The sequence below is a fragment of the Pseudoalteromonas sp. S554 genome (assembly GCF_005930865.1).
In the GTDB taxonomy this organism is placed as follows: domain Bacteria; phylum Pseudomonadota; class Gammaproteobacteria; order Enterobacterales; family Alteromonadaceae; genus Pseudoalteromonas; species Pseudoalteromonas marina.
Genome location: NZ_PNDV01000078.1, coordinates 115,343 through 165,101, shown reverse-complemented (window position 1 = coordinate 165,101; position 49,759 = coordinate 115,343). Strand labels below are relative to the sequence as shown.

Here is a 49,759-nt window from a genome sequence, read left to right as displayed (position 1 = left end):
TTTTTGGCTTTACCGCCATGGAAATAAAGGGGTCAAATCTTGACTTCAGACATCAAACTGCAAATAGCTAAAGCGTCCTAATATAACCCATTATATTTCTCTAAAAGCGAAGCGCCTCAAATCCTCTTTGTGAATTAATCAGCTTTAAACAACATCAGCTCAGCATTTTTTCCATCGGTTAATATGGCTACATTACCTTGAGTAGTTACAAATACATCTCTTAATCGTCCTGTTGCTTCTGGAAATACATGCGACTGGGCGAATTTACCATTCGCTAAATTAACGCTGTAGAGTTTTTTATCTACAAGCGTGGTAATGAGCACATTTTTTTGAAGCGAAGGGAATGCGGCGTGTTTAGAGCCATAATACGCCATACCCGATGGAGCGATTGATGGCGTCCAATCTACGCTTGGTTTTTGCATGCCCAGGTAGTCTCTAAATGGAGATATGCGCGCTTGCGAGTAATCGTCACCGTTTGTAATGACTGGCCAACCGTAATTATTTCCAGCCGTTAAATAATTTAGCTCGTCGCCACCTGCGGGGCCATGTTCGTGGCTTACAATTTGTTGCGTGTCATAGTCGTACACTAAACCTTGAAGGTTACGGTGCCCATATGAATACACTGCATGAGCTGTTGGGTTTTTGTGGTCAATAAAAGGGTTATTTTTGGGTGTTTTGCCATTTGCTGTAATGCGCAGTGTTTTGCCAAGTTGGCTGGTTACTACTTGTGCTTGCTCTCTGTAGTCAAAACCATCGCCACTTGAAAACAGTAAAGTGTTATCGGGGAGAATAAGGGCGCGACCAGAGTAATGTTGTGGTGTGTCTTTATCTGTGGCTACGTTGTAAATGATTGTTGGCGTTGTAAAACGTGTACCATTGAAAGTAGCTTTAGCTATTAAGAGCCTGTTTGCATCAAGATTGCCTTGGGCGTAGGTAAAAATAACTTCTTTGGACTTAGCAAAATTCGGCGTGAGTACTATATCAAGTAAACCACCTTGACCTGCAACGTATAAACCTTCAAGTGGTAATTTTATTCTACTTTGCTCGTTATTTTTAATAACCACTACGTGGCCGTCGCGTTCGGTTATTAACCATGTACCATCGGGCAGTTGCACCATACTCCAAGGCGAGTTTAGCTGTGTAGCGAGTGTTTGCGTTGTATATTGTTTTTTAGGTAATGCATTGTTTGCATTGACGTTAAATGAGAAGAGTGCGAATAGTATAAAAAGCGAGATGCATTGTTTACCGCGCAAGCCTTTGCTACTGTATAAAAAATTATTTAGTTTAAATTGAGATAACCATGTTGTTTTTAACACGCATACTCCCTTCATTTTTAGTTGCTTGGTTACTAACGTTTACGCTTGCTAGCTTGTTTCATAGCCAATACGTTGTCAATCAATTAGTTAATGTAGGTGTAGTGGTAGAGTTTGCTGACCGTGTTAATTTAACACTCGACGATTGGTTTGGTTTACTTCCTACTTATGGTGCTATTATTGCCTTTGCACTCACTATTGCTTTTTTAGTGACTTGGTTTATTAATAAAAAATTAAAAGCACATAGTACTGGGCTGTTTGTTATAGCGGGTATAGCCGCTTTTGCGACGGCGCTCATAGCGATTGAGTCTATTATGAATATAACCATTATTGCTGGCGCAAGAGGGTGGGGTTTTTATTTACAGTTGGTTGCAGGCGCTATTGGCGGTTACGCGTTTGCACAACTAATTAAAGTAGTTGAAAACACAAAGTTAAACTAAGTGTTTTTTAAGGCTAGTTCCTTAGCTAAAGCCGCTGTTTAATGAAAACCACGGCTTTTTAAAACCCTTTTTATACTTTATTAAAAAATTAAACCAATGAGTTTGTAACTACTTAAGCCAAAAATAAGCATTAACACAGGTAGAGTAACAAGGTTTAAAATAAACGAGTTGGTAAATTTCCCCATGACCGACTTTTGATTTACTAACCACACTAAGTAAATAGTGATAACAGGAAGTAATAAACCATTAGCCGCTTGGGCAAATATTATAACCGCGACAGGGTCTAACCCAAGAGATGCTACCGCAGCACCAAATAATAAGATGATAATAGCAACGCTTTTAAAGCGAGTGCTTGCCATATCATTTGACCAACCTAACATACCACATACGGCATAAGCCCCAGCAAGCGGCGCGGTTATTGCGCTAGTTAACCCTGCGGCAAACAACCCTATAGCAAAAAAGTAATGGGCTGCATCACCGAGCAAGGGCTCTAGTTGTACTGCCATGTTTGCTGCGCTAATTTGCCCTGCGTTTGTTCCATAAAAAGCGACCGACGCGGTAGATAAAATAGCTAATGTGATTACACCGCCCAAAGTAATTGAAAGGCCAGTATCAACATTGGTTTGCTTAATTACTTTTTGTAAGTCACTTTTGCTGTCGTGCTTAGCTGCTAAAACACCAGAGTGCAAAAATAGGTTGTACGGCACTATGGTTGTACCAACCAACGCTAAAACAGTTGTTATTGAGCCTTCAGGCAAGCTTGGCGTAAAGCCTGACAATATATCCCCCAGTGATGGTGAAGCCATGATCAATGTAGATATAAACACCAAGCTCATTAAAATCACTAATACTATAAGTGCGTTTTCTACCACTTTATGTTTGCCGCTATAAAGTAAACCAGCACTTAAAAAAGCAATTAGAGGGGTCCATATTTGCGGATTAACGTTTGGAAATATGCCAATTAGTCCCATACTCGCACCACTTAAATTACCCGCTTCGTATGCTGCACTGCCAACACCTATGGCACTGATCACCAAAAATATAGCTAACGATTTAAATAGCGGGGTTTGAATATTTGCCCTAAGTGCTTGCGCTAAGTCTTTGCCTGTTGCAACGCCAAGGCGTGCCGCCATTGATTGCAGTAATATAGTGGCAATAACTGAAAATAGTAATGTCCAAATAAGCGCAAAACCAAAGTTTGCGCCTGCTACACTGGCTGTGGTGATTGTACCTGGCCCAATAAAGGCAGCAGTGACGAGTAATCCTGGACCTAATCGCATAATTTACCTTAATAGTGTTATTGCATGTTGCTATTTAAAGTTACACCTAACGTTTAAAACCAATAATTATACGCGAAGCCTGTTGTGTATTGCCGCCACTTAAATAAGTACGGTGCAGCTATTGCCGCTTATTTACGGGGGCTTTTATGTAAGCATATGCTAAAAAAGGTCGAGTAGGATACCAATTTATATATAAATTTAAAGGGGATAGAACGCGTTTGCATAAACTTTAAACGAGTATGAGGCCATCAATTAAACTTATAATGACACTGTATGAATATTTACATTATGAGTGCTTTAATTGCTTCTAGGCCTTTTTTGAGCGTTGCTTCATCGGTGGCGTAATTAATACGCACGCATTGATGTTTGTGCTCCCAGCTATCTTCAATACCTATAAAAAAGTTGTGGCCAGGAATTATATACACATCTTGTTTTTTAAGTTTTTGGTAAAGCTGTTCGCTGGTTATTTTTGAATCTTTAAACCATAGCCACATAAAAAATGCGCCTTCTACCTTATGTAAATAAACAGGTAAGTCATCAAATATTTCATCAAATAGGCTAACAGCGACCTGTGCTTTATTTTTATAAAAAGGCAAAATGGTATTTTTACACAGAGGCAGTAGTTCATTATCTTTGATTAAGCGAGTGACTAAGCTTGGCCCAAAACTATTAGGTGATAACACCATAGCGCCATTAACGCGGCTAATTGCTTTAATAATCTCGTTATTGGCAACCACTATACCGGTGCGCAGGCCTGGCAAGCCCAGTTTTGAAAGTGACATACATAATATAATGTTTGAGTTCCAGGTTAGGTTTGCATCGGTATAAATACAGCCAGGGAATGGGTCGCCATAGGCGTTATCAATGATAAGGGGGATAGTGTATTGCTTTGCGAGTAAATCTAGTTGATGAACTTCATCGTCGGTAATCACGTTACCCGTTGGGTTGGTAGGGCGCGACACACATAATGCGCTTATGCTGTTGTCGTTGGCAAGTACAGCCTTAACCGCATCAAAATCAATTACATATTTAAACTGTTTAGAGCCGTTTGGTGTATTTAGTATTTCTATTTCGGGTTTAATGGCCACAAACATATCGTCAGTTAAACCTTGGTCGGCATAGCCTACGTATTCTGGCGCGAGTGGAAAAAGTACTTTTTTATGGCTGCCATTAGCCATTTTGCCTGCAAATAGGTTAAATAAAATAAAAAAGTTAGCTTGGCTACCATTTCCTAATGCAATATTGCTCGCTGTTAAATTCCACGCATATTCTTGTGTTAACTGATTGGCAAGGGCTGCTCTAAACTCATCGTTACCCGTTGGGCCATCGTAAAGGCCCATTATTTGCGCTATTTTATTATTTTTTACTAAATGATTTAGCTCGTTAATGAACGCTGTGTTTACTTGTGGCACAGAGGCGGGGTTGCCTCCGCCAAGCATCACTAAATTAGGGTTATTACTGCTTTTAGCATTACCAAGATCTTCCATTAGCTGTGTAATACCATTGGGTTGAGTAAATTTGCTGCCAAAGTGTGAATAGTCCATAAAACCTAATACATTTAATAAATTAGGCAAAGAGTATAACGTAAAAAAACGGAGTAAATTTATAGATGAGAATAATTCACGACTTATACATATGGCCTTCCTGCGTTATAATCATTGCAGTATTAAATGTAGGTGTTTAGTTATCAATAACCCAAATAAAATAAACGACGACTCAGTCAACTTGCCCACAGAGCCTGTAATTAATAATACCGAGCTTAAAATAGCCACCTTTAATTTGTTTAACTACCTTGAACCACCTAACGCTTATTATGAGTTTGAACGCATATACACCGCTGAACAATGGGCAAGAAAACAGCGCTGGATCACCGAATACATAAACGAGCAGCAGCCCGATGTAATTGGTTTTCAGGAAATATTTAGTATTGAGTCACTTAAAGAATTAATGCTAAACCAAGGTTATAACCATTTTGCTGTAGTTGATAAACCCCATGTTATAGATGATTTTATTTTTAAGCACCCTGTTGTTGGTATTGCCTCTAAATACCCGATTGTTGATGTAATAGCAGTGGAGCATGATGAGGAACTAGCATGCTCACTTGGTTTAACACAGGCGTTTTCATTTAGTCGTAAAGTACTCAGGGCCACAGTTACGTTACCTCACTTAGGAGATACAGATTGCTATGTTGTACACTTTAAATCTAAGCGGGGCATGCTTGAGGTAGACGAACACAATAAAGCGGTAACAGCCGAGCAAAACATTGTCGATATTTTAAAAGCGAATGTAGCAGGGAGTTGGGGCTCAACAATTCAACGCGGCAGCGAAGCGACTTTAATTATGATACAAATGATCACCCGACGAGAAGTGACTCAAAACCCCATGGTATTAATGGGCGATTTTAACAACGACCTTTCTGATGGTGTACTTAACCACCTGTTAACCAATACATTAAGGTTTGCACCCGCAATGGATGCCAAAGCCTACCTAGCTAAGTACTGTTTGTATGACTCGTGGGCATTATTTGAAAAACTAGTAATTACCGCTGATGATGCTCAGCAAGCAAGTAACAGTGATGGTGAAAACACTGCTCAAACAGCACCACTAACGCGTAAAGCAACTCACTACTTTGGTACAAGCAGCTCAGTGCTTGATTATATTTTACTGTCGTGCGAGTTTGACCCAAGCTACGATGATAGTTTTTTTGAAGTAAGTAACCATAATACGTACGACAGGCATTTAATTAACCCCGAATATGAGCGAGACGACTTAACCACTGACCATGGCGTTGTGTGTATTACTTTAAACCTCAGAACTTAAAAAGCCCGTTGTAAAATGGCACTTGGTAATATGTAGTTATTACAAAAGTAATTTCCAACATATTGCAAGCTACTGAATAAATAGAGTTTTTATTTGGTATTTAATTTGCACAAGTAATGCAGCTTTAATTACTTAGTTTTAAAATAAAGGATTTAACAATGAATGACGTGTCTTTATCTGCTTATTTAGGGTTCTACTTTTACTTAATTATGCTGGTGGTGCAGTGGGGTGTTGCGACCTTTAGCAAGGCCAAGGAGCCCGGTGCTGTGCCGGGTAAAATTAGCGACGATTTATCGCACGATAGCTTTATATTTAGAGCGTACCGTACGTTTCAAAATACATTAGAAAATAGCGCATTATTTATAGGCACGGTGTTATTTGCATTTGTAATTAATTACCAAAGCGCAATTTTTGCAATGTGTGTGTGGGTGTATGTCGTTGCGCGTTTAATTCACATGATTTTATACTATGTGATTGCAACAGAGAAAAACCCAAGCCCGCGTACGTATTTCTTTTTAATTAGCTTTATTGCCAACATTGTGATGTTGGTACTAATAGGTTTTCGTTTAGTAGCTTAATAAATAAAAACCGACGTTTTAGTGTTAGTACTACTACGTCGGTTTTTTGTATTAAGTGTTATTCTACCCCAATAAATCCACCAGTTTGATGAGCCCAAAGGCCTGCATATATGCCCCCTTGTGCAATGAGTTTATCGTGTGAGCCTTGCTCAACGACGCCACCATTATCTAACACGATGAGTCTATCCATTTGTGCAATGGTAGACAGCCTATGCGCTATAGCGATAACCGTTTTTCCTGTCATTAAATCATCAAGGCTTGCTTGAATAGCCGCTTCAACTTCTGAATCAAGTGCGCTGGTCGCTTCGTCTAAAATAAGAATAGGGGCATTTTTAAGTAACACTCGTGCAATGGCAATACGTTGGCGCTGACCACCCGATAGCGTTACACCACGTTCGCCAACCTGTGCCTCAAACCCTTTATTGCCTTTTGAGTCTTCTAAATCGCTAATAAAATCGAGCGCTTTAGCTTGTTTTGCGGCGTTTAACATTTCAGCTTCGGTCGCGTCGGGGCGACCGTATAAAATATTATCTTTAACAGAGCGGTGAAGCAGAGAAGTGTCTTGCGTTACCATAGCAATATAGCGGCGAAGACTTTCTTGGCTTACGTCAGTAATATTTTGCTCGTCAATTTTAATTGTGCCAGAGTCGGTATCATAAAAGCGCAGCAGTAGGTTAACAAGCGTTGATTTACCCGCGCCAGAGCGGCCAACTAAACCAATTTTTTCACCGGGTTTAATATTAAGATTTAACCCATTCATTACCGGGCCACGGTTAGTTTCGTTGGCGGCTTTGCCATAATTAAAATGTATATCTTTAAACTCAATACTGCCTTGGGTTACTTCAAGGGTGTTTGCGTTTGGTTTATCGTCTACTTTTATTGGGTTTGATAATGTTTTCATACCATCGGTTGCGGTGCCAATATTTTCAAACAGGCTGCTTATTTCCCACATGATCCACTGCGCCATACCGTTTAATCTAAGCGATAAACTAACTGCAACGGCTATAGCGCCAGCACTAATTGCACTCATTGACCATAAGTAAAGCGATAATGCGGCAACACTAAATACCAATAAATAGTTAAGCGTATTAATAGCAAAGTTAAGGCTGGTTACTAAGCGCATTTGTTTATATACGGGTTGTAAAAATACATCCATGCTTTGCTTGGCGTATTGCTCTTCGCGTTGGGTGTACGAAAAAAGTTTAATAGTTGAAATGTTAGTGTAGCTATCAACAATACGGCCCGTCATTTCTGATCGCGCATCGGCTTGTGAGCTGGCAATTTTTTTAAGTTTAGGCACAAAGTAAACCTGTATTGAAGCATATAAGGCAAGCCATACAAGCAAAGGGATCATCAAGCGCCAGTCTGCTTCAGCCACTAAAAACACCATAGCGCCAAAATAAACCACTATGTACATAAGTACATCAAGCAGTTTCATTACCGCCTCGCGAACGGCTAAAGACGTTTGCATTACTTTGGTAGCAATGCGCCCTGCAAATTCATTTTGATAAAAGCTTACACTTTGGCGTAGTAAATACCGATGCGCTGACCAGCGAATCGACATAGGGTAATTACCTAATAAGGCTTGATGCAAAATAGCGGCATGAAAAAACACCACAATAGGCAAAACGACTAACAGCATAACAGCCATTTTTATTAGTTCAGTTTTTTGCTCTACAAATAGGGTTTGTGGTGTATGGGTACTTAGCCAATCAACCAATTGGCCCATATAACTAAATAACGATACTTCTAAAATAGCTAACAGCGCTGCACTTATCGACATAAGCACTAACGAGAGTTCCATGCCCTTAGTGTAATGGCGGCAAAACGCAAATAAAGTAGAAGGCGGCTGAGTGGGTTTTTCCTCAGGAAATGCGTTGGTCATTCTTTCAAAGAGTCGATACATTTTAAAAACTTAAATAGCAAATAATGTGACGTATCATACCATTTAAGTATTTTTAAATGCAGTTTTGTATTAACTAACATGAGCTTTAGTTGAGAGATTTTATATCTAAAATTCAGGTTAGTTATTACTTATACAGGCTTTTTATCTAACAGGGTTTGAAAGGTTAATGCCTCGGCTCATATATAAGTCGTCGTATTTTAAACCGCCGTTACCATAGGGCTTTTTAGCCGGACCAGTATTTGTGTTTGCCAAAAAGTAAATAAGTGGTTGTTCACGTCTCATTCTAAATTTTGCATTTTTATACACGAGTGTTTGCGTTGTAAACTCACCGCCTTGAACATACACATTGTATTGTTGGCCTTGCATTTTTGTAGGCGCGTTATTCACTACATACCAGATGCTGTACCATTGATTTGTGTTAAGGGGCTTTGCTGATTGGGCGGCGTTGTAGTTTTGAATGTTGCTATAACCTTTATCTGTTTTGACCATTAAAGCGCCATCGTTTTTAAATCCATTCGACTCGGCTTTGTCTGTTACACGTAAGGTAGGTTCAAACGCATTGTAACCATGCTTTTTAATTTCATTGGGTTGTAAGTTACTTAAGCCAAAAGCGTGATTGTTAGGAAACGTTTCTACATTTATGCGCGTAAAAAATGTATAAGTTTCTCCCACTTCAACTACTTTTGGTAGCTTAGTAAAACTGAGTGCTTTTCGATTACCAATAATGCCTTCGGCGGCTGGTTTTTTTAATAAGTAATGATTTGAGGATTCAGCCTCTCGTGAAATTTTTGTCACTTGTGGGTTGGCTATGTATGGATTGGTTTGATTGTCAGTATCAGCTTTTTGCCATGTTAGCGTTTGCGTTTCAAAATTATCGATTAACAGCCATTGATTTGTGGAAGGGTGTTGGTGATTTTGGCTGCATGCTACTAATGTGATTAACCACATTGGCAGAAGAACGTTTTTATGGCGCATTGTTTGCTCTTTATTTAATTGTTATTGATAGCATAAACAGGAAAAAATGGTTATTGGTAATAATTTTTTGTTGAATGACTTAAGTTTTACATTACCAAATTACGGTTTATTTATAACCAATAACTGATTTATTGTAAACCAAAAAAATTTAACGCGCTTAAGTTTAAGCAAAAGCTATATAAATTTTGTAGTCGCGCTCAGTAAATAACTAAAACTTATTCATATCAAATAACTTTATAGTTAACATACGCCTGTGCTTATTTTTGAAATTAATAAGGAAGTGTTATGTATTTAGGCTCTTGTTTGTGTGGAAAAGTAAATGTGAAAATTACAGGCAATATTACCAGTATTATTCACTGTCACTGTTCTTTGTGTAGAAAAAATAGCGGAACAGCGTTTGCTACAAATGGTTTTGTAAACGCTGATGAGTTTTTAATCACTCAAGGGCAAGACTCATTAAGTGGATACGCGTTTAAACCCGGTAGAACACGGTATTTTTGTGCCTGCTGTGGTTCGCCTATTTATAGCGAAAATAACAGTGATAAAAGCCGTTTTCGTATTCGATTAGGTTTACTGGATTCAGATATTGCAGAAAAACCTATATCTCATAATTTTGTTACATCAAAAGCGAATTGGGAACAGTTAGAAACCAGTTTGCCTTGCTATGAAAAGCATGAACCCGGTCGCTAATTAAAAAGATTCAATGTGGTAAATATGATTAATATCTTGATATAAATTGGGAGCAAGATGTTTAAAAACGTCAGAATCTTGAATATTGTCGACGCTAATGTGTTTTAGTGAGCTAGGGCTTAAAACAATAACAATGTTTTTATACTCATTAAATTCAACAAGTGCGATTGCTTTAAAGTACTTTCTTAACAAGGCCAACAACAGCTGTAACTCTTGACCTGTTTTAGGGTTTAAGTTGAGTGTTATTTGACTGCTTGAATTGCAACAGCGCGTCATATTTTGCCAAAAAAGAGCGCTGTTTAAAAATGGCTGGTGGTACTCTCCACTGAATATGTCGATGGTGATCACATCGTATTTAATTTTACATTGCTGAATAAATTGCTCTGCTGACTGTAAAAATACAGAGTGCGGTTTTGGCAAATAAAAATGTGTTTGTGCAATTTCAACCACATCAGGGTTAATTTCAACGGTGTTAAAGGTGTGTAGAGTATTTAAAAATTTTGTTTTATTGAATAGATAATAGATAACTCGCTCAACGCCCGCGGTTCCCAACCCTAAATTTAACATTTTAAGGTTGGTTACTGGTTTTAATAAAAACAGGAGCATGCTCTGATTTACAGGTACCAAAACTTGCTCTGATTTGCTTTTACTCATTACGCCCTGAATAACAGCATCTTGTTCACGTTTTTCGTCTAGTGTTAACCAACGGTATTGCGCGTTTTCATAAACATAGATAGGACCAAGCGTGGTTTGCTTAAATTGTACAAGGTTACATTTTAACGTTTCATTTTTTAACTGGCGCATACTCTTACTTTTTAAATTGACTACTTAATCGGAACTCTGATTAAGTGATTTACTAACGTGTTAAATCATGATGATAATTAAATTTTACTAGTCTGGGATTTTTAATAAAAACAAGGCGAATTTACCGGCAATAGGTGCTTGGGATCGCTCTATTATCCAGAATCTAAGTTTCTTAGTTTGGCACGAAAATAAAAAGTTTACTTAAGTTATTTGGTTATAAGTTTATTGATTTGCTTTACCGTGTAGTATTTGGGTTTAAATTAAATCATTTAAAACATTCAAGGAGAGAAAAATGGGATTAATTTTAGGCCCTGTGCTGTTAATTTGGCTCGCTATTTTTATTTACTCAATTCGACTCGGTTATTTGCTTATTTATAAAAATATGGCTTTAGACATCACGCTAATTACTTTCACCGTTGCTTTAGTTGGTGCTATTGCCTTTGTATTTTATGGTTACAGGCAATTTATAAATGAAACGTCATTGTGGGCATTTGAAATACCCAGCTATTTTGTATTCAACAAGTTTGCAATATTCACTGTTGTTTTGGCTTTATGTTTACATTTTTTTTCTACTAGTATGCAAACAAGCACAGCCGTTAATTGTGTGGTGTTTATACTTATATTTATGTTTTCTGCTGGGGTGTTACTAAGTGTGGGGTTACATGACCATTTTATAGGTTATAACAATATCCAACTTACTCATTAATTCTAGGGTAGAAGATGAGATCGTTTATTTGCGCTTTACATTTTGTGTGTGCTCAATGGTTGAAAAAAGTTGACCCAAATAATACGTACACGGGGCACAAGGCGAGTGTCCTAATCGGTATGGTGCTATCTATTTATATTGGTTTATTAGCTCTTTTCTTTTGTTTTGATTATGTAAAATTACTTACTGATTCCGTTAGAAATAATTTAATCGTGTTCAGTACACTTTATTTAGCGTTAATTTTAGGGGGTATGCATTTAGCGTTGGGTAACGCTGTGGATTATAAAAGTAGAGTTCGTGCAAGGTTGAATACAACAGTGCTTAGGCATTACACGCTTGGGTTAAAACTTTGGATATTTGGTCTGCTACCTTACTTTATAGCTTTGGTAACTATTTTTATATTGAACTCGAATTAGTACTATTCTTTTCTGCGCTTTAGCGTGCTTATTTTCGTATCTACCTCAAATTAATTGCGATATTCAAATACATAGGTAATTGTAAACCAATAAAAATAAGGAGCTACATAAATGCTTAAACCATCAATTAAATTATTAAAGCTAAGCATGCTTGCGTTTGCTTGCTCAGCATCAAGTGGCGTTATTGCGGCTGATATGCAATATAAAGATCAACAAAATCTGCATGATATTGCGGGAAGTGTGTCAGCAGAGCGAATTGGCAGCGATATTCAAACGCTGGTGGACTTTGGTACACGTCATACACTTTCAGAGACTAAATCTGACACTCGAGGTATTGGTGCTGCTCGACGTTGGATTAAAGCTGAGTTTGAAAAAATATCCGCACAATGTGGTGGTTGCCTAGAGATTATTGAGGTATCAGACACTATTTCAGGCGAAAAACGCATACCTGATCCTGTTGAGGTGGTAAATATTGTTGCTATTCAGCGCGGCAGTACTGAACCAAATAGAATGGTGATGATGTCGGGTGATATAGACTCACGTGTAAGCGATGTAATGGATTTTACTAGTGACTCTCCTGGCGCTAATGATAATGCATCGGGTGTTGCTGGTGTTATTGAAGCGGCACGCGTACTGAGTAAATATAAATTTAATGGCTCTGTCGTTTACGCTGCGTTATCAGGGGAAGAGCAGGGGTTATTTGGTGGTAAAATTTTAACCGCGCACGCTCAAAAGAATAACTGGCAAGTACATGGTGTTTTAAATAATGACATGATTGGCAATATTACCGGTATAAATGGAGTGACTGACAATACAACCGCACGTATTTTTTCAGAAGGTACACGTGTTGTTGAAACAAAAGCACAGGCTCGTACTCGTCGATTTACGGGTGGTGAGGTTGATTCTGCAAGTAGAAATTTAGCCCGTTATATTGACACTGTTGCAGATAGGTACATCCCCAACCTTGATACAATGCTTGTTTACAGGCTAGATAGGTTTGCACGGGGCGGGCACCATCGCCCATTTAACGATGCTGGGTTCGCAGCAGTGCGCATAATGGAAACAAACGAGCATTATGATCGTCAACACCAAGACCTACGCACAGAAAATGGCATTACATATGGCGATACGATTGACGGGGTTGATTTTGATTATGCAGCTAAACTAACATCACTCAATGCGGTAACTATGGCATCTATGGCTTGGGCTCCAGCCCCTCCTAAAGACGTTAAAATTACTGGCGCAGTAAAGGCTAGTACTTCGTTTTCGTGGCAAAAAAGTAATGATGACACAATTGCCGGTTATAAAATATATTGGCGTTACACAAGCGAGCCGCAATGGCAGTTTAGTAAATACGTTGGTAATGTTTCTGATTTCACACTTGAGAATGTAGTAATAGACAATTATTACTTTGGTATTTCATCTGTTAGTCATGATGGTTTTGAGTCGCCCGTTGTGTTCCCTGGGGATGTTGGTTCGTTTGACCATAATATAAAATAGCAATTTGTATAAAAACAAAGCAGTCAGAGTTTTTAAAGTGCAAGCAGCCTGTTTTATGCTTGCACCTTATTTACTAAGACCTTACAGTGTTTAAAAAGAAGTAATAAGGTCATTACAATGGAACAACAACAAAAACAATTAACACCTGAAGAGCAAGCACTAGCTGAGCAACAACGTGTTGCATGGCAACGTGGATGTTTTCAAACAGCACAAAAGTATTTAGCAGAAAAAGGCATTATGCCTAAATCAGTAGTTGAGCAAGACAGCAGGTTTTTAGCCCCTATTTGCGCAATGTGGAAATTTAAAGCGCAAAACGGAAAAACGTATTGGGTTGTTACAGGGCAATTACCAACAGACCATGCTGAAGTGGGTGCAGCGTCAGATGCGCGTGATGCTATGCGTTATTTTTCATTGCAATGGCAGTTAAAAGCAGATCAGATAATGAGTGCGGGCGCGCGCGATAAAACACAGGCAGACTTTGCTAACCTATTAGTGAAAAGAGCACATGGCCTTTACGAGTTATACGATAACGACAAACTGTGGGCTCACGAACCAAAATAATCCAAAAAGGGTAATCAATCTTTGATTACCCTTACAACTTAATTAATGAACTAGTGTGAAAGGTGTTGTATCAGCACACCTAACAGGGCATTTCATTCTTTGCCTAGGTATACCTGCCTCCATAAACACATTACCTTGTTTTATAAAGCCGTTACGTTTAAATCGTTCAACTTCGTGTAGAACACAATTAACGCTAATAGATTCAATACCTTGTTCTACTGCTATGTCAAAAATATAATTAAGTAACGAGCAGTAAACATTTCGGTTTCTGTGATCAGGCAGTACAGCTAAGCGTCCAATTAAGCCATCATTACATAGGCGGGCTGTTGCGACGGGACAAAAGCTGTCGTCTGTAACAAGCACATGCAAAGCTAATTCATCGAGGTTATCGAATTCAACGCGTTTAGGGATATGTAATTCGTAAACAAATACGCGCTCCCTTATTTGTTGCAACTCATTTTTTTGTCGATCCCATTCAACTTTGTTTATACGATAACCCACAATTGCCTCCTACTTGTTACTCTTGGTTTGCGTTAAACCAAATGCCTTCATTAACAAGTATAGTAAACATCTGAACAAAAACTAGACTATTTTGAGTGTTAGCTAATTCATTAGTATTAAACTCGGTTTCGTCCGTTAGTAATTTTACTGCTGCTATGTCCCCGATAGGAAGAGTGAAATTGTCACCATTAATACTTACTAAAAGCTCATTTTCACACTGCTGATAAATTGCTCGTGTTCCACCTACACGTTCAAAAATAGTATCTGGCTCTGCCAATTCGTTTGCTATTTGATCTTGGGTAAAAGCAGGTTCTACTGGTGCCAAGTCCATTTCATGTTTGGGTTGGCTTAAGGTTTTGCCAAGCCATTGCTTGAATAGACCATCATCTTCTAGCATTGAGGCGATAAGATGCTTAACCTTTTCAGCTTCATTATTTGTAAGCTCACCTTTTGAGGCTCTTGTAACTAAGTTGTGGTCTGTGTAGCGTTTTTGACCGCTTTCAGTGTCAATAACATGATCGGCAAAGCTTGATAGTAAATCTTGCTGATTTGGTGCTCTAAATCCAACAGAGTAATTAAGTGCATTTTCAACCGCGTAGCCTTCATGCGGGCAGCCTGGTGGAATATATAAAATATCACCGGGCTCTAAAATGCAGTCTATGACTGCTTCAAAGGCTTCAACTTGCAATAATTTTTTATTTTGAGCAAATTGCTTAAGAGTTGGGTCGGGTAGGCCAACTCGCCAATGACGCTTTCCTTCACCTTGAATAATGAAAACATCGTATTGATCTAAATGCGGGCCAACACCACCATTAGGGGTAGAAAAGCTGATCATTAAATCGTCAATGCGCCAGTTAGGGATAAATCTGAACGGTTCTAGCAGCTGGGCTGCCTCTGGATGCCAGTGGTCGACTGCTTGCACTAATAACGTTGAATTTTCCTCTGTGAGTAAATCAAAGTCCTCGAATGGCCCTTGATGGGTTTGCCAGTCGTTATTGTGATTTGTAACAATACGCGATTCAATAGAGTCTTCCATTGCTAAGCCAGCAAGTTCGTTTGCATCAAGTGGATCTTCAAAGTGACTAAACCCTTGTTTGATCAAAAGAGGTTTTTTTTGCCAAAAGTGGGTTAAAAATTCTTGTTCAGATAAATCGTTTATTTTTAATTGATACATACGTTTGCCTGCCGGTAATTGCTTTGCTTTATATACAAAAAAAGCGAAAGGATAACCCTTTCGCTTTTTGATAGTGGTGATTAATAATTAAACTAAATCATCAATAAATTCAACCGCACGGCCAATGTAATTAGCCGGTGTTAGTTTTTTCATTTCTACTTTAGCAACTTCAGGAAGATCTAAACCATCGATGAAGTCAGCCATTATTTCTTGATTTACGCGCTTTCCACGGGTTAAATCTTTAAGTTTTTCGTATGGCTTTTCAATGCCGTATTTACGCATAACTGTTTGAATAGGCTCTGCGAGCAATTCCCAGTTCTGGTCTAGCTCTTCAAGTAAACGTGGTTCGTTAACTTCAAGCTTGCTAACACCTTTAAGCGTTGATTGATATGCAATAAGCGCATAACCCATACCCACACCAAGGTTACGTAGCACTGTCGAATCGGTAAGATCACGCTGCCAGCGAGATACAGGCAGTTTTTGTGCAAGGTGTGCAAAAATTGCATTTGCTAAACCTAAGTTACCTTCTGAGTTTTCAAAATCAATAGGGTTAACTTTGTGTGGCATAGTTGATGAGCCAATTTCGCCAGCAATGGTTTTTTGCTTAAAGTGGTTAAGGGCAATGTAACCCCAAACATCACGGTCAAAATCAAGCAAAATAGTATTAAAACGTGCAATTGCATCAAATAATTCTGCAATGTAATCATGTGGTTCAATTTGTGTGGTAAACGGGTTCAATGTTAAGCCTAGGCTCGATACAAACTTATCTGCATGAGTATGCCAGTCGTAATCTGGATAAGCACTAAGGTGAGCATTATAGTTACCAACAGCGCCATTTACTTTACCAAGCATTTCTACTTGCGCAATTTGATCGCGTTGACGCTTTAAACGCATGTATACGTTTGCAAACTCTTTACCCATAGTTGATGGTGTAGCAGGTTGTCCGTGCGTACGAGTCATCATTGGCACTGCTTTATACTCAATAGCTTTTTCTTTGATGGCGTTGAGTAATTGGTCACAGTATGGCAGTAATACGCTGTCACGTGCTTCAGTTAACATTAAACCATGTGATAGGTTGTTAATGTCTTCTGAGGTACATGCAAAGTGAATAAATTCGTTAATAGCATGTAGCTCTGCGTTATCAGCTACTTTTTCCTTTAAAAGGTATTCAACGGCTTTGACGTCGTGGTTAGTTGTTCGTTCAATATCCTTAACGCGCTGCGCGTCGGCTTCACTGAAGTTATCAACAATAGCGTTTAAAAGTGCATTTGCTTGGTCGCTAAATGCGGGCACTTCTTTAATGTCGCTTGCTGCAGCTAACGCTTGCAACCAACGCACTTCAACAATTACACGGTATTTAATTAATCCAAATTCGCTGAAAATACTGCGTAGTTCAGTGGTTTTGCTGCCGTAGCGACCATCAACTGGCGAGATAGCCGTTAACGCTGAAAGCTCCATAATAACTCCTAAATTTTTGTTTGAACGATAATTAAATTTTTGCTTTAGCAATGGCGATTATTTTTCTTTTTGCAAAGAAAAAATGACGGCGTTTACCGCCCATTTGTCGCCACAATACTGCACTTCTGATGCCGGCAAGTAGTAATGCGCGGATTTTATTTTGAGTGAGTTGCTGTTTTAATAACTCGGGTTTACCATAAACCTGTATTCGGTGCCCAAGGGGGCTTAGCACCGACGAGTATATATCTGCCAAACCGGCAACAACGGTGTCATCGGTTATAGCAAAATGGTCTAAACGACGATGAATATCATCAATACGTTTACCTAATTCGTTTAAGCTTTTGTCGTTTGCGCTAAGTGCTCGCTCAAGCTGCATTAAGCCACCCACGTATTTTACAATCTCAACGTCTTTCTGAGCGCCCGCTGATAGCTGTTCCATCAACGTTTTGTAGCCATCTCGTAAATTATGAGTGCCTTGATATACATCTTCGGGTGATGCTGGCGATGTTTGTACAATACTAGAAAGTAATATGTCTAAATCGTGTTCATTATTACTGCCGTATTGCGCTATTTTTTGTACTTGTTTAGCGGCTTGGCACATAGCGGCAAGCGCCATAACTTGGTGTTCATTCATTACTTGATCACCGAGTCAATAATACCGCCGCCTAAGCAAACTTCTTGCGCATAAAATACCGCAGACTGACCTGGTGTAACCGCTTTTTGAGGTTCATCAAATAACACACGGGCCATACCGTCATCACCAACGAGCAAAGTACAGTTTATATCTTCTTGACGGTAACGTGTTTTAACTGTGCAACGCGTTGTTCCTTTTGGACCTACACGGTCTACCCAGTGAAGTTGGTTAGCATTTAAACCATTACTATATAGGCGAGGGTGGTCTTTACCCTGGCCAACAATAAGTACGTTACGCTCGACATCTTTGTCTACAACGTACCAAGGTTCGCCTGAGCCTTCTTTCATACCGCCAATTAATAAGCCTTTTCGTTGGCCAAGTGTGTGGTACATTAAGCCTTCGTGCTCGCCCACGTTATTACCTTCAGTGTCTTCTATAACACCTGGTTGGGCAGGTAAAAACTTTTGTAAAAAGTCTTTAAACTTACGTTCACCAATAAAACAAATACCAGTGCTGTCTTTTTTGTCATGTGTGATTAAATCTTGCTCTTCAGCAATACGGCGAACTTCTGGCTTGGCGATATCGCCTACAGGGAAAAGCGTTTGAGCAATGTGTTCATGACTTAACGTGTATAAAAAGTAACTCTGGTCTTTGTTGTTATCTAAACCACGGCACATTACATATTTGTCGTCCCGAAGCTCACGACGCACATAATGGCCTGTCGCAATAAAGTCAGCTCCGAGTGCTTGTGCAGCAAATTCCAAGAAGGCTTTAAATTTGATTTCCTTATTACACATAATATCGGGGTTAGGCGTGCGGCCTGCTTTGTACTCTTCTAAAAAGTATTCAAATACGTTATCCCAATATTCAGCTGCAAAGTTAACAGTATGAAGTTCGATACCTAACTTGTCACACACGGCTTGCGCATCTTTTAGGTCTTCTGCAGCGGCACAATACTCGTCATTGTCGTCTTCTTCCCAGTTCTTCATAAACAGGCCTTCTACTTGGTAGCCCTGTTGTTGTAACAAATATGCAGATACTGAAGAATCAACACCGCCGGACATGCCAACGATGACTTTAATGTGACTATTTTCGCTCATGAATAATTTCGCTTATACAGATTACTGTTAACTTGGAAAGGCCGCGATTATAGCATGTATTTTGTTTGCGCTTAAAGAGACTAACAAGGCAAACCTTACAATTAGTGAGTAATTTATTAATATAATAAATAGCTAAGATACCTAAGGCGCTTACATAACATTTTTTTGATAAAAGTTGATTCTAATTCTACGCTTAACGTACAGAACAAAATACGAGCCATATGTTAAAAATTAATAATAAGTTCTTTAAAAGTAATTAGAGTATATATACACTCATTAATAATAAAGTTTGATGGGTTAGCCCATTCAATAAGCTGTAAAATATAATCAATGGAATGAATATATGAATCACGCATACAAAATTAATAAAATTAGATCGTTTGTAGAACAAAACAAACACCAAGTAAATCTTATCTCAAATAAGCTTTTAATCATAAACCTGCAAGAATTAAAAAAGTCAGCCTACCATCTTTTTTATGAACTAATAAAACTCAAGCATGCTCAGCAAGCGCAATCCCATCACCAAATCAGTGATTTGTTTAATTTAATTAAAAACACTACAGAAGTGCTTAGCCTCGAAATGAAGCTTTTAGATAAATTAGAACACTGGTGGCTAGAATGGTATTTTGCTTTACAAATGAATGAACAATTGAGCGCTGAAAGCAAAGAAATGCCGATGAGCTTTTTATCACGCAGTACCTTAAACCCAATGCGAAAACATGAGATAAGTCACTATGCTAAATTATTTTCCGTGCTCCCTATGCCAGTGTGTAATGTGTGTAGCAAAACCGGTGATATTCTTAGAGTAAACCAACGGTTTGTAGATGTGTTTGGTTATACTGTTGAGGATGTGCCTAACCTACATGCATGGTGGAAAAAGGCCTACCCAGATCCGCACTACAGAGTGCAAGCTCAAAATTTATGGTCTGAAGCTTTGAAAAAAGCGAAAAGTAGTAATGACGATATACCTGCCAATAACTACACAGTTGCACGTAGTGATGGCACTCAAGTGGTTATGGAGGTATCGGGCATAAAGATAGGCGAAGAATTTTTAGCCGTATTTAAAGATGCAACCGAGCGAATAGAGGCTGAGGATATTTTAAGGGATATGGCGTTTTTGGACTCATTAACCAAAATTGCCAACAGGCGTCGATTTGATGAAAAACTTGCTCATGAATTTGATAAAGCTAAGGAGTGTGAAGGGGCAATATCGTTAATAATTATTGATATTGATTTTTTTAAACAGTTTAACGACCGTTACGGACATTTGGCTGGGGATTCTTGCTTATATGAAGTGGCTCAAACTATTGCATCGACAGTAAATCGTCCTGAAGACTTTGTTGCCAGATATGGTGGTGAAGAGTTTGTTGTATTGCTCCCTGATACTGATAAAGAAGGTGCATTATTTATTGCTGAGCAAATACAAAAGGCCGTTGAAGCTTTAGCAATTGTGCATGAAGATACCTACAGTGGCTTTTTGTCAGTGAGCATGGGCGTTAACTCAACGGCTAGTTCCCAAGACGATAAGGTAAGCTTTGTTAAAGGAGCCGACAACGCACTGTATTATGCAAAAGACCAAGGCCGAAACTGTATTGCATTACACTCTCAAAGCTAGATTAAATTTTTATTACAAAGGTTTAGGTGAGGGGGTAGCGATGGCGTGAAAGTTTTGCTCTATGTTTACTTATCCTTACATGGATGCAAGTCAGAAGAATAGGCTGGAGCAATTACACACCCCACGTCACTAAGTAATCCCTCTAGGCAGAGTAAACTTTAAAACACACCATTAATATGCCTTAATTTTTTATTAGTTGTAAATAGTATCTAAGCTTAATAGCGGACGCGTCACCGCGTCATCAATGCACTTTTGAACGAGCGGACTTCGCAGTGGTAAAGATTTAACTTTCTCTAGGTTAAACCAATGGGCACTTATAATATCATCATCAATAGGGTTGAGTTGTTGGTTGGTGCCACTAGCATCAAATAAAAAACAAAACCTTAGGTAATGAACGCCGTTGTCAGCGTACAAGTTATAAACACCTAAAAAGCCTGTAGGGGTGAGCGATAAACCTGTTTCTTCAAATAATTCGCGGCTTGCTGCTTGAGCTAGTGTTTCATTTTTTTCTAAATGACCAGCCGGTTGATTATAGCAAATTTGCCCAGTAAATTTATCGCGTTCTTTTACTAATAAGTATTCGTTATGGTTTTTAACTATTGCGGCTACTGTTACATTTGGTTTATGCATCAATGCTACCTTTAATGATTTTATATTCACCAGTATTAATGTCGTCTAAAGTGTAATTACCTATGCTGTAACGAATTAGCCTAAGAGTAGGGTGACCAATATGAGCTGTCATTCGGCGAACTTGTCTATTTTTACCTTCATTAATGGTAATACTTAGCCATGAGGTAGGTATAGACTTTCGTTCACGTACAGGGGGAGTTCGTTGCCAAATGTTAGGCTCTTCTATCATTTTTACATTAGCAGGCAGTGTGAGCCCATCTTTAAGCTCAACGCCTTTACACAAAGCTTGTATTGACTCAGTCGAAGGCTCACCTTCTACTTGAACCCAGTACGTTTTATTGGTTTTTTTATTAGGTGCTGTTAATGTATTTTGTAGTTTCCCGCAGTTTGTGAGCAGCAATAAACCTTCGCTATCGCGGTCTAACCGTCCTGCAGCATATACATCCTTGATAGGAATAAATTCAGCTAGCGTCTTTCTGTCTGCATCGTCTGTAAATTGACAAAGCACATCAAATGGCTTGTTAAAAAGTACAATTTTTTTGTCTTTAGCGTCTATTTGAGGTTTTATTTCTCTTTTGTTTGTAGGCTTTTTAATTGCACTTCTAGAATACGTGCGACCCGTATTACGCTTGGTTGAGGAAGCGGGGGGTTGCTTGTTACTCGATTTACTTCTCATTAAATACACCTTGCTGGTTTTGGTAATCCAGCAATTTTTGTGGCTTGTTTAGCTGGGCCTTTTGGAAACAATTTATAAAGGTAAATACTATTACCTTTATCTTCTCCGAGTGCTTTGGCCATGGCTTTTACTAGCATGCGGATGGCTGGACTTGTGTTGTATTCAAGATAAAATTCGCGGACGAAGTTAATCACTTCCCAGTGTTGTTCGCTAAGCGATATGTTTTCTTGCTCTGCAATAATGGGGGCTAGTTGCTTAGACCATTGTGTATGGTCGAGTAAATAACCTTGCTTATCTGTGTCTATTGTTTGTTGGTTAAATTCAAGCATGGGTTACCAAGTAATTAATTGCGTAGAGGTTAAAGTAAGAGCCACAAACTCGTCATAGCTAATGGCAGTGTCGTTATTTGATAGCTTAATTGCACGAACGAGTGCGTCCTCTTCAAGTACTAAGAGGGTGTCTGAAAATTGTTTAAATTGTTTATTAGCAAAGCATGCGTCACCTAAAAGCAATATTCGGTCATCAGCACAAATTAAGTTTTCTAGCTGGTTAGCAGAATAGTAATTTAATGGTTTTGAAAAAATATGTAGTGTGCTCATAAGGTCACCACGTGATGTTGTTTTTTGATAAGTGTTTGTTGTTCACCAAATGTAACCGCGTGCGCGTCTATGAGTAAATCAGTTTTACTTAGGCCATAATCAAGGAGCGATTTTTCACATACATAGATGTTTTCTACGTCATAAACTTCTAGCGTTTTTATGTTTTTAAAAAAATCTTTAATACCTATTGTGGAAGGGGTTTGATTCTTTTTTAATGCTAAAACAGCGGGGCCACTAAATAACCAGCTTATGTTTTGATCGACAGCTGCAAAAATTAACGTCATATCGAGGGCATCTCGCAGGTTAAGATCATCAAATGGGCTACTTTGACTCATTACTAATACATTAATCATTTAAATTGCACCCACTTATCAGCGTCGCTTACAAGCATTGCGAATTCAGCTAAACCTGCAACAGAAAATTCGCCTGTGTTTGACGTATCTAAGCCTCTTTTTTCTGCCGCGGTTACACACAGCATAAGATTAATATTTTGACTTGATAGCGCCTGCCATAATGCGCTAATTTGAAGCTCGTCAGAGGCTAAGTCAAAATGTGTTGATGCATGATAAACGCCTTGCTGATACAAAAATATTGCGTCTATGGTGTGCCCTTGAGATAAACACGCATTAGCAAACTTAATTATGCGTTGGCTGGTGTCGTGATCTGATGGTGGTGTGTGTAATGAAAGAACAAATCGTGCCAAAACAATTCCAATAAAAAAGCCCCAATAAAGGGGCTATTTTAACAGAACTATTTAATTAGTCATCACTTGCGCCAAGTAGGTGCAGTAGTGAAGTAAATAGATTGTACACATTTAGGTATAAAGATACTGTAGCGCGAATGTAGTTAGTTTCTCCGCCGTTAATAATGCGGCTTGTATCAAATAAAATTAAGCCAGACATAATTAATACAACCGCAGCGTTAAGCACCATAAACATTAAAGAACTACCGATGAATATGTTAACAATGCTTGCAACAATAACCACAATTAGGCCAACCGTTAAAAAGCCGCCCATAAAAGAGAAGTCTTTTTTGGTGTTGAGCGCATATGCAGATAGACCAAAGAAAATAAGTGCTGTTGAACCAAGAGCTTGCATTATAAGCATTGGGCCATTAGGCATGGCAGCGTAATGGTTTAACATTGGACCTAGACCAGCCCCCATTAAACCTGTGAAAGCAAATACCCAAAATACACCAGATGCGGTGTCAGCTTTTTTGTTTACAACAAATAATAAACCAAACGAAACCAGTGTGAACACAATTCCCATAAAGTAAGGTAATTGTAGTGCCATTGAGATACCGGCAGTCACTGCACTAAATGCAAGTGTCATCGCAAGTAAAAAGTAGGTGTTTTTAAGTACCTTGTTTGTTTCAATGGTAGACATTACCGGTTTAGCGGTATTGTACGATTGATTAAACGCCATTGTAGAGCTCCTTTAAGTGAAACGTGTGTTTCGATAATTTAACTAAAATTAGATTACCAACTCTTATATGTTTGGGCAAACCTTTGTGGATCAATAGACATTAATTTTTTAATTAAAGTTCATTTAACCACCAAAAAGAAAGTTTTTGTTTTATCTTTGAACAAATTAATTGTTTTTTAAGCACTTAAGCAATTTTTTTAAAAAAAAGCTTCACAAAGCCAACGGGTTTCCCTATTATGCAGGCCGTGCGGAGAGATGGCAGAGTGGTCGAATGCACCGGTCTTGAAAACCGGCATAGGTTTGTAGCCTATCTAGGGTTCAAATCCCTATCTCTCCACCACTTATTACAATAACTATAAGTACACTCTTACTTTTAGTTTATAGCACTTTAGGAGAGATGGCAGAGTGGTCGAATGCACCGGTCTTGAAAACCGGCATAGGTTTGTAGCCTATCTAGGGTTCAAATCCCTATCTCTCCACCATTATATTAAAGCCCGCAAACAGCGGGCTTTTTTGTTTTTTGAATTTGACTATCAATTGCAATTGGCATTTATGTTTGATCAATTTTAAAATTAAGCATGAAGCTGAAGACATCAAATAACTCTCCTGTTTAACATCTGAAAATGAATCACCTGTCTTGTTACTCAAAAGCAATAACTTTACCTTTATTAAAATTATTAGCCGGGAATGGTAGGTCGTTTGTTGTTTAATGTGTTTTATTTTTGTTCGTAATTTACGACCATAGTCTCTGTTTCTAACTTTGGGTTCTTGGTGCATGCTTATAAATAGAGTTTAAGTGTGTTGTTAAGGATTATTAAATGAAACACCAATTAGCAAAAAGCGTTGCGCTTTCATTACTTTCTCCTGTGATTGTGGGTAGCCTATTAGGTATTTATTATTCAATAACGCTACAAGGTGAATTTGTCTCTATATTTTTTTCATTATTGATGACAGCCATATCTAATGCGCATATTGTTGGCTTAACAATGGCTGCATTTGTTGTCCCAGGCTATTTATTAATGTTTAAATATTCAAAAGTAAACTATTCCGGTGTTTTAACGCTTGGTTTACTTGGTGGTGCTATTTTTAGCTTTCTTTTAAGTGCCTCCACAGGCGAAATATTTTTAATAAATAGTGTTATGTCAGCAATAGCGGCAGGGCTGTTTTTATTTGGTCTTCGTAAAACTTCAAAATCATAATCGCTTTTTTATTAACCAAGGGCGTGCTTAAACTACGGAAATTCCTTTTTTTTACCTGCAAAAGGTTCCAATTTTTCACCACAAAGAGTACCTTTAGCTACTGTATGTTTAATAAGAAGTAGTTTGGTATGCAAAAGCACGATTTTTACCAGTCATTAGTTAAACAAACTGAATCGCTGATTGCCGGTGAGTCGAATGTAATTGCTAATATGGCAAATATAAGCGCGCTGTTATTTACCTCTTTAGATGATGTAAATTGGGCGGGCTTTTACTTTATTGATTCGCCGTCAGAATTAGTACTAGGCCCATTTCAGGGTAATCCAGCATGTATTCGTATTCCAGTAGGAAAGGGTGTATGTGGGACGGCTGCAGCTACGTTGCAAACACAACTAATTGAAGATGTTCATGCATTCGACGGGCATATTGCCTGCGATGCGGCATCAAACTCTGAGATTGTTGTACCTATCATGAAACATGGTAAAATATTTGCAGTGCTAGATATTGATAGTCCTAGTATTTCTAGATTTGACACTGATGACAAAGCGGGATTAGAAGCATTGGTTAAATGCTTTGAGGCTAGCTTGTAATGAAAGATTTGCTAAATGTTCAGGACTACCTGTTTGCTATACAAGATGTAGGCGATTGGGAAGGCGAAGAAGAACATGTAGCGGAAACGCTCAATGATTTGATTCACATTGCTTGGGACAAACTCCCAGATGATTTAGATTGTGAATCAATCGATGAAATAATAAATGGTATTTGGGAACACCTTCGAGGTGATATGGCTGTACTTGAAGCCGATTTCGAAGAACTGGTCGACTGGGTAATACACTATGTTGATTCGTCCCTTGATGAAAAGATGTGAAAAATAGGTTCTAAAATGGAAACCACAAACAAGCTAAAAGATATTAATGAAGTATTGGAGTTCTTGTACCAAGAATTTCCACAATGTTTTAAACAAAAAGACGGTATCAAACCGCTTAAAGTCGGTATTTTTAAAGATATTGCTGAGCGTATTGAAGGGTCTGAAAAAGTAAGCAAGACTCAAGTTCGTCAAGCACTAAGAAAATACACGTCTAACTGGCGTTATTTAGAAGCTGTGACAAAGTCGGAGTTTCGTATTGACCTTGATGGCAATGAAGGTGAAAAAGTTGAGCAAGAGCACATTGATCATGCTCAAAAAGCACTAGAAGAAAGCCGTGCAAAAATGGCGAAGCGCAAGAAACAACAGCGTCCACGTCAAGACTCAGATTCTAAAAACTTTAAGAAGAAGCCTGCACATGCAAACAAGGGCGCTGATAAAAATGCGTCAGCTAGCAAAGCAACTAAATCTGCACCCGCTAAACGTTCAGGTAAAATTGAACCTTTACCAGCAACAGAGGTCAAGGTTAATAACAAGGTTAAAGTTAAACTAGGCCAAGCACTTGTAAATGCAGTAATCACTGAAGTAAATAAAGACGACGTTCATGTTGAATTAGTGACTGGTATGCAAGTTAAAACCAAAGCAGACAGCTTATACACTGTTTAAGTTGTACATAAATTAAGGAGTTTGTATGAGTAAAAAGTTTACGCTCATTCCGGTAGTTGCAGCCCTGTTTTCAGGTTCATTATTTGCTGCTGTAGAGCCTGTCACCATTGATGATTTACCTCTACTCAAGCAAGAAAGTCAACATGGCACTGCCAGTAAGCGCGTGGCAAGCTTATTTACTCGTTCACACTATATCCCGGTTCGATTTAACGATGAACTTTCTAGTAAAGTGTACGATCGTTACATCGAATCCCTTGATTTTAATAAAAGCGTTTTTTTAGCCAGTGATATTGCGTCCTTTGAGCAATATCGCGATAGCTTTGACAACGCTTTAACTACCGGCAAGCTAGGCTTTACGTTTGATATTTTTAATTTAAGCCTAAAGCGCCGTTTTGAACGTTACGAATATTCACTTTCTTTATTAGAAAACGAAATGACGTTCGAAAAACAAGATGAATACTTTTTTGATCGTGAAGATGCAACGTGGCCAACATCGCAAGCAGAGCTAGACGAGATCTGGCGAGAGCGTGTTAAGTACGATGCATTGCGATTAAAAATGACTGGTAAAGATTGGGAAGGAATCAAAGAGATTCTTACTAAGCGTTACAAAAACGCTGAGAAACGTTTAGTTCAATCTAACTCAGAAGATGCATTTCAAATTGTTTTAAATTCTTTAGCTCGCACGATTGAAGCGCATACGTCTTACTTATCACCAAGACGTGCTGAACAATTTAAAATGGATATGGACCTAGAACTTGAAGGCATTGGCGCTGTACTAACTCCTGACGAAGATTACACCGTAATTCGTAGTCTTGTTCCAGGTGGTCCAGCAGACAAAACCGAACAAATTAAAGCAGATGACCGCATTATTGGCGTAGCACAAGACGGTGAAGATTTTACCGATGTGATTGGCTGGCGTTTAGACGATGTTGTAGATTTAATAAAAGGCCCTAAAGGTACGAAAGTACGTTTGCAATATTTGAAAGGTGCAGATGCTCATGGCACACCTAAAGTGGTCGAAATTACTCGTGACAAAATCCGTCTTGAAGACAGAGCTGCAAAGTCAGAAGTGTTTGAAGCTAAATATTCTGATTTATCAAGCAAGATTGGGGTTATTGAAATCCCAGGTTTTTACAATAATTTGTCTAAAGACGTAAAAGTTGAGTTAGCTAAATTAAAAGAGGCTAAAGTAGAGGGTATTATTATCGACTTACGTCAAAATGGTGGTGGTTCGTTATACGAAGCGACCCAGCTTTCTGGCTTGTTTTTCGATCAAGGTCCTGTTGTACAAATACATACTCTAAATAACCGAATTGAAGAGCAAAGAGATCGTGATGGAGTTACTTATTACGACGGGCCATTAACGGTTTTAGTTGATCGTTACAGTGCGTCTGCATCTGAGATTTTTGCCGCTGCAATGCAAGATTATGGTCGCGCTGTTATTATTGGCGAACAAACATTTGGTAAAGGCACTGTGCAGCAACATAAAGGTCTTGCAAGAGCGTATGATCTTTACGATAACCCATTAGGTAGCGTGCAATACACCATAGCTAAATTTTACCGTATTAATGGCGGCAGTACTCAGCACAAAGGTGTTATTCCTGACATTTCATTTCCATCGGCTATAGATCCTGCCGAGTGGGGTGAAAGTAAACAAGATAATGCACTTCCTTGGGATAGCATTGTTAAAGCAAAATATAAAAAGTTAGGAAATTTAACTCCAGTTATTCCTTACCTAGAAAAGCAGCATAAAGATCGTATTAAATCTGAACCTGAGTTCGGCTACGTGTTTGATGATATAGCGTTGTACAACGAAGAAAAAGATCGTAAAACGATTTCTTTAGTTGAAGCCACGCGTATTAAAGAAAAAGAAGAAGGTGAAGCGCGTGCATTAGTTCGTACAAATGAGCGCTTGAAACGATTAGGTAAAGATCCGGTTGAAAACCTAGATGATGTACCAGATGTAATTGATGAGCTTGACCCGTTCCTTGAAGAAGCGGCCTTAATTACTCAGGACTACATTAACTTTGGTCGCATCGCCAAAAAGTAAAAACTGGTTTTACCACTACAAAAAAGGCGCTCGTGCGCCTTTTTTGCTACCTATCACAGCCTAAATTGTTATAATCTCTAACTATTAAAAATTGAGCCGGCTTAGAAATGCTCAGTTAATACGCACTAAGTGCTAAAAATAATAATTAAACACGCTGTATGTGTGTAGGAGTCTCAACTTTGAACCCATTGGATGATAAACCAGTAAAACCCGCCTCATTTCTTGATGCATTAATTCCTATTTCAGTTTTAATTTGCTTGTTAGGGGCTGCGGTTTACTTATTTGGTGACAACTCGTCATCTGGACCAAACCAAATTGCACTTTTATTTGCAACCTTCGCAGCTGCTCTAATTGGCCTAAAAAACGGCTACACGTGGAAAAAGCTTGAGCAAGCTATGATAGAGGGTATAACGCTCTCTCTTGGCGCTATACTCATCTTATTAATGGTAGGTGCTTTGATAGGTACTTGGTTGTTATCGGGCACAGTACCAACGCTAATATATTATGGCCTGCAAGTAATTAACCCTAGTTGGTTTTATGCAGCAAGTTGTTTAATTTGTGGCATTGTGGCTATGAGCATTGGTAGCTCGTGGACCACTGCAGCTACAATTGGTGTTGCTTTATTAGGTGTTGCTACGGGTCTTGGTTTAGATCAGACAGTTACAGCTGGTGCTGTTATATCTGGTGCGTATTTTGGTGACAAACTAAGCCCACTCTCTGAAACAACTAACTTAGCGCCCGCAGTGGTTGGCTCTGACTTATTTGAACATATTCAGCATATGCTATGGACAACAGTTCCTAGCTTTGTGATTGCGCTTATTATATTTATATTTATGGGCTTTAACGCAACGGCTTCTAATGAGGCTGGGCGTTTAGACGAAATTACGCTAATTTTGGAGCAAAACTTCAATATTGGTTTTGAGATGCTCATTCCTTTAATTGTGCTTTTAGTGCTAGCAATTAAAAAAATGCCTGCTTTTCCTGCTATTTCTATTGGTGCTGTGGTTGGTGCTGTTTGGGCTATGCTATTTCAGTCTGACTTAATTGGTTCTCAAATTGATACTTCTCAAGGCGAAGTGGTTGGGTATTTCAAATTAGTATGGACGACATTTTTTGACGGTTTTAGCATCGATACCGGTGATGACAAAATGGACTCACTACTTAGCGGTGGCGGTATGGCGGGAATGTTAACAACGACGTGGTTAATTATGACTGCGCTTATGTTTGGCGCTATTATGGAAAAAACAGGCTTGTTAGACATTTTCGTAAAAAGTATTTTAAAAATAGCGAAAAGTACAGGCTCTTTAATTGCCTCTACCATTGCAACGTGTATTGGTACTAACCTCATTGCAGCCGATCAATATATTGCTATTGTGGTTCCTGGACGTATGTTTAAAGATGAATATAAAAAGCGCGGTTTAAAGCCGGTTAATTTATCTCGCACCTTAGAAGATGGCGGTACGATTACCAGTCCACTTATTCCTTGGAATACATGTGGTGCTTACATGCAAAGTGTACTTTTAATAAACCCTTTCGATTACGCACTTTACGCTTTCTTTAATTTAATTAATCCCGTTTTAGCTGTTATATATGCGTATCTCGGTATTAAGATTCTACGTATTAAGCCGAAACAATCTGCCTAAATTTAGTAGCGCCTCTTCATATAGAGGCGCTTTTTTTGGAGTAATTATGACCGACTCAAAAAAACCTCAAGCTCAATATCTCAAAGACTATAAAGCACCAAATTTTTTAATAGACCACACAGACTTAACGTTTGATCTTCAGCCTACAAATACAACGGTAACAAGCGTACTGACGTTAACGCGTGTTGGTGATAATCAATCACCTCTAATACTAGATGGCATAGATTTACGTTTAACGTCCTTATCGATAGATGCGATTGAGATAACAGATTATAGCGTTGTTGATGAACAGCTAATTATTAATAACTTACCAGAACGTTGTAAATTACGTATTGTGACCGAGATATCTCCTGAGACAAATACATCTTTAGAAGGTCTTTACTTATCTGGTGGAGCCTATTGTACACAATGTGAGGCACAGGGCTTTAGAAAGATAACATATTACATGGATCGTCCTGATGTGTTGTCTACGTTTGATGTGACTATTATTGCTGATTCAAGATACACGCATTTATTGTCTAATGGCAACCAAATTGACAAAGGTGAGACACCTGACGGCCGTCATATTTCTAAATGGCAAGACCCATTTAAAAAACCAAGCTATTTATTTGCATTAGTTGCTGGTGATTTTGATGTATTAAACGATACCTATACAACTAAAAGTGGCCGAAAAATTGATTTAGCATTATTTGTAGATAAGGGTAATTTGCCTAAAACACCGCATGCGATGCAATCACTTAAAAAATCTATGCAATGGGATGAGGAGCGTTTTAATTTAGAATATGACCTTGATATATACATGATTGTAGCCGTAGATTTCTTTAATATGGGTGCAATGGAAAACAAAGGCTTAAATATATTTAACAGTAAATGTGTTTTGGCCAATCAAGAAACAGCAACGGATAAAGATTACCATACTATTGAGTCTATAGTAGGTCATGAATACTTTCACAATTGGACTGGTAATCGTGTTACGTGCAGAGATTGGTTTCAGTTATCACTTAAAGAGGGGCTAACTGTATTTAGAGACCAAGAGTTTAGTAGTGATCTTGGATCGCGTGCACTCAACCGCATTGATGCTGTTAAGGTGATGCGTACGCATCAGTTCAGTGAAGACGCAGGGCCTATGGCGCATCCTATTCGACCCGAAAAAGTTATTGAAATGAATAACTTTTATACCGTAACAGTATACGACAAGGGTGCTGAAGTAATAAGAATGATGCATACCTTGCTTGGTGAGGTTAACTTTCAAAAAGGGATGGCGCTTTATTTTAAACGCCATGACGGCCAAGCAGTTACCTGTGACGACTTTGTCAGTGCTATGAGTGACGCATCGGGTGTTAATTTAGAGCAATTTAAGCGTTGGTATAGTCAGGCGGGTACGCCTCGCTTAAATGCTGTAGAACATTACGATAGTGCCTCAAATACCTACACACTAACCATAGAGCAATATGCACCGATTAATCAGCCCGATAACAAACCGTTGCATATCCCGTTTGCAATTGAGTTGTTGGACGAATCCGGCAGTAGTATCGAATTACAGTACAAAGGTTTAAAAGTTAGTAATGTGCTTGATGTTACCGATAAAAAGCAGAGTTATACTTTTGAGAATGTGACTTGTAATCCTGTTGCCGTGTTGTTAGAAGACTTTTCTGCTCCGTGTATCCTAACTCAACAAACAACTGAGCTAGAGCTTTTGCATATTATGCGTTTTGCACGAAGTGATTTTTCACGTTGGGATGCACAGCAACAATTGTTTATAAAAGCGGTAAAAGCAGCAATTAACTCAGATACACAATTTCAATTAAGTGACGAGATAATTGAAGCCTTGCGTGTTTTAATTGTTTCAAAACAAGGCGATTTAGCGTTAATTGCTGAGTTATTAAAATTACCTAGCTTTGACACTTTAGCCGCAGAATTTGAAATTATTCCTGTTGATGAAATTATTCGTGTTGTAGCACAGTTCGAAATACAAATTGCCACAAGCCTTAATGATGAGCTTATCGCATGTTTTGGTTCATTACATGACGATGGTAGCATAAATGCCGAAGCGGTTGCTGTGCGGGCACTACAGCAAATATGCCTGCATTATCTTGCAAAGATGCCAAGCACACAAACAGATAAATTTATTAAACTAGCCGCTAGCTCGTCAAATATGACCAATGTGTTGGGCGCACTTAGCGCGGTGGTTAAAGCCTCTCATCCACTTTGTGATGATTTATTGTCGCACTTTGATAGTCAATGGCGACATGATGTACTTGTTATGGATAAATGGTTTGCGCTTCAAGCAATGCAAACAGGTGAAGATGCTATTATTAATATTAAGTCATTATACGAGCACCCAAGTTTTGATTTTTCCAATCCCAATAGAGTCCGTGCTTTAGTGGGGAGTTTTAGCTACTTTAACACTCAGCAATTTCACCGTGCTGACGGGCAAGGATATGAATTGCTTGGTGATTTACTTGTTAAGCTGAATGCAATAAATCCACAAAATGCGTCAAGAATGCTAACACCGTTTATGTCTTGGAAACGTTATGATAAAACACGTTCAGCGCTTATGAAGACGCAATTAGAACGTTTATCTAATTTAGATGGACTAAGTGACGACTTATTCGAGAAGGTTGAAAAAGCGCTTAATTAAATGCTTGAATATTACTTTAATTTAAGATTGAGCTATAACGACTGTATGGATTACTACCACGGTCGATATAGTTCTGTGCAAGTGGTTGAAGAGGGTGGGAAGTCAATTCGGTTTTCTGCCGATCATTTAAGACCGTTTGTTACAAGTTTAGGTGTCAGAGGGCGTTTTAGAATGTTACTCACCCCTGAAAATAAATTTATTCGTATTGAACGAGTGGCTTAGAGCGCTATTTTTATGTTATAAAACCATAAAAATATTGTCTTTTTGTTAATTTCAATTTGTTCTATTGTTAAATAACGTGTATAAATTATCTGGTATGACGTCTTACCAATACGTAAACGTCAGCTGACACACTATATATATGACAGATTGAATGCGACTATTTGTAATTTATACAATTCGCTTCTATCGTTACGATTACACTAAAAACAATAACTTGATCACACAATATGACCCGCGACAGGGGGGAACCACAATGATAAGAAGATCGCTTTTTGTTAAAAACAAAATCGCTATAGGTTTAGCAGCCGCTAGTTTAGCTTTAACTACAGCAAGTTCACAGGCTGTAACATTCGACGCCGGAGGGTTTGATATAACCTTCGATTCAACCTTTTCATATGGGCAAAGTGTTCGCGTAGAAGACAGAGACTTTAGCCTAATTGGTAAAAGTAACAATCCGGCATTTGATTGGACAGGTTACAACCCTGCGCTAAACAACACTATTTACTCATCTCAAGATGTATGGGCTCAACCTGGCTCTTATTCAAATAATGGTGATGCTGGTAATTTAAATTTTGACAGTGGTGACTCATTTTCAAAACTTTTGAAGGGAACACATGACCTTTCAATAAATAAAGATAACTACGGTTTGTTCACTCGCTTCATGTATTTTTATGACTTTGCGTTGATGGATGGCTATCATGCATATTCAAATCCTACATCAGGGCAGGGGGTTGATCCGTGTGATGATAAAGACACTAAAGCGCAAAGCTGTGCAGATATTCGTTTATTAGATGCGTTTGTGTGGGCTGATTTTGATTTAAATGATGGTAATAACCCTTTATCTGTCCGTTTAGGTCAACAAGTAGTTAACTGGGGTGAGAGTACACTTTTATCTCATGGTATTAACGTAAACCCAGTTGATATTGACCGATTGAAAGCGCCAGGTGCTGAGCTTAAAGAAGCATTCATACCTGTAGGCATGCTTTGGGCATCGCTTGGCATTACTGACAACATTACCCTTGAAGGTTTCTACCAATACCAATGGCAAGAAACGCGTTTACCAGCAGCTGGTACGTATTTTTCGACTAATGACTTTGCAGCAGAAAATGGTTATCAGCAGAATGTTCAATTAGGTTTTACGTCTAATCCTGATATTGATGTCGCTTTTTTAACAGATAGCCTGAATAACTTAACATCTGATTTTGCATTGGCCGCAGCAGCACAAGGTATTGATCCTTCAAGTGCAGAAGGAAGTGCTTTATTAGCTCAAATGTATCTTGCATACCCAACTAAAGTTGCTTTAAAAGGTAAAGGAGATAATGGTAAAACAGAGCCTGAAGATGGTGGTCAGTATGGTTTACGTTTAGGTGTATTTTTACCTGAATTTAATGATACTGAAATTGCACTCTATCACGTGAATTATCATAGCCGTCGTCCGCTTATATCTGGTCGCGTATCAAACTTTTCACAAGCTGCAATTGCCCAAGATTTAGCGATGATCATGACAACAGAAATCACGTCAGATAATGTTGCTGATTTAACTGCTTTTTCTAAAGCTGAAAACGAGTACCCTGAAGATATTAAGTTATATGGTTTAAGTTTTAATACGACTATTGGCGAAACAGCCTTCGCGGGTGAATTTGCTTTTCGCCAAGATGAACCGCTACAAATTGATGACGTAGAGTTACTTTACACAGCTATGCCTGAGCAATTGGCGGTTGCTGGTATTCGTCCTGATTTTGCGGGTATTTCGCAAATGAGTATAGGCGATGCGGTAAGCTCAGTTGGTGCAGGTGAAGTTGCCAAAGGCTACATTGAACGCGACACATCACAAATTCAATTTACAGCAACACATTTATTTGGTCCTTCATTAGGTGCTGATAGCTGGGCTGTAGTTGGTGAAGTGGGTGCCGTTAAAATTCACGATATGCCTGGCTATGACGAAATGCGTTTAAATGTATCAGGCACTGGCCGTAGTGGCACAATAACAGGCCCAGGTACTACTGATTATTCAACATTGCAACTTGGTCTATCAAATGGCGCTGAAGAGAAATCATTCGCTACAGCATCGTCTTGGGGTTACCGCCTAATTGCGAAAGGCGATTACTTCAACTTTTACAAAGGTATTAACTTTTCACCACGTTTTGTATTTTCACATGACGTAAATGGTAATACACCAGATCCGATGTTCTTGTTCATTGAAGATCGTAAATCTTTAGGTGCTACGATGAACTTTAACTACCAAAATGCGTGGTCACTTGATGTGAGCTATAACTCGTTTTGGGGCGGTGGCGGTGTTAATACATTCTCAGACCGCGATTACGTTTCTTTTAACTTAAAATATTCTATTTAGGGGTAACATTACTATGATTAAAAAACCTACCCTCATTGCAGCAGCTTTTGCTAGCTTGTTTGCAAGTAATGCTACTTTAGCAAAACTATCAGCTGAAGAAGTAGCGCGTTTAGGTCAAGATTTAACGCCAATGGGCGCCGAAAAAGCAGGTAACGCTGACGGCTCAATTCCAGCATGGAACAATGGTATTACTGCAGCTCCTGCAGGGTACGATGTTGGCATGCATCACCTAGACCCTTTTTCAAGTGATAAAGTGCTTTTCACTATTGATAAATCAAACATCGATAAATATAAAGCTAACTTGAGCCCAGGCCAAATTGCTTTGTTTGAAGCGTATCCAGACACATTCAAAATGCCAGTGTATGAGACACGCCGTTCGGCCTCATATCCTCAGTTTGTTTATGATGCAACTAAAGAGTTTGCGCCTACTGCCGAATTGATTGAAGGCGGAAACGGAATTAAAAATACGGCTATTGGTATTCCATTTCCCATCCCTAAAACAGGTTTAGAAGCAATTTGGAACCATTTATTACGTTTTAGAGGTGAGTCAATCGAACGTTTTGGTGGACAAGCTGCACCTACAGCATCAGGTTCTTACAACTATGTTGGTTTTGATGAACAGCTACTTGTTAAATATTCTGATCCAAGTGCTACACCTGCCGAGCTGCAAGACTCAAACATATTGTTTAAGTTTAAACAGAGTGTTACTCAACCGGCACGTCTTGCGGGTACTGCATTACTAGTACATGAAACAATGGACCAAATATTAACGCCACGCCAAGCATGGACATATAATTCTGGTCAGCGACGTGTTCGCCGTGCACCAAACGTTGCTTATGACGCACCGGGTACTGCAGCAGATAGCTTACGTACTACTGATGACTTTGATATGTTCAATGGCTCACCAAACCGTTACAACTGGACGCTTAAAGGTAAGCAAGAGCTTTATGTTCCATATAATAGCTACAAGCTTCACAGTGACAAGCTAGAGTATGATGACATTTTAAAGCCTGGCCACATCAATCCTGAGCATACTCGTTATGAAAAGCACCGTGTTTGGGTAGTAGAGGCTAACCTTAAAGATGATACGCGTCACATTTATAAAAAACGTGTGTTTTATATAGATGAAGATAGCTGGCAAGTAACGGTAACAGACATTTACGATAACCGTGATCAGCTTTACCGTGTAGCAATGGCTTACGGTCTTAACTACTACGAAGTACCCACTCAGTGGAGTACGTTAGAAGTTTATCATGATTTGAATTCACGTCGTTATTTAGCAATTGGTTTAGATAACCAAGAAAAAATGTACGATTTTTCAAAATCATTTAATGATAATGAATTTACATCTAGCGCCTTACGTCGCGCAGGTAGATAAATTAAAACTAGGCACCTAATTTTAAGTTAGGTGCCTTTTTCCTTTCTCATCGCGTTTGTCTTTCAACGCAAAAACTTTCCTCGTTTACAAAGACAAACACTCCTTTCAGTTCAAGGCGATTAAAATTTATGAAGTATTTGGTATGTGCCAGCCTGATTATAAGCGGTGCGAGTTTTGCTCAAGATACACCAAAAAACGCAATTAGTGCGCCTAATGCACAAAAAACACTATTAACTGACATTATCAATACAGGCAATGAATTAGTTGCTGTAGGTAAACATGGAACAGTTATAAAAAGTACAAATGGTGAAATGTGGCAACAAGCAGAATTAGTGCCTACGCAAGTGTTATTAACCGCTGTTGATTTTAGTGATGAAAACAACGGTTGGGCATGTGGGCACGATGCCACAATTATTAACACTGTTGATGGTGGTAATAATTGGCAATTACAACAGGCTAAGCCTTCTTTAGATAAGCCGTGTTTAGATATTTTATTTAAAGATAAATTAGAAGGCTTTGCCGTGGGTGCGTATGGCATGTTTTACCATACCACCGATGGTGGTAAACAGTGGGAAAAACGATTTTTAGATTCTCTATTGTTCAGTGAAGACAGAGATTATTTAAACGACTTAAAAAACAATGATCCTGAAGGATACGAGGCCGAAACAGCATCAATCCTGCCACATTTTAATCGAATTGAACAAACTTCTGAAGGCTTAATGCTTGTTGGTGAGATGGGCTTACTAGCGAGAAGCACAGATAACGGTAAAACTTGGCTGCGTCTTGAAGAAATATACCCAGGTTCTTTCTTCGCTTTTAATTCAGATAATTCTCAAGAAGTAGTCGCAGGGCTTAGAGGTAATGTATTCAGCAAGCAGCGTGATGAAGATGAGTGGCTTCACCTTGAGAGTACTAAAGCTGCTACTGTAAACAGTATTATTAATTACAATAACAAACAGTGGTTAATGCTAGCAAATAGCGGGGTGATTTTTCACTTACAGGATGGTTTATTAACTCATGAGCAACTTGCCGATGGTAAAGCGATACTTGGTGGTGTGATTAAAAATAATAAATTGGTAATGGCTACTGAAGATGGCATTAAAGTGAAGGAGTTGACCCCTTAATGCATACTATTTTAGATTTTATAGAAAAAGCGATTTTTAGACATCGCTTAGTTGTGCTTATAAGTTTTGCAATTATTACTTGTTTGCTTATTTTTAAAGCCACGCACATTCAACTAGATGCTTCGTTTAATAAAAATATCCCTTTAAATCACGAATACATGAAAGTGTATACCAAGCATGAAAAGCAGTTTGGTGGTGCGAATAGTATTTTAATTTCAGTGTGTGATGACAGTGGTAACATATTCAATCCAGAATTTTTTACTCAGTTAAAAGCTGTTCATGATCAGCTTTATTTTATACCCGGTGTAAACAGACCGCTCGTAAACTCTATATTTGCTCCTAGCGCCCGATTTGTCGAAGTGGTTGAGGATGGTTTTGCCGGTGGCCCAATTATTCCTGCAAACTTTAAGGCAAACGAACGTGGCTTAGCCGTTGTTAAAGAAAATATAGAAAAAGCAAAAGTTGTTGGTCGTATGATTGCAAGCGACTATTCGTGTGCAATGGTAACAGCGCAATTATTAGAAACTGACCCACAAACGCAAGAAAAGTTAGACACCTTAGCCTTTGCAGAAAAGCTCGAAACAGAGTTAAGAGAGCCTCTGAGTACGGACAAAGTAAGTATTCATATTATCGGTTTTGCAAAGATGGCTGGTGATATTGCAGAAGGGGCTAAAGGCGTTGTGTTATTTTTTGCAATTGCCATAGCCTTCACATTTATTATGGTTTGGCTGTTCTGTGGAAGCTTAAAGCTTACAATCTTACCCATTGCATGCTCGATCATTGCGGTTGCATGGCAGTTAGGGTTGCTTTCAAGCCTTGGCTTTGGACTTGATCCAATGTCGATATTAGTTCCATTTTTAGTATTTGCTATTGGTGTTAGCCATGGCGTACAAATGATAAACGCGATAGGTAAAAAAGTAAGCGAAGGGAAAAGTACGCGAGTTTGCTGTCAATCAAGTTTTAGAGCGCTTTTAATTCCAGGTGGTATTGCTCTTTTATCAGACACTGTTGGCTTTTTAACTTTGTTGACGATTGATATAGGTATTATCCGTGAGCTTGCAATTACTGCTAGCTTAGGTGTTGCGGTTATTATATTTACTAACTTAATTCTATTGCCTGTTTGGGCTTCATACATGCAATTTGAAAATAGCATTCATATTCAATCAGGTGACGCTAACAAGCCAAATATGCTTGATAAAGTTAGGGATTTATTGGTAAAAGCAACCGATCCTAAAGCAGCTAAAATCATTATTGGCTTTACGCTTGTTTTATTTGCTTTTGGTTACTGGCAAGCTGATAAAATGCGGATAGGTGATTTGCATGCAGGTGCTCCGTCACTTCATCAAGATGCTCGCTATAATCAGGATACTTTTTTAATATCGGACAGGTACACTATTTCATCAGATATTTTAAAAGTGATAGTTGAAGCTTATCCAGCAGCATGTACAGAATATGATGTAATGGAGCGCATTAGCCGTTTTCAATACAAAGTTGAAAATGTTGCAGGTGTTCAATCTGCAGTTAGTTTAAGTTCGGTTGCTCAGTCTGTTAATGCGGGTTACAACGAAGGTAATTTAAAATGGCAGAGCTTGCCGCGTAATTCGGCTTCATTAGTGCAGTCAACTGCGCGTGTTGAAACAAGCACAGGGTTACTGAACGGTGATTGTTCTGTGATGCCTGTTATTATCTTTTTAGATGATCACAAAGCGCAGACTATCGACCGCGTTATTGCAAGCGTTAAACAGTTCGCAAATGAAGAAGGGACAGAAAAGCTTGCCTTTAAATTAGCGTCTGGTCCTGTCGGCGTAATGGCCGCTACAAACGAGTCAGTGTCTGAGGCTCAAATACCAATGATGCTATATGTATACGGTGCTGTTATTGCATTATGCTTACTGAGTTTTAGAAGCGTAAAAGCGACTATTGCTGTGGTGTTACCGCTTTATATAGTATCAACGCTTGCACAAGCGTTAATGGTACAGCTAGAAATTGGCCTAACAGTATCAACCTTACCAGTTATTGCCCTAGGGGTAGGTATTGGTGTGGATTACGGTATTTATATACTTTCGTCGATGATGGGGCAGCTTAAACAAAATGTACCATTGTCGATTGCTTATCGTAATGCACTCATTGAACGCGGTAGTGCGGTACTATTTACCGGTATTACTCTCGCCATTGGTGTAAGCACATGGATTTTTTCAGATTTGAAATTCCAAGTTGATATGGGAATACTTCTTACCTTCATGTTTTTAGTGAATATGTTAGGTGCAGTGCTGTTATTACCTGCAATTGGAAGTCTTCTGTGGACCGACCAGAAAAAATAATGTGAATAATATTGCTCCTAAATGGCCACTATTGGCCATTTATATCTATAATTTGTGAATAGATGACCAAATAGCTGAAAAGCTTGAAATGTTTTCATCGAAAAAGCTGTTTATTAGCTGTAAAAGGGTTAGAATTTATCTGACTCCACACTAATAAATGGCTGTACAAATTCCTGCTCTTGAGCAGTAATAGATTAAGGAACATACAATGACACGAAATGAAGGCCAAGCCTCGGTTATCCTAGATAATGTCTGTAAGCTTATCCAGAAAAAAGTTCACGCTGATAATGTGTTACTCGTTGAGAAATTCGCCAAAGCCTTGTACAGCAATATGTCTAAAGAGGATTTGGCAAATCGAAACGACAGTGACTTATACGGTGCTGCACTCAGCCTTTGGAATTCGCTAGAAAAAAATACTACTGACGACGCCGTTATTCGCGTTTTCAATCCCGAAGTGGCAAAAGATGGCTGGCAGTCATCACATACCATCGTAGAAATTATTGCTAAAGATATGCCGTTTTTAGTTGATTCTGTTCGTATGGCCATGACTCGTGAAAATATCGCCTCTCACTTATTACTTCATAGCCCTCTTAAAATTCAACGCGACGACAACGCTAAAATCTCAGGCTTATCTAATTTAAAAGCAGAGCAAGAATCTACATCTACAAAAACAGTTTTTTTCATAGAAATTGATCGCCAAACAGATTCGTCTGCCATTGAGTCTTTCAAAAAAGAATTAGAATCCGTACTTGTTGATGTGTCTGTTGCTGTTGAAGACTGGCAGCCAATAAGAAAAAAACTAATTGAAGTAAGTAAAGAGCTACCTAAGCGCCGCCACGGCAAAAATAAAAGTGAAGTGGCAGAAACCGTTGAATTTTTAGATTGGCTAGTTAGCGATAATTTCACCCTTATGGGCTATCGTGAATACGAGTTAAGTCCTGTTCAGGGGGACTATCAGCTTAAAGGTAAAATGGATACAAGTTTAGGGTTGTTAAAAAACTCTACTGAAGAGCATACTCGCTTGCTTTCTGAGTTACCTGAGGTGGCTCGCCAGGAAGCACGCAGCAGTAATTTATTGATCCTAACTAAAACTAATTCACAGTCTCGTGTTCATCGTCCCGCTTATATCGATTATGTTGGTGTAAAACGTTTTGATGATGAAGGGAATGTTATTGGTGAAGACCGTTTTATTGGTTTATTTTCATCTAATTTTTATAATAATAGTGCTGCTGATGTTCCTGTTTTAAAAAGCAAAATTACTCGCATAATGGATATGTGTGATTTTGCAAAAGGCACACACGCTTACAAAGCGGTATTAAATATTTTAGAAACTTACCCGCGTGATGAGTTAGTACAAGCACGCGAAAATGAGTTACTTGAAGTTGCAACCGGTGTATTACAAGTGCAAGAGCGTGATATGTGTCGCTTATTTGTGCGAAAAGATGCCTATGGTCGCTTTTTCTCTTGTATGGTTTATGTTCCTCGCGAGCGCTACAACACAGCCCTGCGCAGGGAAACTCAAGATATTTTAGGCAATGCATTTAATTCTGACGAAAAAGTCGAATTTACCACTTACTTCTCCGAGTCAACACTAGCACGTACTCATTACACTGTTCGTGTGACTGACAACAATATCGAATTTAATGTGAAAGACATCGAAAATAATTTAATAGAAGCTGCCCGTACTTGGGAAGACAAACTACAATCTGCACTTTTAGAGTCTGCAGGTGAAGCGCGTGGAAATGATTTAAACCGTAAATATTGTAACGCGTTTGCCCGTTCATACAAAGATGAAGTGTTACCGAGTGCCGCAGTAGTAGATATTGAAAAACTAGAGCTATTAAGTGAAGAAAACAAGCTTGAGATGCTTTTTTATCGCCCTCAAGAAGAGGCGAATACAAATATTGTCCGTTTGAGCTTATTTCATAAAGATGAGCCAATTCATTTATCAGATGTAATGCCAATGCTAGAAAACTTTGGTTTACGTGTAATAGGTGAAACACCTTACTCGGTTAAAACAAGCGATGGCAAAATCAACTGGATCATGGATTTCTCTATGCTGATTGACAGTAAAGGGATGGATGATTTTGATAAAGTGTCTGCTCGTTTTCGTGCGGCTTTAACCAATGTATGGAATAACCGTTTAGAGAATGACGGTTTTAACCGTTTAGTGCTAATGGGCGGCTTAACGGGTCGTGAAGCCTCTATTTTGCGTGCTTATGCTAAATACATGCGCCAAATTGGTGTTACTTTTTCTCAAACATATATTGAAAGTACGTTTGCTAACTACCCACATATTGCGTCTCAAATCGTTAACTTATTTGCTAAACGTTTTTCTGTTAAGAGCCCTGCGAGTTCTAAAACACTGGACAAGTTAATAGCACAAATTTATCTTGAGCTTGAAAACGTAGCCAACCTTGATGATGACCGCATTATACGTTTATACGTAGATATGATTGTGGCTACGCTGCGCACTAACTACTACCAAAAAGACGCTCAGAACCAGTTTAAATCTTACGTATCATTTAAAATACAACCTAGTTTGATCCCTGACGTACCGTTACCGTTACCTGCTTTTGAAATATTTGTTTATTCGCCTCGTGTTGAAGGCGTACATTTACGCTTTGGTAAGGTAGCTCGCGGTGGCTTACGTTGGTCGGACCGTCGTGAAGACTTCCGAACAGAGGTTTTGGGATTAGTTAAAGCGCAACAAGTTAAAAATACCGTAATTGTACCTGTTGGCTCTAAAGGTGGATTTGTTTGTAAACAGCTACCATCAGAGCGCGATGCTTTCATTAAAGAAGGCCAAGAGTGTTATAAAATCTTTATTAGAGGTTTGCTAGATATCACTGACAATATTGCACGTGGTGAAATAGTGCCAGCAAGTAATGTTGTTCGTCATGATGAAGATGATGCGTATTTAGTAGTGGCTGCCGATAAAGGAACAGCAACGTTTTCTGATATAGCTAACGGTATTGCAAATGAGTACAACTTTTGGCTTGGTGATGCCTTTGCATCGGGTGGTTCTGTAGGTTACGACCATAAAAAAATGGGCATAACCGCTAAAGGTGCATGGGAGTCTGTTAAGCGTCACTTCCGTGAGATGGATATTGACTGTCAAAGTACTGATTTTACAGTAGTTGCCATTGGCGATATGGCTGGAGACGTATTTGGTAATGGTATGTTGCTGTCTAAGCACATTCGTTTACAAGTTGCATTTAACCATATGCATATATTTGTAGACCCTAATCCTGATGCCTCAAAATCGTATGTAGAGCGTGAACGTTTATTTAATATGCCTCGTTCTTCGTGGGAAGACTACAACAAAGATCTTATTTCAGCCGGCGGTGGTATTTTCTCTCGAGCTGCAAAATCGATTACCCTTAGCCCAGAAATGAAAAAAATGCTGGGTACAAAAAAAGCAAGCATGACACCTAACGAGTTAATGAAAGCATCATTAATGATGGAGTTTGATTTGCTCTGGAATGGTGGTATTGGTACATACATCAAGCACACAAAAGAGACCGATGCTGACGTTGGCGACCGTGCAAACGACGCGCTACGTATAAATGGTAAAGAACTGGGTGCTAAAGTGCTAGGTGAGGGTGGTAACTTAGGTGCTACGCAACTTGGACGCATAGAATTTGCTGAACAAGGCGGACGCGTAAATACTGACTTTATTGATAACGTTGGCGGCGTTGCTTGTTCAGATAATGAAGTAAACATTAAAATTTTACTTAATGGTTTAGTTGCTGAAGGTGATTTAACACTTAAACAACGTGATGAACTGCTTTATTCTATGACTGATGAAGTGTCAGAGCTGGTATTGAAAGACTGTTATCGTCAAACACATACAATTTCAATCACGCAATCTCGTGGTACATCGACACTTAAGGAAAAAATTCGCTTTATTCATGCCCTTGAGAAAGATGGCAAATTAGACCGTGCTATAGAGTTTATTCCAAGTGATGAAGAGTTAGCAGAGCGAGCAGCATCAGGCAAAGATCTAACGCGTCCTGAGTTATCAGTATTGGTTTCATACGCTAAAATGGTGTTAAAAGATTCGCTTGTAACGGATGAAATTACAGAAAACCCGTATTATCGCCAATTACTTGTTAAATCATTCCCACGCCCACTACGTGAGAAATTTAATGATGCCATGAATAATCACCCACTTCGTAAAGAAATTATAGCGACCAAACTTGCTAATAATATTGTTAATGACATGGGCTTAAATTTCATGGTTCGTATGCACGAAGAAACAGGTGCTAGCGAATCTGAAATTGCAATGTGTTACTCAATTGCCAGTGAAATTTTTGAAATGCGTGATACGTGGTCATCAATCAGCGCTTTAGATAATAAAATTCCAGCGGCTGTACAAACAGAAATGCTTTATCAGCTTCGTAGAACTGTTCGCAGAGCAACTCGTTGGTTCTTGCGTCATCGCAATAAATCACAAACGATTGAGCAAGGTATTGAGTACTTCTCACCAACATTTAGTGATTTGAGCGATAACTTGAACACTTATATTGTTGAAAAGGAAAGTGCTCGCATAGATGAAGCTGCAACTAAGTTAACTGATAGTGGAGTACCATTAGATATAGCTAAGCGCATCGTTTCATTATCTAGCTTGTTCTCGGTGATGGACCTAGCAGAAATTGCTAATAATTCGCGTAGAGGCATTGCTATGGTGTCTAATACTTACTTTAAGCTAGGTGCAAGAATGGGCTTACATTGGTTCTTAGATCAAATAACTAACCAACCTGTTGCTAACCATTGGCAAGCGTTGGCCCGTTCATCTTATCGTGAAGAGTTAGATTGGCAGCAACGAACATTGGCTCAGGTTGTTTTAAATAGCTTTGAAGCAGATGAAAAAGACGTTGATTACCAAATTGATGAGTGGATGGATAAGCAGGAATTATTACTTACTCGTTGGAAGCAAATGCTGGCTGAGTTTAAAACGTCGCAAAGTCATGATTTTGCCAAGTTCTCAGTGGCATTGCGTGAACTAATGCTATTGAGTCACAATTGTGATACACCAGCAAAATAAAATAATTTTGCGCATTATTATTTATTAACTAAGTAATAAGCTAATTATTAAAAATGTTATATAATACCTCAGCCTTGTCTGAGGTATTTTTTTGTCTGTAATTTAAAGAGGAATATATTCATGTTTTACGATTTAGCTCGCCGTTTTATGTTTACCCGTGATGCGGAGTGGGCACATGAATTTGCTCTTAATAATTTAAGCCGCTTTGCTAATACGCCTTTGAGTGCCGCATGGTCGCAATCTGTAGCAAATAAGCCCGTTAACTTTTTAGGTCTTGAATTTAAAAATCCGGTTGGCTTAGCTGCAGGTTTAGATAAAAATGCAGAGTGCATAGATGCATTTAGCCAAATGGGTTTTGGTTTTATAGAGGTGGGTACTGTTACACCTCGCCCGCAAGCAGGTAACGATAAACCCCGTATATTTAGATTGCCAGAATCAAACGCTATTATTAATCGTATGGGTTTTAATAATAAAGGTGTTGATAATTTAATTAGTAATGTAAAAGCAGCAAAGTACAACGGCATATTAGGTATTAATATAGGTAAAAATAAAGATACCCCTAATGAGCAAGGTAAAGACGATTACATACACTGTATGAGAAAAGTTTTTGAGCATGCCTCTTATATTACCGTGAATATTTCTTCACCAAACACACCCGGCCTGAGAGATTTACAATACGGTGCTGCACTTGATGATTTATTGCAAAGTCTTAAAAATGAGCAGCTAGATTTAATTTCAGAACATAATAAGCAAGTTCCTATGCTTGTTAAAATTGCGCCGGATCTTGATCCTATTCAAATCGAACAGGTAAGTGAATCACTGCTAAACAACAAAATTGACGGGGTAATTGCAACTAATACTACACTAGAACGAAGTGATGTGATCGGTCAGCAGTATGCTGAGGAAGCCGGTGGTTTATCAGGACACCCTGTAAGAACACGTTCTACAGAAGTAGTTAGTGAATTAAGACGATTAACAAAAGGCCAGTTACCTATTATTGGTGTTGGCGGAATTGATGATGCTAATTCAGCTAAAGAGAAGCTTAATGCGGGTGCTAGTTTAGTCCAAGTTTATACAGGTTTTATTTATAAAGGCCCTGAATTGGTAAAATCGATCGTAAACGGCTTATAAGGATCAGTTATCTAAGCTTTTGATCGTTCGATAAATGTTCTAAGCATTTATGTATAAAATGGTCAAAAGCAGTTATACTTTGAACTGATACTATTTTTAATAAAGCCCACAAGGAGGAGCAAATGTTACAAGCATCAAAGCAATGGCAGTGGATTGCTTGTCCTAATAAAAATCGTTTATTACTTGATTTGAACGATGAAATGCAGCTTTGCACACCCTATAAAATAAGGCAGCTAACAGATTTAGTTATCAAAAACCCTAACTTTAGTTTAGAAGATGCTGCATTTTACGAACAAGTTTATAATTATCTGGACGGGTTTGAAATCTGGTCTGGTGCACAAATATGTCAAATAGCATTAAATGCTACAGCGGTTAAGTTTCATTTAAAACCTGTGCTAGCAAAAAGCTGGTTTTTTAATGAATATACCGGCAGCCAACCAAGTGTTGAAGCAGTCGTTAAATTAGTCTCTAAGGCGCAAACGGGCGACTTTTTGATTGTCGATCACTGTAGTGATGCCTCGGTTTGCTTAAATTTAAGCGAGAATTTTCAATTAGACGAAAATTTATCTCTTGCTCAATTTGAAGTTATCAAAATTTTAAATAATCGCGTTCATCCCATCTTACCTCAGCAAATTAAATTTAAAACTGCCTAAGTAATTTACGCTATTAAGCATGTGTTATGGCGTGTTTGTCCCTCAACCTATGGTATAATCCTGCGCAATTAGCTATTAAGGGTTACTACTTTGCAATTTATCGCACTTACTTCTATCGGAATCGAAAATTTATTGGTTGATGAGTTAACAGAACTTGGCGCTGCTGTGTCTAAGCAAACTGTTGGTTCTGTTCGTTTTGAGGCTGACTCATTACTGGCGCAAAAGGTTTGTTTATCAAGCCGTTTTGCAACGCGTGTGCTTATGCTTATCGAAGAAAAAGAAGGTGTTGATGATAAAGATAGCTTGTATAAATTTGCTCGTTTTCAACCTTGGCAAGAATGGTTTGGCCCAACGCAAACATTTGCTGTAGATTTTAACGGTACTAATGATTCGTTAAAGAATACACAGTTTTCTGGTTTAGTAATTAAAGATGCTATTGTTGACTACTTTAATGATTTGTATGAGCAACGCCCTAATGTTGATAAACAGGATGCCAATGTTCGTGTTGTTGCACGTTTAAATCGTCACGGTGTTTCTTTATATATTGACTACTCAGGACCAAGACTATCTGAACGTGGCTACAGACAGGGACAAGGTAAAGCGCCAATAAAAGAGCATTTAGCGGCTGCAATTATTAAACGCAGCGGATGGCTAGATAACGTTAAACAACCTCTGTTTGACCCTTGTTGTGGTGCGGGTACTATTTTAATAGAAGCCGCAGGTATGGCACGTAATGAAGCGCCAGGTTTGTTTCGTGAAGGCTTTGCTTTTGAGCGTTTACCTAGTTTTAGAGTGGCAAAATTTAAAGCGTTAAAAGAAGAACTACTTGCAAATATAACCGACCCGAAACTTTGGTTAATAGGCCACGACTACGATGCTCAGGTATTAAGTAAAGCCATTGATAATGCAAAGCGTGCAGAGCTTGATGACATAATTAAATTTAAGCAAAGCGACGCTACCAAGTTAACCGCAGTAGCTAAATTACCAGGTGTGGTTATTTCAAATTTGCCTTATGGTGAACGTATTGGCTCTATGGCTGAGTTAGTTGATTTACACCGTAATTTAGGTGTTGGCTTTAAAAAGCATTTTAACCATTGGAAACTGGCGTTATTGGGCATGGATGAGAGTTTATTTAAACTTTTAAAGCTTGTTAAATTAAAACGTTATAAATTTAAAAATGGTCCATTAGATGTAGAGCTTAACTTATATCTACTAGATGACAAGCAAGTCAGCTTGACGACTGATGACAAAAAAGCCCTTAATTATGAAGGTTCAATGTCGTTTGCTAACCGTCTTAAAAAAAATAAACAAGGCCTTAAAAATTGGTTAAAGCAAAACAAAGTTGACGCGTATCGCGTTTATGATGCTGATATTCCAGAATACAATGTAGCGGTTGATGTATATAACGACAGCGCTGTAATTTTTGAGTACGCGGCACCGAAAGAAATAGATGAAAAAGTATCTGATAAGCGCCTTCAGGACGTCATTAGCTTAACAGCGCAACAACTAAACATAGCACCTGAAAACATAGCCGTAAAAGTTCGCAAAAAGCAAAAAGGTGAAGAGCAATACACCCCTATGGCTAAGCAAAATAGAACGATGGTTGTTGAAGAGTTTGGTGCTAAATTTAAGGTTAATTTATTTGATTATCTAGACACGGGTTTATTTTTAGATCATCGTTTGGTTCGTCGCTACATTCAAGAAAATGCCAAGGACAAACGTTTTTTAAATTTATTTGCCTACACAGGAAGTGCATCAGTTCATGCAGCCATTGGTGAGGCAAAGGCTATAACCACAGTTGATTTATCCAAAACCTATTTAAAATGGGGCCAAGATAATTTTGATTTAAATAATATTAGCAACACGCGTTACCGTTTTGAGCAAGCAGATTGCCTTAAATGGCTAGAGCATGCGACTGCGCAATATGACTTAATATTTCTTGACCCTCCAACATTTTCAAATTCAAAGCGAATGAAAGATGCGTTTGATGTTCAGAGCGATCACATTAAGTTACTAACTTGGGTTAAAAAAATTCTTAGCCCGTCTGGAACATTGATTTTTTCTAACAACAAACGTGGCTTTGTTATGGATGAAGTTGGATTGATTGGTTTAGGTTTAAAAGCCGTTAATATTTCTGAGAAAACACTCTCACCAGACTTTAAGCGTAATAAAAAAATTCATAACAGCTGGTTAATTACTCATGGCTAAGTGGACTTTATACCATACGGAAGGGTGTCATTTATGTGAACAAGCCCACGCACTAATAACACCGTTATTAATGAGCGAAGGCAGTTTATTGTTAACAGACATAATGACTGACAAACAGCTTATTGCGCAATATCAGGTAAGTATTCCTGTTTTAAAAAATGAACATGGCCAACAATTATTTTGGCCTTTTACTGCAGAACAAGTGCAAATATTTTTAGCACTGGCAGATTAAGAGCATTGTAGAATTATGGATTTAATAAGAATTTCGAAAGCACAGCTTGCCTTTGGTACACATGCGTTACTTAACAACGCAGATGCTGTTATTGAAAGTGGTGAGCGAGTTTGTATTGTGGGGCGTAACGGCGCAGGTAAATCAACGCTGTTAAAAGTATTAGACGGCCAAGTAATATTGGATGATGGTGAAATAAACCAGCTCGGTGGTTTAAAGATCTCTCGTC

General features: G+C 38.6%; 44 protein-coding genes and 2 tRNA genes (1 of these 46 only partly in view). 28 read left to right on the top strand and 18 right to left on the bottom strand.

Going from position 1 to position 49,759, the window contains the following annotated elements; genetic code table 11:
- Nucleotides 1-134: 134 nt before the first annotated feature.
- Complete coding sequence (locus tag CWB65_RS16365; RefSeq protein WP_008127250.1) at nt 135-1,316, bottom strand: PQQ-dependent sugar dehydrogenase; 1,182 nt, start codon at nt 1,314-1,316, stop codon at nt 135-137.
- On the opposite strand from CWB65_RS16365, the gene CWB65_RS16360 reads away from it, so the two are divergent.
- Nucleotides 1,301-1,753 (top strand): hypothetical protein, encoded by a 453-nt coding sequence (locus CWB65_RS16360; protein WP_008127252.1) that lies wholly within the window; start codon nt 1,301-1,303, stop codon nt 1,751-1,753. The two genes, CWB65_RS16365 and CWB65_RS16360, sit on opposite strands and share 16 nt — an antisense overlap.
- Nucleotides 1,754-1,833: 80 nt before the next feature.
- Here the strand turns inward: CWB65_RS16360 and CWB65_RS16355 are convergent, their stop codons facing one another.
- Nucleotides 1,834-3,033 carry an Nramp family divalent metal transporter gene (locus tag CWB65_RS16355; RefSeq protein ID WP_008127254.1) on the bottom strand — a complete coding sequence of 400 codons (1,200 nt, stop codon included), beginning with the start codon at nt 3,031-3,033 and terminating at the stop codon, nt 1,834-1,836.
- 281 nt (nt 3,034-3,314) lie between these two features.
- Nucleotides 3,315-4,577, bottom strand: a complete 1,263-nt coding sequence (locus CWB65_RS16350) for a valine--pyruvate transaminase (protein ID WP_008127256.1) — start codon at nt 4,575-4,577, stop codon at nt 3,315-3,317.
- Nucleotides 4,578-4,812: 235 nt separating this feature from the next.
- On the opposite strand from CWB65_RS16350, the gene CWB65_RS16345 reads away from it, so the two are divergent.
- The gene (locus tag CWB65_RS16345; protein ID WP_138741004.1) at nt 4,813-5,853 is read left to right on the top strand and encodes an endonuclease/exonuclease/phosphatase family protein; all 1,041 of its coding nucleotides are present in this window, start codon (nt 4,813-4,815) and stop codon (nt 5,851-5,853) included.
- 158 nt (nt 5,854-6,011) lie between these two features.
- The gene (locus CWB65_RS16340) at nt 6,012-6,431 is read left to right on the top strand and encodes an MAPEG family protein (protein WP_008127262.1); all 420 of its coding nucleotides are present in this window, start codon (nt 6,012-6,014) and stop codon (nt 6,429-6,431) included.
- A 58-nt stretch (nt 6,432-6,489) separates the two neighbouring features.
- Here the strand turns inward: CWB65_RS16340 and CWB65_RS16335 are convergent, their stop codons facing one another.
- Both CWB65_RS16335 and CWB65_RS16330 read right to left on the bottom strand, forming a co-directional pair.
- The gene (locus CWB65_RS16335; RefSeq protein WP_033025012.1) at nt 6,490-8,337 is read right to left on the bottom strand and encodes an ABC transporter ATP-binding protein; all 1,848 of its coding nucleotides are present in this window, start codon (nt 8,335-8,337) and stop codon (nt 6,490-6,492) included.
- Nucleotides 8,338-8,478: 141 nt separating this feature from the next.
- The gene (locus CWB65_RS16330; RefSeq protein WP_138741002.1) at nt 8,479-9,312 is read right to left on the bottom strand and encodes a hypothetical protein; all 834 of its coding nucleotides are present in this window, start codon (nt 9,310-9,312) and stop codon (nt 8,479-8,481) included.
- Nucleotides 9,313-9,597: 285 nt separating this feature from the next.
- Between CWB65_RS16330 and CWB65_RS16325 the strand changes: the two genes are divergently transcribed.
- On the top strand, nt 9,598-10,002 hold the full coding sequence (locus CWB65_RS16325) for a GFA family protein (RefSeq protein WP_008127269.1): 405 nt from the start codon (nt 9,598-9,600) through the stop codon (nt 10,000-10,002).
- On the opposite strand, the gene CWB65_RS16320 is transcribed toward CWB65_RS16325, so the two are convergent.
- The gene (locus tag CWB65_RS16320; RefSeq protein WP_138741001.1) at nt 10,003-10,806 is read right to left on the bottom strand and encodes a polyamine aminopropyltransferase; all 804 of its coding nucleotides are present in this window, start codon (nt 10,804-10,806) and stop codon (nt 10,003-10,005) included. It abuts the gene before it with no gap.
- Between the two features lie 292 nt (nt 10,807-11,098).
- On the opposite strand from CWB65_RS16320, the gene CWB65_RS16315 reads away from it, so the two are divergent.
- From CWB65_RS16315 to CWB65_RS16300, 3 genes are all read left to right on the top strand, one after another.
- A complete protein-coding gene (locus CWB65_RS16315; RefSeq protein ID WP_138741000.1) occupies nt 11,099-11,512 on the top strand; it encodes a hypothetical protein in 414 nt (137 codons plus the stop codon).
- Nucleotides 11,513-12,039: 527 nt separating this feature from the next.
- Nucleotides 12,040-13,428 (top strand): M28 family peptidase, encoded by a 1,389-nt coding sequence (locus CWB65_RS16305; RefSeq protein WP_008127277.1) that lies wholly within the window; start codon nt 12,040-12,042, stop codon nt 13,426-13,428.
- Nucleotides 13,429-13,545: 117 nt separating this feature from the next.
- The gene (locus CWB65_RS16300; protein WP_006792842.1) at nt 13,546-13,989 is read left to right on the top strand and encodes a DUF4826 family protein; all 444 of its coding nucleotides are present in this window, start codon (nt 13,546-13,548) and stop codon (nt 13,987-13,989) included.
- Between the two features lie 42 nt (nt 13,990-14,031).
- Here CWB65_RS16300 and CWB65_RS16295 read toward each other — a convergent pair whose 3' ends face one another.
- The 5 genes from CWB65_RS16295 to mnmA all read right to left on the bottom strand — a co-directional run bounded on the left by CWB65_RS16295 (nt 14,032) and on the right by mnmA (nt 18,856).
- Entirely contained in the window at nt 14,032-14,490 is a 459-nt protein-coding gene (locus tag CWB65_RS16295; RefSeq protein WP_008127279.1) for a GNAT family N-acetyltransferase, read from the bottom strand.
- 16 nt (nt 14,491-14,506) lie between these two features.
- On the bottom strand, nt 14,507-15,664 hold the full coding sequence (locus CWB65_RS16290) for a cupin domain-containing protein (RefSeq protein ID WP_008127281.1): 1,158 nt from the start codon (nt 15,662-15,664) through the stop codon (nt 14,507-14,509).
- A gap of 87 nt (nt 15,665-15,751) precedes the next feature.
- Entirely contained in the window at nt 15,752-17,122 is a 1,371-nt protein-coding gene (gene purB / locus CWB65_RS16285) for an adenylosuccinate lyase (protein WP_006792839.1), read from the bottom strand.
- Between the two features lie 31 nt (nt 17,123-17,153).
- On the bottom strand, nt 17,154-17,756 hold the full coding sequence (gene hflD / locus CWB65_RS16280; protein ID WP_006792838.1) for a high frequency lysogenization protein HflD: 603 nt from the start codon (nt 17,754-17,756) through the stop codon (nt 17,154-17,156).
- Nucleotides 17,756-18,856, bottom strand: a complete 1,101-nt coding sequence (mnmA, locus tag CWB65_RS16275) for a tRNA 2-thiouridine(34) synthase MnmA (RefSeq protein ID WP_006792837.1) — start codon at nt 18,854-18,856, stop codon at nt 17,756-17,758. Before mnmA ends, hflD begins: the two co-directional genes overlap by 1 nt.
- Nucleotides 18,857-19,199: 343 nt before the next feature.
- Between mnmA and CWB65_RS16270 the strand changes: the two genes are divergently transcribed.
- Nucleotides 19,200-20,471, top strand: coding sequence for a sensor domain-containing diguanylate cyclase (locus CWB65_RS16270; protein ID WP_138740999.1), 1,272 nt, complete (start codon nt 19,200-19,202; stop codon nt 20,469-20,471).
- A 192-nt stretch (nt 20,472-20,663) separates the two neighbouring features.
- Here the strand turns inward: CWB65_RS16270 and CWB65_RS16265 are convergent, their stop codons facing one another.
- The 7 genes from CWB65_RS16265 to CWB65_RS16235 are packed head-to-tail and all read right to left on the bottom strand — an operon-like array spanning nt 20,664 to nt 23,800.
- Nucleotides 20,664-21,101 (bottom strand): NUDIX domain-containing protein, encoded by a 438-nt coding sequence (locus CWB65_RS16265; RefSeq protein ID WP_138740998.1) that lies wholly within the window; start codon nt 21,099-21,101, stop codon nt 20,664-20,666.
- Nucleotides 21,094-21,777, bottom strand: a complete 684-nt coding sequence (locus tag CWB65_RS16260) for a pseudouridine synthase (protein ID WP_138740997.1) — start codon at nt 21,775-21,777, stop codon at nt 21,094-21,096. Before CWB65_RS16260 ends, CWB65_RS16265 begins: the two co-directional genes overlap by 8 nt.
- On the bottom strand, nt 21,777-22,106 hold the full coding sequence (locus CWB65_RS16255) for a TusE/DsrC/DsvC family sulfur relay protein (RefSeq protein ID WP_006792832.1): 330 nt from the start codon (nt 22,104-22,106) through the stop codon (nt 21,777-21,779). The genes CWB65_RS16260 and CWB65_RS16255 overlap by 1 nt, the downstream gene beginning before the upstream one ends.
- Nucleotides 22,107-22,109: 3 nt before the next feature.
- Nucleotides 22,110-22,376: a DsrH/TusB family sulfur relay protein gene (locus tag CWB65_RS16250; RefSeq protein ID WP_138740996.1), complete on the bottom strand. Its 267-nt coding sequence runs from the start codon at nt 22,374-22,376 to the stop codon at nt 22,110-22,112.
- The gene (locus CWB65_RS16245) at nt 22,373-22,729 is read right to left on the bottom strand and encodes a DsrE family protein (RefSeq protein WP_008127297.1); all 357 of its coding nucleotides are present in this window, start codon (nt 22,727-22,729) and stop codon (nt 22,373-22,375) included. The genes CWB65_RS16250 and CWB65_RS16245 overlap by 4 nt, the downstream gene beginning before the upstream one ends.
- Complete coding sequence (gene tusD, locus CWB65_RS16240) at nt 22,726-23,079, bottom strand: sulfurtransferase complex subunit TusD (RefSeq protein WP_138740995.1); 354 nt, start codon at nt 23,077-23,079, stop codon at nt 22,726-22,728. Before tusD ends, CWB65_RS16245 begins: the two co-directional genes overlap by 4 nt.
- Before the next feature lie 55 nt (nt 23,080-23,134).
- The gene (locus CWB65_RS16235) at nt 23,135-23,800 is read right to left on the bottom strand and encodes a Bax inhibitor-1/YccA family protein (RefSeq protein ID WP_006792828.1); all 666 of its coding nucleotides are present in this window, start codon (nt 23,798-23,800) and stop codon (nt 23,135-23,137) included.
- A 249-nt stretch (nt 23,801-24,049) separates the two neighbouring features.
- Here CWB65_RS16235 and CWB65_RS16230 point away from each other — a divergent pair.
- The 20 genes from CWB65_RS16230 to uup all read left to right on the top strand — a co-directional run.
- Nucleotides 24,050-24,140 (top strand) — tRNA-Ser (locus CWB65_RS16230).
- A gap of 51 nt (nt 24,141-24,191) precedes the next feature.
- Nucleotides 24,192-24,282: transfer RNA gene (locus CWB65_RS16225), tRNA-Ser, on the top strand.
- Between the two features lie 336 nt (nt 24,283-24,618).
- On the top strand, nt 24,619-24,999 hold the full coding sequence (locus tag CWB65_RS16220) for a hypothetical protein (RefSeq protein WP_008127308.1): 381 nt from the start codon (nt 24,619-24,621) through the stop codon (nt 24,997-24,999).
- Nucleotides 25,000-25,127: 128 nt separating this feature from the next.
- Nucleotides 25,128-25,586 carry a free L-methionine (R)-S-oxide reductase MsrC gene (gene msrC, locus CWB65_RS16215; RefSeq protein ID WP_010556413.1) on the top strand — a complete coding sequence of 153 codons (459 nt, stop codon included), beginning with the start codon at nt 25,128-25,130 and terminating at the stop codon, nt 25,584-25,586.
- Nucleotides 25,586-25,864 (top strand): hypothetical protein, encoded by a 279-nt coding sequence (locus CWB65_RS16210; RefSeq protein WP_006792822.1) that lies wholly within the window; start codon nt 25,586-25,588, stop codon nt 25,862-25,864. The genes msrC and CWB65_RS16210 overlap by 1 nt, the downstream gene beginning before the upstream one ends.
- Nucleotides 25,865-25,879: 15 nt before the next feature.
- Nucleotides 25,880-26,527, top strand: coding sequence for an RNA chaperone ProQ (gene proQ / locus CWB65_RS16205; RefSeq protein ID WP_006792821.1), 648 nt, complete (start codon nt 25,880-25,882; stop codon nt 26,525-26,527).
- A gap of 25 nt (nt 26,528-26,552) precedes the next feature.
- The gene (gene prc / locus CWB65_RS16200) at nt 26,553-28,577 is read left to right on the top strand and encodes a carboxy terminal-processing peptidase (RefSeq protein WP_008127311.1); all 2,025 of its coding nucleotides are present in this window, start codon (nt 26,553-26,555) and stop codon (nt 28,575-28,577) included.
- A gap of 179 nt (nt 28,578-28,756) precedes the next feature.
- Nucleotides 28,757-30,220 carry a Na+/H+ antiporter NhaC gene (gene nhaC, locus CWB65_RS16195; RefSeq protein ID WP_006792819.1) on the top strand — a complete coding sequence of 488 codons (1,464 nt, stop codon included), beginning with the start codon at nt 28,757-28,759 and terminating at the stop codon, nt 30,218-30,220.
- 46 nt (nt 30,221-30,266) lie between these two features.
- Entirely contained in the window at nt 30,267-32,861 is a 2,595-nt protein-coding gene (gene pepN, locus CWB65_RS16190; RefSeq protein WP_138740994.1) for an aminopeptidase N, read from the top strand.
- On the top strand, nt 32,862-33,083 hold the full coding sequence (locus tag CWB65_RS16185; RefSeq protein ID WP_008127316.1) for a DUF2835 domain-containing protein: 222 nt from the start codon (nt 32,862-32,864) through the stop codon (nt 33,081-33,083).
- 253 nt (nt 33,084-33,336) lie between these two features.
- Nucleotides 33,337-35,436 (top strand): DUF1302 domain-containing protein, encoded by a 2,100-nt coding sequence (locus CWB65_RS16180; RefSeq protein ID WP_138740993.1) that lies wholly within the window; start codon nt 33,337-33,339, stop codon nt 35,434-35,436.
- 13 nt (nt 35,437-35,449) lie between these two features.
- On the top strand, nt 35,450-36,814 hold the full coding sequence (locus CWB65_RS16175) for a DUF1329 domain-containing protein (protein WP_008127319.1): 1,365 nt from the start codon (nt 35,450-35,452) through the stop codon (nt 36,812-36,814).
- Between the two features lie 128 nt (nt 36,815-36,942).
- Nucleotides 36,943-37,938 (top strand): WD40/YVTN/BNR-like repeat-containing protein, encoded by a 996-nt coding sequence (locus tag CWB65_RS16170; protein WP_008127321.1) that lies wholly within the window; start codon nt 36,943-36,945, stop codon nt 37,936-37,938.
- Nucleotides 37,938-40,259: an efflux RND transporter permease subunit gene (locus CWB65_RS16165; RefSeq protein WP_008127323.1), complete on the top strand. Its 2,322-nt coding sequence runs from the start codon at nt 37,938-37,940 to the stop codon at nt 40,257-40,259. The genes CWB65_RS16170 and CWB65_RS16165 overlap by 1 nt, the downstream gene beginning before the upstream one ends.
- Before the next feature lie 208 nt (nt 40,260-40,467).
- Nucleotides 40,468-45,309 (top strand): NAD-glutamate dehydrogenase, encoded by a 4,842-nt coding sequence (locus CWB65_RS16160; RefSeq protein WP_138740992.1) that lies wholly within the window; start codon nt 40,468-40,470, stop codon nt 45,307-45,309.
- A 120-nt stretch (nt 45,310-45,429) separates the two neighbouring features.
- A complete protein-coding gene (gene pyrD, locus CWB65_RS16155) occupies nt 45,430-46,440 on the top strand; it encodes a quinone-dependent dihydroorotate dehydrogenase (RefSeq protein ID WP_138740991.1) in 1,011 nt (336 codons plus the stop codon).
- A 122-nt stretch (nt 46,441-46,562) separates the two neighbouring features.
- Complete coding sequence (locus CWB65_RS16150; protein WP_008127330.1) at nt 46,563-47,093, top strand: cell division protein ZapC; 531 nt, start codon at nt 46,563-46,565, stop codon at nt 47,091-47,093.
- Between the two features lie 90 nt (nt 47,094-47,183).
- A complete protein-coding gene (gene rlmKL, locus CWB65_RS16145) occupies nt 47,184-49,301 on the top strand; it encodes a bifunctional 23S rRNA (guanine(2069)-N(7))-methyltransferase RlmK/23S rRNA (guanine(2445)-N(2))-methyltransferase RlmL (RefSeq protein WP_008127332.1) in 2,118 nt (705 codons plus the stop codon).
- The gene (locus CWB65_RS16140) at nt 49,294-49,533 is read left to right on the top strand and encodes a glutaredoxin family protein (protein ID WP_006792808.1); all 240 of its coding nucleotides are present in this window, start codon (nt 49,294-49,296) and stop codon (nt 49,531-49,533) included. The genes rlmKL and CWB65_RS16140 overlap by 8 nt, the downstream gene beginning before the upstream one ends.
- 15 nt (nt 49,534-49,548) lie before the next feature.
- A protein-coding gene (gene uup, locus CWB65_RS16135) for an ATP-binding cassette ATPase Uup (RefSeq protein ID WP_008127337.1) crosses the window boundary here: on the top strand, nt 49,549-49,759 show its 5' end (the start). It continues 1,703 nt past the right edge of the window; the window shows 211 of its 1,914 coding nt (coding positions 1-211); its start codon is at nt 49,549-49,551; its stop codon lies beyond the right edge, outside the window.

Bases quoted from the DNA above. Each gene is read 5' to 3' on its own strand.
- CWB65_RS16180 (WP_138740993.1), top strand. From the start codon at position 33,337: ATGATAAGAAGATCGCTTTTTGTTAAAAACAAAATCGCTATAGGTTTA.
- CWB65_RS16210 (WP_006792822.1), top strand. From the start codon at position 25,586: ATGAAAGATTTGCTAAATGTTCAGGACTACCTGTTTGCTATACAAGAT.
- CWB65_RS16305 (WP_008127277.1), top strand. From the start codon at position 12,040: ATGCTTAAACCATCAATTAAATTATTAAAGCTAAGCATGCTTGCGTTT.
- pyrD (WP_138740991.1), top strand. From the start codon at position 45,430: ATGTTTTACGATTTAGCTCGCCGTTTTATGTTTACCCGTGATGCGGAG.
- CWB65_RS16335 (WP_033025012.1), bottom strand. From the start codon at position 8,337: ATGTATCGACTCTTTGAAAGAATGACCAACGCATTTCCTGAGGAAAAA.
- CWB65_RS16360 (WP_008127252.1), top strand. From the start codon at position 1,301: ATGTTGTTTTTAACACGCATACTCCCTTCATTTTTAGTTGCTTGGTTA.
- mnmA (WP_006792837.1), bottom strand. From the start codon at position 18,856: ATGAGCGAAAATAGTCACATTAAAGTCATCGTTGGCATGTCCGGCGGT.
- CWB65_RS16245 (WP_008127297.1), bottom strand. From the start codon at position 22,729: ATGATTAATGTATTAGTAATGAGTCAAAGTAGCCCATTTGATGATCTT.
- CWB65_RS16175 (WP_008127319.1), top strand. From the start codon at position 35,450: ATGATTAAAAAACCTACCCTCATTGCAGCAGCTTTTGCTAGCTTGTTT.
- CWB65_RS16350 (WP_008127256.1), bottom strand. From the start codon at position 4,577: ATGGACTATTCACACTTTGGCAGCAAATTTACTCAACCCAATGGTATT.
- CWB65_RS16255 (WP_006792832.1), bottom strand. From the start codon at position 22,106: ATGCTTGAATTTAACCAACAAACAATAGACACAGATAAGCAAGGTTAT.
- CWB65_RS16270 (WP_138740999.1), top strand. From the start codon at position 19,200: ATGAATCACGCATACAAAATTAATAAAATTAGATCGTTTGTAGAACAA.
- CWB65_RS16330 (WP_138741002.1), bottom strand. From the start codon at position 9,312: ATGCGCCATAAAAACGTTCTTCTGCCAATGTGGTTAATCACATTAGTA.
- hflD (WP_006792838.1), bottom strand. From the start codon at position 17,756: ATGAATGAACACCAAGTTATGGCGCTTGCCGCTATGTGCCAAGCCGCT.
- CWB65_RS16340 (WP_008127262.1), top strand. From the start codon at position 6,012: ATGAATGACGTGTCTTTATCTGCTTATTTAGGGTTCTACTTTTACTTA.
- CWB65_RS16265 (WP_138740998.1), bottom strand. From the start codon at position 21,101: ATGCATAAACCAAATGTAACAGTAGCCGCAATAGTTAAAAACCATAAC.
- CWB65_RS16260 (WP_138740997.1), bottom strand. From the start codon at position 21,777: ATGAGAAGTAAATCGAGTAACAAGCAACCCCCCGCTTCCTCAACCAAG.
- msrC (WP_010556413.1), top strand. From the start codon at position 25,128: ATGCAAAAGCACGATTTTTACCAGTCATTAGTTAAACAAACTGAATCG.
- proQ (WP_006792821.1), top strand. From the start codon at position 25,880: ATGGAAACCACAAACAAGCTAAAAGATATTAATGAAGTATTGGAGTTC.
- purB (WP_006792839.1), bottom strand. From the start codon at position 17,122: ATGGAGCTTTCAGCGTTAACGGCTATCTCGCCAGTTGATGGTCGCTAC.
- CWB65_RS16325 (WP_008127269.1), top strand. From the start codon at position 9,598: ATGTATTTAGGCTCTTGTTTGTGTGGAAAAGTAAATGTGAAAATTACA.
- pepN (WP_138740994.1), top strand. From the start codon at position 30,267: ATGACCGACTCAAAAAAACCTCAAGCTCAATATCTCAAAGACTATAAA.
- CWB65_RS16185 (WP_008127316.1), top strand. From the start codon at position 32,862: ATGCTTGAATATTACTTTAATTTAAGATTGAGCTATAACGACTGTATG.
- CWB65_RS16170 (WP_008127321.1), top strand. From the start codon at position 36,943: ATGAAGTATTTGGTATGTGCCAGCCTGATTATAAGCGGTGCGAGTTTT.
- CWB65_RS16290 (WP_008127281.1), bottom strand. From the start codon at position 15,664: ATGTATCAATTAAAAATAAACGATTTATCTGAACAAGAATTTTTAACC.
- CWB65_RS16220 (WP_008127308.1), top strand. From the start codon at position 24,619: ATGAAACACCAATTAGCAAAAAGCGTTGCGCTTTCATTACTTTCTCCT.
- CWB65_RS16165 (WP_008127323.1), top strand. From the start codon at position 37,938: ATGCATACTATTTTAGATTTTATAGAAAAAGCGATTTTTAGACATCGC.
- CWB65_RS16320 (WP_138741001.1), bottom strand. From the start codon at position 10,806: ATGCGCCAGTTAAAAAATGAAACGTTAAAATGTAACCTTGTACAATTT.
- CWB65_RS16140 (WP_006792808.1), top strand. From the start codon at position 49,294: ATGGCTAAGTGGACTTTATACCATACGGAAGGGTGTCATTTATGTGAA.
- CWB65_RS16355 (WP_008127254.1), bottom strand. From the start codon at position 3,033: ATGCGATTAGGTCCAGGATTACTCGTCACTGCTGCCTTTATTGGGCCA.
- CWB65_RS16160 (WP_138740992.1), top strand. From the start codon at position 40,468: ATGACACGAAATGAAGGCCAAGCCTCGGTTATCCTAGATAATGTCTGT.
- CWB65_RS16250 (WP_138740996.1), bottom strand. From the start codon at position 22,376: ATGAGCACACTACATATTTTTTCAAAACCATTAAATTACTATTCTGCT.
- prc (WP_008127311.1), top strand. From the start codon at position 26,553: ATGAGTAAAAAGTTTACGCTCATTCCGGTAGTTGCAGCCCTGTTTTCA.
- CWB65_RS16300 (WP_006792842.1), top strand. From the start codon at position 13,546: ATGGAACAACAACAAAAACAATTAACACCTGAAGAGCAAGCACTAGCT.
- CWB65_RS16150 (WP_008127330.1), top strand. From the start codon at position 46,563: ATGTTACAAGCATCAAAGCAATGGCAGTGGATTGCTTGTCCTAATAAA.
- CWB65_RS16315 (WP_138741000.1), top strand. From the start codon at position 11,099: ATGGGATTAATTTTAGGCCCTGTGCTGTTAATTTGGCTCGCTATTTTT.
- CWB65_RS16235 (WP_006792828.1), bottom strand. From the start codon at position 23,800: ATGGCGTTTAATCAATCGTACAATACCGCTAAACCGGTAATGTCTACC.